Origin of the sequence: Aquimarina callyspongiae (assembly GCF_034322225.1) — a bacterium.
GTDB lineage: Bacteria > Bacteroidota > Bacteroidia > Flavobacteriales > Flavobacteriaceae > Aquimarina.
The window spans coordinates 807,401-865,071 of sequence record NZ_JAXLPA010000002.1 but is presented as its reverse complement, the minus strand read 5'-3'; the positions used below and the strand labels follow the sequence as shown (position 1 = coordinate 865,071).

At 31.4% G+C, this 57,671-nt stretch carries 54 protein-coding genes (2 of these 54 running past the window's edge); 32 read left to right on the top strand and 22 right to left on the bottom strand.

Annotated elements, in window-relative coordinates; translation table 11 throughout:
- The 22 genes from U0D62_RS10905 to U0D62_RS10800 form a co-directional block, all read left to right on the top strand.
- Positions 1 to 397, top strand: the 3' portion of a protein-coding gene (locus tag U0D62_RS10905; protein WP_322287315.1) for a glycogen synthase. It extends 1,022 nt beyond the left edge of the window; only the last 397 of its 1,419 coding nucleotides appear in the window; its start codon lies off the left edge, out of view; its stop codon occupies positions 395 to 397.
- Positions 394 to 1,665, top strand: a complete 1,272-nt coding sequence (locus U0D62_RS10900; RefSeq protein ID WP_322287314.1) for a glucose-1-phosphate adenylyltransferase — start codon at positions 394 to 396, stop codon at positions 1,663 to 1,665. Before U0D62_RS10905 ends, U0D62_RS10900 begins: the two co-directional genes overlap by 4 nt.
- 74 nt (positions 1,666 to 1,739) lie before the next feature.
- Entirely contained in the window at positions 1,740 to 3,650 is a 1,911-nt protein-coding gene (gene glgB, locus U0D62_RS10895) for a 1,4-alpha-glucan branching protein GlgB (protein WP_322287313.1), read from the top strand.
- 192 nt (positions 3,651 to 3,842) lie between these two features.
- Positions 3,843 to 6,248 carry a glycoside hydrolase family 31 protein gene (locus tag U0D62_RS10890; RefSeq protein WP_322287312.1) on the top strand — a complete coding sequence of 802 codons (2,406 nt, stop codon included), beginning with the start codon at positions 3,843 to 3,845 and terminating at the stop codon, positions 6,246 to 6,248.
- Positions 6,249 to 6,370: 122 nt separating this feature from the next.
- Positions 6,371 to 7,192 (top strand): M48 family metallopeptidase, encoded by an 822-nt coding sequence (locus tag U0D62_RS10885; RefSeq protein ID WP_322287311.1) that lies wholly within the window; start codon positions 6,371 to 6,373, stop codon positions 7,190 to 7,192.
- A gap of 86 nt (positions 7,193 to 7,278) precedes the next feature.
- Entirely contained in the window at positions 7,279 to 8,610 is a 1,332-nt protein-coding gene (locus U0D62_RS10880) for an MFS transporter (protein ID WP_322287310.1), read from the top strand.
- 271 nt (positions 8,611 to 8,881) lie between these two features.
- A complete protein-coding gene (locus U0D62_RS10875) occupies positions 8,882 to 9,361 on the top strand; it encodes a lipocalin family protein (RefSeq protein WP_322287309.1) in 480 nt (159 codons plus the stop codon).
- 17 nt (positions 9,362 to 9,378) lie between these two features.
- Complete coding sequence (locus U0D62_RS10870) at positions 9,379 to 10,068, top strand: YiaD family glycine zipper/OmpA-like lipoprotein (RefSeq protein ID WP_322287308.1); 690 nt, start codon at positions 9,379 to 9,381, stop codon at positions 10,066 to 10,068.
- 173 nt (positions 10,069 to 10,241) lie between these two features.
- A complete protein-coding gene (locus U0D62_RS10865; RefSeq protein WP_322287307.1) occupies positions 10,242 to 10,730 on the top strand; it encodes a lipocalin family protein in 489 nt (162 codons plus the stop codon).
- A gap of 195 nt (positions 10,731 to 10,925) precedes the next feature.
- Positions 10,926 to 11,624 carry a YiaD family glycine zipper/OmpA-like lipoprotein gene (locus tag U0D62_RS10860; RefSeq protein ID WP_322287306.1) on the top strand — a complete coding sequence of 233 codons (699 nt, stop codon included), beginning with the start codon at positions 10,926 to 10,928 and terminating at the stop codon, positions 11,622 to 11,624.
- Positions 11,625 to 11,707: 83 nt separating this feature from the next.
- On the top strand, positions 11,708 to 12,838 hold the full coding sequence (locus U0D62_RS10855) for an NAD(P)/FAD-dependent oxidoreductase (RefSeq protein ID WP_322287305.1): 1,131 nt from the start codon (positions 11,708 to 11,710) through the stop codon (positions 12,836 to 12,838).
- On the top strand, positions 12,832 to 13,542 hold the full coding sequence (locus U0D62_RS10850; protein ID WP_322287304.1) for a methyltransferase domain-containing protein: 711 nt from the start codon (positions 12,832 to 12,834) through the stop codon (positions 13,540 to 13,542). Before U0D62_RS10855 ends, U0D62_RS10850 begins: the two co-directional genes overlap by 7 nt.
- 20 nt (positions 13,543 to 13,562) lie before the next feature.
- On the top strand, positions 13,563 to 14,615 hold the full coding sequence (locus U0D62_RS10845; protein ID WP_322287303.1) for a type III polyketide synthase: 1,053 nt from the start codon (positions 13,563 to 13,565) through the stop codon (positions 14,613 to 14,615).
- Positions 14,616 to 14,654: 39 nt separating this feature from the next.
- On the top strand, positions 14,655 to 15,446 hold the full coding sequence (locus U0D62_RS10840) for an SDR family oxidoreductase (protein ID WP_322287302.1): 792 nt from the start codon (positions 14,655 to 14,657) through the stop codon (positions 15,444 to 15,446).
- Positions 15,447 to 15,469: 23 nt separating this feature from the next.
- Complete coding sequence (locus tag U0D62_RS10835) at positions 15,470 to 16,585, top strand: aspartyl protease family protein (RefSeq protein WP_322287301.1); 1,116 nt, start codon at positions 15,470 to 15,472, stop codon at positions 16,583 to 16,585.
- Between the two features lie 22 nt (positions 16,586 to 16,607).
- Positions 16,608 to 17,114: a hypothetical protein gene (locus tag U0D62_RS10830; protein ID WP_322287300.1), complete on the top strand. Its 507-nt coding sequence runs from the start codon at positions 16,608 to 16,610 to the stop codon at positions 17,112 to 17,114.
- 12 nt (positions 17,115 to 17,126) lie between these two features.
- Positions 17,127 to 17,573, top strand: a complete 447-nt coding sequence (locus U0D62_RS10825; protein ID WP_322287299.1) for a 3-hydroxyacyl-ACP dehydratase FabZ family protein — start codon at positions 17,127 to 17,129, stop codon at positions 17,571 to 17,573.
- Positions 17,566 to 18,840 carry a beta-ketoacyl-[acyl-carrier-protein] synthase family protein gene (locus tag U0D62_RS10820; RefSeq protein ID WP_322287298.1) on the top strand — a complete coding sequence of 425 codons (1,275 nt, stop codon included), beginning with the start codon at positions 17,566 to 17,568 and terminating at the stop codon, positions 18,838 to 18,840. The genes U0D62_RS10825 and U0D62_RS10820 overlap by 8 nt, the downstream gene beginning before the upstream one ends.
- An 84-nt stretch (positions 18,841 to 18,924) precedes the next feature.
- The gene (locus tag U0D62_RS10815; RefSeq protein WP_322287297.1) at positions 18,925 to 19,179 is read left to right on the top strand and encodes an acyl carrier protein; all 255 of its coding nucleotides are present in this window, start codon (positions 18,925 to 18,927) and stop codon (positions 19,177 to 19,179) included.
- Positions 19,176 to 19,715, top strand: coding sequence for a 4'-phosphopantetheinyl transferase family protein (locus U0D62_RS10810; protein WP_322287296.1), 540 nt, complete (start codon positions 19,176 to 19,178; stop codon positions 19,713 to 19,715). Before U0D62_RS10815 ends, U0D62_RS10810 begins: the two co-directional genes overlap by 4 nt.
- Positions 19,716 to 19,811: 96 nt before the next feature.
- Positions 19,812 to 22,655 (top strand): M16 family metallopeptidase, encoded by a 2,844-nt coding sequence (locus tag U0D62_RS10805; protein ID WP_322287295.1) that lies wholly within the window; start codon positions 19,812 to 19,814, stop codon positions 22,653 to 22,655.
- A gap of 200 nt (positions 22,656 to 22,855) precedes the next feature.
- On the top strand, positions 22,856 to 22,999 hold the full coding sequence (locus tag U0D62_RS10800; RefSeq protein ID WP_322287294.1) for a hypothetical protein: 144 nt from the start codon (positions 22,856 to 22,858) through the stop codon (positions 22,997 to 22,999).
- 11 nt (positions 23,000 to 23,010) lie between these two features.
- Here the strand turns inward: U0D62_RS10800 and U0D62_RS10795 are convergent, their stop codons facing one another.
- Positions 23,011 to 23,604 carry a YceI family protein gene (locus tag U0D62_RS10795; RefSeq protein WP_322287293.1) on the bottom strand — a complete coding sequence of 198 codons (594 nt, stop codon included), beginning with the start codon at positions 23,602 to 23,604 and terminating at the stop codon, positions 23,011 to 23,013.
- A gap of 208 nt (positions 23,605 to 23,812) precedes the next feature.
- Here U0D62_RS10795 and U0D62_RS10790 point away from each other — a divergent pair, with 208 nt between their 5' ends.
- Entirely contained in the window at positions 23,813 to 23,995 is a 183-nt protein-coding gene (locus U0D62_RS10790; RefSeq protein ID WP_322287292.1) for a hypothetical protein, read from the top strand.
- Positions 23,996 to 24,026: 31 nt separating this feature from the next.
- Here the strand turns inward: U0D62_RS10790 and U0D62_RS10785 are convergent, their stop codons facing one another.
- Positions 24,027 to 24,935 (bottom strand): hydroxypyruvate isomerase family protein, encoded by a 909-nt coding sequence (locus U0D62_RS10785; RefSeq protein WP_322287291.1) that lies wholly within the window; start codon positions 24,933 to 24,935, stop codon positions 24,027 to 24,029.
- A gap of 126 nt (positions 24,936 to 25,061) precedes the next feature.
- On the opposite strand from U0D62_RS10785, the gene U0D62_RS10780 reads away from it, so the two are divergent.
- Positions 25,062 to 25,541 carry a hypothetical protein gene (locus tag U0D62_RS10780; protein WP_322287290.1) on the top strand — a complete coding sequence of 160 codons (480 nt, stop codon included), beginning with the start codon at positions 25,062 to 25,064 and terminating at the stop codon, positions 25,539 to 25,541.
- A gap of 153 nt (positions 25,542 to 25,694) precedes the next feature.
- Positions 25,695 to 26,258: a DUF4251 domain-containing protein gene (locus U0D62_RS10775; RefSeq protein ID WP_322287289.1), complete on the top strand. Its 564-nt coding sequence runs from the start codon at positions 25,695 to 25,697 to the stop codon at positions 26,256 to 26,258.
- Positions 26,259 to 26,327: 69 nt separating this feature from the next.
- On the opposite strand, the gene U0D62_RS10770 is transcribed toward U0D62_RS10775, so the two are convergent.
- The gene (locus U0D62_RS10770; RefSeq protein ID WP_322287288.1) at positions 26,328 to 26,711 is read right to left on the bottom strand and encodes a DUF3037 domain-containing protein; all 384 of its coding nucleotides are present in this window, start codon (positions 26,709 to 26,711) and stop codon (positions 26,328 to 26,330) included.
- Positions 26,701 to 27,480 (bottom strand): HipA family kinase, encoded by a 780-nt coding sequence (locus U0D62_RS10765; protein ID WP_322287287.1) that lies wholly within the window; start codon positions 27,478 to 27,480, stop codon positions 26,701 to 26,703. Before U0D62_RS10765 ends, U0D62_RS10770 begins: the two co-directional genes overlap by 11 nt.
- A 203-nt stretch (positions 27,481 to 27,683) precedes the next feature.
- Here U0D62_RS10765 and U0D62_RS10760 point away from each other — a divergent pair, with 203 nt between their 5' ends.
- Together U0D62_RS10760 and U0D62_RS10755 are read left to right on the top strand one after the other, a co-directional pair.
- Positions 27,684 to 28,712 carry a helix-turn-helix domain-containing protein gene (locus U0D62_RS10760; RefSeq protein WP_322287286.1) on the top strand — a complete coding sequence of 343 codons (1,029 nt, stop codon included), beginning with the start codon at positions 27,684 to 27,686 and terminating at the stop codon, positions 28,710 to 28,712.
- Positions 28,713 to 28,788: 76 nt separating this feature from the next.
- Positions 28,789 to 29,943 (top strand): pyridoxal phosphate-dependent aminotransferase, encoded by a 1,155-nt coding sequence (locus U0D62_RS10755; protein WP_322287285.1) that lies wholly within the window; start codon positions 28,789 to 28,791, stop codon positions 29,941 to 29,943.
- 930 nt (positions 29,944 to 30,873) lie between these two features.
- Here U0D62_RS10755 and U0D62_RS10750 read toward each other — a convergent pair.
- From U0D62_RS10750 to U0D62_RS10705, 10 genes are all read right to left on the bottom strand, one after another.
- A complete protein-coding gene (locus U0D62_RS10750) occupies positions 30,874 to 31,050 on the bottom strand; it encodes a hypothetical protein (RefSeq protein WP_322287284.1) in 177 nt (58 codons plus the stop codon).
- Positions 31,051 to 31,084: 34 nt separating this feature from the next.
- Positions 31,085 to 32,893 (bottom strand): metallophosphoesterase family protein, encoded by a 1,809-nt coding sequence (locus U0D62_RS10745; protein ID WP_322287283.1) that lies wholly within the window; start codon positions 32,891 to 32,893, stop codon positions 31,085 to 31,087.
- Positions 32,890 to 33,627, bottom strand: a complete 738-nt coding sequence (locus U0D62_RS10740) for a hypothetical protein (RefSeq protein WP_322287282.1) — start codon at positions 33,625 to 33,627, stop codon at positions 32,890 to 32,892. The genes U0D62_RS10745 and U0D62_RS10740 overlap by 4 nt, the downstream gene beginning before the upstream one ends.
- Before the next feature lie 266 nt (positions 33,628 to 33,893).
- Positions 33,894 to 35,129, bottom strand: coding sequence for a hypothetical protein (locus tag U0D62_RS10735; RefSeq protein ID WP_322287281.1), 1,236 nt, complete (start codon positions 35,127 to 35,129; stop codon positions 33,894 to 33,896).
- 701 nt (positions 35,130 to 35,830) lie between these two features.
- On the bottom strand, positions 35,831 to 37,354 hold the full coding sequence (locus U0D62_RS10730; protein ID WP_322287280.1) for a hypothetical protein: 1,524 nt from the start codon (positions 37,352 to 37,354) through the stop codon (positions 35,831 to 35,833).
- Between the two features lie 712 nt (positions 37,355 to 38,066).
- Positions 38,067 to 38,495, bottom strand: a complete 429-nt coding sequence (locus tag U0D62_RS10725; RefSeq protein WP_322287279.1) for a hypothetical protein — start codon at positions 38,493 to 38,495, stop codon at positions 38,067 to 38,069.
- A gap of 6 nt (positions 38,496 to 38,501) precedes the next feature.
- Complete coding sequence (locus tag U0D62_RS10720; RefSeq protein ID WP_322287278.1) at positions 38,502 to 39,128, bottom strand: response regulator transcription factor; 627 nt, start codon at positions 39,126 to 39,128, stop codon at positions 38,502 to 38,504.
- Positions 39,125 to 39,775, bottom strand: a complete 651-nt coding sequence (locus tag U0D62_RS10715) for a sensor histidine kinase (RefSeq protein WP_322287277.1) — start codon at positions 39,773 to 39,775, stop codon at positions 39,125 to 39,127. Before U0D62_RS10715 ends, U0D62_RS10720 begins: the two co-directional genes overlap by 4 nt.
- Positions 39,776 to 40,419: 644 nt before the next feature.
- Positions 40,420 to 41,754: a DEAD/DEAH box helicase gene (locus U0D62_RS10710; RefSeq protein ID WP_322287276.1), complete on the bottom strand. Its 1,335-nt coding sequence runs from the start codon at positions 41,752 to 41,754 to the stop codon at positions 40,420 to 40,422.
- Between the two features lie 602 nt (positions 41,755 to 42,356).
- Positions 42,357 to 43,514, bottom strand: coding sequence for an alpha/beta hydrolase-fold protein (locus U0D62_RS10705; RefSeq protein ID WP_322287275.1), 1,158 nt, complete (start codon positions 43,512 to 43,514; stop codon positions 42,357 to 42,359).
- Positions 43,515 to 43,696: 182 nt separating this feature from the next.
- Between U0D62_RS10705 and U0D62_RS10700 the strand changes: the two genes are divergently transcribed.
- Entirely contained in the window at positions 43,697 to 44,704 is a 1,008-nt protein-coding gene (locus U0D62_RS10700) for a sensor histidine kinase (protein ID WP_322287274.1), read from the top strand.
- 3 nt (positions 44,705 to 44,707) lie between these two features.
- Positions 44,708 to 45,403: a LytR/AlgR family response regulator transcription factor gene (locus U0D62_RS10695; RefSeq protein WP_322287273.1), complete on the top strand. Its 696-nt coding sequence runs from the start codon at positions 44,708 to 44,710 to the stop codon at positions 45,401 to 45,403.
- Between the two features lie 141 nt (positions 45,404 to 45,544).
- On the opposite strand, the gene U0D62_RS10690 is transcribed toward U0D62_RS10695, so the two are convergent.
- The 4 genes from U0D62_RS10690 to U0D62_RS10675 all read right to left on the bottom strand — a co-directional run bounded on the left by U0D62_RS10690 (position 45,545) and on the right by U0D62_RS10675 (position 52,088).
- The gene (locus tag U0D62_RS10690; protein ID WP_322287272.1) at positions 45,545 to 47,590 is read right to left on the bottom strand and encodes a metallophosphoesterase family protein; all 2,046 of its coding nucleotides are present in this window, start codon (positions 47,588 to 47,590) and stop codon (positions 45,545 to 45,547) included.
- Positions 47,591 to 48,018: 428 nt separating this feature from the next.
- The gene (locus U0D62_RS10685; protein WP_322287271.1) at positions 48,019 to 48,600 is read right to left on the bottom strand and encodes a helix-turn-helix domain-containing protein; all 582 of its coding nucleotides are present in this window, start codon (positions 48,598 to 48,600) and stop codon (positions 48,019 to 48,021) included.
- A 12-nt stretch (positions 48,601 to 48,612) separates the two neighbouring features.
- On the bottom strand, positions 48,613 to 49,971 hold the full coding sequence (locus U0D62_RS10680; RefSeq protein ID WP_322287270.1) for a serine hydrolase: 1,359 nt from the start codon (positions 49,969 to 49,971) through the stop codon (positions 48,613 to 48,615).
- A 467-nt stretch (positions 49,972 to 50,438) separates the two neighbouring features.
- The gene (locus U0D62_RS10675) at positions 50,439 to 52,088 is read right to left on the bottom strand and encodes a serine hydrolase domain-containing protein (RefSeq protein WP_322287269.1); all 1,650 of its coding nucleotides are present in this window, start codon (positions 52,086 to 52,088) and stop codon (positions 50,439 to 50,441) included.
- 837 nt (positions 52,089 to 52,925) lie between these two features.
- Here U0D62_RS10675 and U0D62_RS10670 point away from each other — a divergent pair.
- Entirely contained in the window at positions 52,926 to 53,360 is a 435-nt protein-coding gene (locus U0D62_RS10670) for a helix-turn-helix domain-containing protein (RefSeq protein WP_322287268.1), read from the top strand.
- Positions 53,361 to 53,379: 19 nt separating this feature from the next.
- Here the strand turns inward: U0D62_RS10670 and U0D62_RS10665 are convergent, their stop codons facing one another.
- The 4 genes from U0D62_RS10665 to U0D62_RS10650 all read right to left on the bottom strand — a co-directional run bounded on the left by U0D62_RS10665 (position 53,380) and on the right by U0D62_RS10650 (position 56,048).
- Positions 53,380 to 53,814 carry a hypothetical protein gene (locus U0D62_RS10665; RefSeq protein ID WP_322287267.1) on the bottom strand — a complete coding sequence of 145 codons (435 nt, stop codon included), beginning with the start codon at positions 53,812 to 53,814 and terminating at the stop codon, positions 53,380 to 53,382.
- A 10-nt stretch (positions 53,815 to 53,824) separates the two neighbouring features.
- Positions 53,825 to 54,409, bottom strand: a complete 585-nt coding sequence (locus U0D62_RS10660; RefSeq protein WP_322287266.1) for a DinB family protein — start codon at positions 54,407 to 54,409, stop codon at positions 53,825 to 53,827.
- Between the two features lie 25 nt (positions 54,410 to 54,434).
- The gene (locus tag U0D62_RS10655; RefSeq protein ID WP_322287265.1) at positions 54,435 to 54,959 is read right to left on the bottom strand and encodes a hypothetical protein; all 525 of its coding nucleotides are present in this window, start codon (positions 54,957 to 54,959) and stop codon (positions 54,435 to 54,437) included.
- An 87-nt stretch (positions 54,960 to 55,046) separates the two neighbouring features.
- Positions 55,047 to 56,048, bottom strand: coding sequence for a helix-turn-helix domain-containing protein (locus U0D62_RS10650; protein WP_322287264.1), 1,002 nt, complete (start codon positions 56,046 to 56,048; stop codon positions 55,047 to 55,049).
- A gap of 277 nt (positions 56,049 to 56,325) precedes the next feature.
- On the opposite strand from U0D62_RS10650, the gene U0D62_RS10645 reads away from it, so the two are divergent.
- Together U0D62_RS10645 and U0D62_RS10640 are read left to right on the top strand one after the other, a co-directional pair.
- The gene (locus U0D62_RS10645; protein WP_322287263.1) at positions 56,326 to 57,240 is read left to right on the top strand and encodes a LamG-like jellyroll fold domain-containing protein; all 915 of its coding nucleotides are present in this window, start codon (positions 56,326 to 56,328) and stop codon (positions 57,238 to 57,240) included.
- A gap of 86 nt (positions 57,241 to 57,326) precedes the next feature.
- Positions 57,327 to 57,671: the 5' portion of a hypothetical protein gene (locus U0D62_RS10640; RefSeq protein ID WP_322287262.1), read on the top strand. 339 nt of this gene lie beyond the right edge of the window; only the first 345 of its 684 coding nucleotides appear in the window; its start codon is at positions 57,327 to 57,329; its stop codon lies off the right edge, out of view.

Genomic DNA, 57,671 nt, shown 5'->3' with positions numbered 1-57,671 from the left:
ACGTTTTTCTGATCGATATAATACCTATATAGGATATGATGAAAAACTGTCTCATATCATATATGCAGGTGCAGATTTTCTATTAATGCCATCAAGAGTAGAACCTTGCGGACTTAACCAGATGTATTCTCTTCGTTATGGTTTAATACCTATCGTTCGTAGCATAGGAGGGTTAAAAGATACCATAGTAGATATCGGAGATGATGGTTTTGGAATCTGCCATAATAAAGTTAACATTAATGATATATTTTATTCGATTAAAAGGGGAGTCGAATTTTATAACGATCAAAAACACTATACGGAAACACAAAAAAGGATTATGAAAATTGATAATTCATGGAATCATTCAGCTAAACAGTACATCCAGTTATACAAATCCTTAAAACAACTAAAATGATCAACAAAAAAGTCCTTGCAATTATTCTTGGAGGAGGACAAGGAACACGTTTATCCCCGTTAACAGAAAGCAGGTCAAAACCTGCTGTTTCTATTGCAGGTAAATATCGATTAGTAGATATTCCAATCACAAACTGTATACATTCTGATATTAAAAGAATGTTTGTGTTAACGCAGTTTAATTCTGCATCACTTAATAGCCATATTAAGAACACTTATATATTTAGTTCTTTTAGTGACGCCTTTGTTGATGTACTTGCTGCAGAACAAACACCAGATAATAAAACATGGTTTCAGGGAACCGCTGATGCTGTAAGGCAATCTATGCATCATTTTCTTAATCATGATTTTGAATACGCTTTAATTCTTTCTGGGGATCAGTTATATCAAATGGACTTTAACGAAATGCTTGATGCACATATCGAAAAAGAAGCAGATATATCTATAGCTACAATCCCGGTTAATTCTAAAGATGCAACAGAGTTTGGTATTCTTAAGACTGATGATGATAATTTTATTACATCTTTTACAGAAAAACCCAGTGCTGATCAATTACCTGGATGGGAATCTGAGGTAAGTGATGAAATGAAAAATGAAAATAGGGACTACCTGGCTTCTATGGGGATTTATATCTTCAATAGACAATTGTTAGTTGATATATTATCAAACCCAGATACAATTGATTTTGGGAAAGAAATTATTCCGGATTCTATAGGTAAAAGTAAAGTACTTGCGTATCAATACGAAGGGTATTGGACGGATATAGGAAATATTTCTTCCTTTTTTGAAGCTAATATAGAATTGGCTAATGACATTCCTAAGTTTGATTTATTTAATAATGCCAAAAGCATACTTACCAGACCTAGAATTTTACCACCATCAAAAATATCAGGAACTTGCTTTAATAAAGCCATGATTGCAGAAGGGTGTCTTATTCAAGCTAAAGAAATAGAGCAATCTGTTATAGGTATTCGTTCCAGAATTGGCAAAGATACAGTGATTAAAAACACCTATATGATTGGTAGTGATCGATATCAGGATATTGAAGAGTTAAAGATCGATACCAAAGATAATAGACCTTATATTGGAGTAGGAGAGCGATGTTTAATAAACCATGCTATCATAGATAAGGACTGTAGGATAGGTAATAATGTAACTATTGAAGGAGGTGCTCATCTCGAGGATAAAAATGAAGAGTCCTACTCAATAAAAGACGGTATAGTAGTAATAAAAAAAGGAGCTGTAATTCCTGATGGATTTAAGATATAAGTGTTTTTATCCATAATAATATATTATAGAGATAGATACGAATATAAATTTTAAAGCCTATAAATAATGATTGAATGGGGAACGTAATTGTACATAGCTTATTTACTGAGTTTGATGTGAATCTTTTTAAAGCCGGAAAACATTATCGGTTGTATGAAAAATTTGGATCGCATATTATCACTGTTGATACAACAGAAGGAACCTACTTTGCAGTCTGGGCTCCGTCTGCTAAATCAGTATCAGTAATAGGCGATTTTAATTATTGGACAGAAGGAGAGCATATACTTAATGTGCGTTGGGATCAATCAGGTATTTGGGAAGGGTTTATTCCGGGAGTAGGAAAAGGAAGCGTGTACAAATACAAAATACACTCATCTAATAATGATATTAAGACCGAAAAGGCAGATCCATATGCTCGTAGATGTGAGCATCCACCCAAAACTGCTTCAATAGTATGGGATACCCTGTATGATTGGAAAGATGAACAATGGATGCAGAAACGTAAGAAACATAATGCCATTGATGCTCCTTATTCTGTATACGAAGTACACCTTGGTTCTTGGAAGAAAAAAATAGAAGAAAACAGGTTTTTGTCATATGTTGAATTAGCAGAAGAGCTGGTAACTTATGTCAAGAAAATGCAGTTTACTCATGTTGAGTTAATGCCAATTATGGAGTACCCTTATGATCCCTCTTGGGGATATCAGTTAACAGGATATTTTGCACCTACTTCACGATTTGGATATCCAGAAGAATTTAAATTACTCGTTGATAAATTACATCAAAATGATATTGGAGTTATCCTTGATTGGGTGCCATCGCATTTTCCAGAAGATGCACACGGATTAGGATTCTTTGATGGATCTTGTTTATATGAACATCCTGACAAAAGAAAAGGATACCATCCAGATTGGAAAAGCCTTATTTTTAATTATGGACGAAATGAAGTAAAGAGTTTTCTTATTAGTAATGCAATATTCTGGTTAGATCAATATCATGCAGATGGATTACGAGTAGATGCAGTGGCTTCTATGCTTTATTTAGATTATTCAAGAGAAGAAGGAGAATGGGAGCCTAACATATATGGAGAAAGAGAAAATCTAGAAGCTATCTCCTTTCTTAAAGAGTTAAATACTGAGGTGTATGCAAGCTTTCCTGATGTACAAACTATTGCAGAAGAATCTACTTCGTATTCTATGGTATCAAAACCTACGTATGCAGGAGGTTTAGGCTTTGGAATGAAATGGATGATGGGTTGGATGCATGATACATTACAATATATGGCAAAAGAACCTATATATCGTAAACATCATCAAAACGATCTAACCTTCAGTATGACATATGCTTTTACAGAAAACTTTATGCTACCCTTATCACACGACGAAGTAGTTTATGGTAAAAAAAGTATTATTGGGAGAATGCCTGGAGATGAATGGCAGCAATTTGCTAATTTAAGATTGCTCTATAGCTATATGTTTACACATCCTGGAACCAATTTATTATTTATGGGTTCAGAATTTGGACAACGACAAGAATGGGATTTTCAGAATGGTTTGGATTGGTATGTATTACAATATGAATATCATGCAGGAATAAAAGAACTAATTACAGATCTCAATATTTTATATAAAAACTATCCAGCATTATATGAACAACAGTTTGATCAATCAGGTTTTGAATGGATAAGTTATGACGATCATGAAAACTCTGTAATTGCATATATACGCAAAGGAAAAAAGAAAGATGACTTACTTATTGTAGTTTGTAATTTTACTCCTATACCTAGAACTGATTATCGAATTGGATTACCTCAAAAAGGAAAATTAGTTGAGATATTTAATAGTGATGTAATAAAATATGCAGGTAGTAATATTTCAAATTCTGAAGAAATTAGTGTAGAGAAAAAGGATTGGCATTATCGAAAATTTTCAGCAGAAATCACAATTCCGCCATTAGGCACAATAGTATTTAAAATAGATAAATAATCTAAATTTTGGTTATTATTTGAGGCTTGCATTATTCTGAAGTTTAAACAATTGTTAATTGAATATTATTTCAAACGTTTTCGTTGTTTTTTCTTAATAAATAGTAGCAAAAAACGTTTTGAAATTCATTTGGATGTCGTTCTTTTACTTTGAGAATAAGTCAATAAAGACCACTAATTAAACAAATCTACTATGATTATTAACACCGAGTTAGAGCATAAAGGAAACTTGTTTCCTGGTAAGATAATTTCTTTTTCACAGAACGTTGATAAAATAGATTTTGCTACAGAAAATGGGGTTATACTTCAAGTAACCGTTATACGTGGTAGTGTTATTAGATTTAGATACGCAACTGATAATAATTTTGAAAAAGATTTTTCTTACGCTATTAGCAAAAAAAGAGCCAAAGGTTATAGTCTATTAGAGGTTAAAGAAAATCAAGCAAGCTATGATATTATTACTTCCAAAATAAACATATCCATTGCTAAAGAAAATATTCAGGTGATTATTACAGATAAAGAAGGAAACATTATCTGTAAAGATGACTGGGGTTTTCATTGGGAACAAAGCTATGAATATGGTGGTAACATTGTGAAAATGAGTAAATCAGCTCCTCAAGGAGAATGTTACTATGGATTAGGAGATAAACCCATGCATCTTAATTTAAAAGGAAAACGAATAGAGAATTGGGCAACAGATCAGTATGCATTTAATAAAGATCAAGATCCAATATATAAAAGTGTGCCTTTTTATATAGGAATGTATGAAGAAAGAGCATATGGAATCTTCTTTGACAACACATTTAGAACCTTCTTTGATTTCTGTCACGAGCGTCGTAATGTAACCAGTTTTTGGGCTCAGGGAGGAGAAATGAATTATTATTTCTTTTACGGCCCTGATATGCAAGAAGTAGTAACTAGGTATACAGATCTTACCGGTAAACCAGAATTACCACCATTATGGGCATTGGGATATCATCAGTGTAAATGGAGTTATTATCCAGAAAGTAAGGTGAAAGAAGTAACTAATAAATTTAGAGAACTCCAGATTCCTTGTGATGCCATATATCTGGATATTGATTATATGGATGGATTCCGTTGTTTTACTTGGAATAAAGAATACTTTCCAGATCCCAAGCGCATGGTTGCAGAATTAGCAGAAGATGGTTTTAAAACAGTTGTTATTATTGATCCAGGTATTAAAATCGATGATGAATATTCGGTTTACAAAGAAGCTATGGAAAAGGATTATTTCTGTAAAAGAGCAGATGGTCCTTATATGAGAGGAAAAGTATGGCCAGGAGAATGTTACTTTCCTGATTTTACTAATCCAGAAGTAAGAGAATGGTGGGCTGGATTATTTAAAGAAATTATAGATGAGATCGGAGTAAAAGGAGTGTGGAATGATATGAATGAACCTGCCGTTATGGAAGTTCCGGGCAAAACCTTTCCTGATGATGTTCGACATAATTATGATGGCAATCCGTGTAGTCACAGAAAAGCACATAACATCTACGGGACCCAAATGGCTAGAGCAACCTATCAAGGCGTAAAACGATTTGCATATCCTAAACGACCTTTTATAATCACCAGATCTGCATATTCTGGAGCGCAACGATATACCTCTTCATGGACAGGTGATAATATCGCTACTTGGGAACACCTATGGATCGCAAACATACAAGCACAGCGCATGAGTATGAGTGGTATGTCTTTTACCGGTAGTGATATTGGAGGCTTTGCAGAACATCCTACAGGAGAATTATATGCCAGATGGATCCAATTAGGAGTATTTCATCCTTTCTGTCGTACACATTCCTCTGGAGATCACGGAAATCAGGAACCATGGACGTTTGGAGATGAAGTAGTAGATGTGACCCGTAAATTTGTTGAATTACGATATCAATTACTACCTTATCTATATACCATGTTTTGGGAATATGCAGAAGCAGGAATTCCTATGCTAAAACCATTAGTATTATTCGATCAGGAAGACCTACAAACCCACTATAGAACTGATGAATTTGTATTCGGAAACCAGATACTAGTTTGTCCTATTCAGGAACCTAATGCAAAAGGAAGAAGAATGTATATTCCTCGTGGAAATTGGTATAATTACTGGACTCATGAATATGTAAAAGGCGGTATGGAACAATGGGTAGATGCTGATCTGGATATTATACCATTGTTTATAAAAGAAGGAGCTGTAATACCTAAGTATCCAGTACAACAGTATGTAGGTGAAAAGAAAATTGAAGAGTTAAGTCTTGAAGTTTATTATAAACTAGGCAACAAAGAAGTGTCCAAAGTATATGAAGATGCGCAAGATGGATATGATTATGCAAAAGGAAGATTCAGTTTAAGAAGTTTTTCTTTTACAGGAAAGGAAAATGAAGTGATTATTCAACAACATAAGGATGGTACTTTTATTACTGAATATGAAAATATGAGGATTAAATTGATTGGTTTGCCTTTTGAGATTCAGGAAATAGAAATTGATAATGTAGTAGTCGATTTAAATAGTATACATTATAATCCAGAAGAGAGTGTTATAACTGTACCCAAAGACTTTACAGAACTTCATATTATAGCAAAATAAATGCAGTTTATCGATGTTTATATCCATACATGGATTTTACTCAATTAATTCAATGCCGTTTGTTTGAGAAAAGCGTGTTATTTTTGTAATTTTAACTGAAAGAATATTACAAATAATCAATTATGATAATTAGAAAATCTATTGTAGCATTTGGAGCGATTGCGCTTTTTATGTCGTGTGCTACAAATCCATTTACAGGTAAACAAACATTGGCGTTGGTGCCTAATTCACAGATTTTACCTGCTGCTTTTGCTCAATACGATAAAGTTTTACAAGAGAGCAAAGTAGTAAAGGGTACTTCTGATGCAGAAATGATCAAACGAGTTGGACAAAAAATAGCAACTGCAGCAGAGAGATGGCTAAATGCTAATGGCCATCAAGGATATTTAAAGGATTACAAATGGGAGTATAACCTTATAGATGATGATGTTGTAAATGCCTGGGCAATGCCTGGAGGAAAAATAGCATTCTATACAGGTATCCTTCCTATTGCAAAAACCGAAACAGGAGTTGCTGCAATTATGGGACACGAAGTTGTACATGCAATAGCTAATCATGGGCAACAACGCATGAGTGCAGGACAAATACAACAATTAGCGGGAGCTGCTACAACAGTAGCTGCTAGTGGTCAGGATGAAAAAACGCAGCAGATTATTGGTACTGCTTTTGGATTAGGAAGTCAGGTAGGAGTGATGTTACCTTTTAGTAGAAGTCATGAAACTGAAGCTGATAAAATTGGATTAACTCTTATGGCAATAGCAGGTTATAACCCTGAAGAAGCTGCAGAATTATGGAAACGTATGAAAGCAAATAGCGGAGGACAAGCACCGCCAGAGTTTTTGAGTACGCACCCTTCAAATGATACTCGTATAAGTAATCTTACTGCTTGGGCACCTGCTGCAAAAGAAGAAGCAAAGAAATTTGGAGTAACAACATTTAAATAATTGTAAACTTTAATTAGTTTAAAAAGATTATACCTATTTTAGAAGCTGTTTCAGAACAATCTGAAGCAGCTTTTTAATTTTATAGCATGCGAACAACTTTACCAAAAGGGGATAAAAAACTTCTAAATGCCTGGGCTTTTTATGATTGGGCGAATTCTGTTTATAATCTTACAATATCATCAGCCATATTTCCAATATTTTGGGGAGCACTAACTATTATTAGAGATGATGAAGGAGAAATTGTTAGTGATACAGTTACGTTTTTAGGATATGATTTTAACAATGACTCATTAATTAGTTATGTAACTGCATTGGCGTTTTTAATAGTTTCTTTTATAAGCCCTTTTCTTTCAGGAATTGCTGATTATGTAGGGAATAAAAAGAATTTTTTAAAATTCTTTTGTTATTTAGGAGCATTTTCTTGTATAGGTTTGTATTGGTTCTCATTAGATAATTTATTCTTCGGGTTGTTATGTTATCTATTTGGTCTAATTGGATTCTGGGGCAGTATTGTGTTCTATAATTCGTATCTGCCTGATATTGCTTTTCCTGAACAACAGGATTCTATAAGTGCTAAAGGATATTCACTAGGTTATATAGGTAGTGTGATACTATTGATTATTAATCTGATAATGATCTTAAAATATGAATGGTTTGGTTTTGAAAGTGAAGGATTACCGACTAGATTGTCATTTTTGATGGTGGGTGTTTGGTGGATAATTTTTAGTCAATATACTTACTACTACTTGCCAAAAGGAAATAAAAAGGAAACACTTTCTAAAGACGTTCTTTTTAATGGTTTCAAAGAATTAAAATCAATATGGAGCGCATTAAAACATAATTTAAGGTTGAAAAGATATTTAGTATCCTTTTTTGTGTATAGTATGGCTGTACAGACTATTATGTTGATTGCTACCTACTTTGGAATTGAAGAATTAGATTGGGGAGATCAAGATGCAACCACAGGCTTAATCATTAGTATTTTATTAATCCAATTGGTAGCAGTTGCGGGAGCTTTTCTTACTTCTAAAGCATCTGCAAAATATGGTAATATCAAAACTTTGATTGTTATTAATTTCATTTGGATTGCAATATGTATCTATGCGTATACAATTACCACGCCTCTACAGTTTTATATAGCTGCAGCTATTGTAGGTTTAATAATGGGAGGGATACAAGCTTTGTCCAGATCTACATATTCAAAGTTATTACCTGAAAATGCCGTAGATACGGCATCATATTTTAGTTTCTATGATGTGTCAGAAAAAATAGGGATTGTAATAGGGATGTTTTCCTATGGGTTGGTCGCTCAATTAACAGGAAGCGTTAGATATTCGATTCTCTTTTTTATTATATTTTTTGTTATAGGTGTTTTACTTCTATTTAGAGTACCAAAAGAAGAAAAACTTAGTCAATAATATATATTCTTTTTTTAACCTTATAAACATCATTAATCTTAGTTAATGTATCATAATTGTCGTATTTTCATTTTAAAATATTGATACATTAGTATAAGGAATTTTAGTGTTTCTTACTCTATAGGATTAATAATAAGTACGTTTATCCTAACTCTATGCTTTTTATCCGAAAATGGCCGCTAATTTCATAGAGTTTTAATTATAAAAATCTGAAATATATCAATATTTGAATCGTTAATATGATACAATAATTAAAACCTGTCTCACTATTATGAAAAAAATTTTATTCGCATTAATTGTAATAACAATAGCATCTTGTGGTTCTACGCAAAAAACTATTATTTCTGCAAAAAAAACACTTAAAGGAGAATGGTCTTTAGATAAGATTTCTTACGATCGTTCCGGAATATTTGAAGTAACTTTATATAATGATGCTTCTGCAGAGTGTTTTACTGGTAGCACCTGGAAATTTATACCTAATAATAACACAGGTAAATATGATGTAAACCAAAATACTTGTACCTCTGTAGGGGTTCGTAATTTTAGATTTACCATTCCACAACCAGATGCTAATGGAGAGTATAGCTTTCTTTTCAAACCAATAGATGAAAAGAAAAAAAGTACTAATAATAACAAAGGATACAGGATGGCATTAAAACATTTAGATGATGCTACAATGACCTGGACACAAACGGTTAGCTTAGAAGGAAAACCATTTGTAATCACTATGAATTTTAATAAAATACAATAAACTCAAATCTCACGACAATGAAAAAGAATCTCACAAAAATATGTGTTATAGGGTTAGCCCTAGTGTTATTTTCTGGCTGCGATGCTGTTAAAAATGCTAATAATACTCAAAAAGGAGCTGTAATTGGTACTACTGCAGGAGCTGTGTTAGGTGGTATCATCGGTAATAATGTTGGAAAAAGAAACTCTGCTTTAGGAGCGGTTATTGGTGGTGTAGTCGGTGGAGTTGCCGGAGGTGTTATCGGTAAACAAATGGATAAGCAAGCTCAGAAAATAGAAGAAGAAATTCCAGGTGCAGAAGTAACCAGAGTAGGAGAAGGTATTGATATTGTTTTTGATGAAAACAGTGGTGTATATTTTGATACTAACAAATTCAATATTAATACAAAGTCTAGAGCTAATCTAAATAAACTAGCTGGAATATTTAAAGAATATCCAGATACTAATATTATCGTAGAAGGACATACAGATAGTACCGGGAATGATGATTATAATATGGAGTTATCCAGAAAAAGAGCTAGTTCAGTAACTAGTTATTTAATTGCTCAAGGTATTGATAAAAGCCGTTTTACTACTTATTATCACGGAGAAACACTTCCTAAATACGATAATGCTACTGCAGAAGGAAGAGCAAAAAACAGACGTGTTGAATTTGGGATTTTGGCCAATGATAAAATGATCAAAGAAGCTAAAGAAAAAGTAGACTAATCGAATAAAATACTCTCTAAATAAATTTCAAAAATCCCTTGTGAGCAATTGCTTATGAGGGATTTTTACATATTTACCCCTGAAAACCGTGAAAGTAATTTCACTATTTTGGATGTTGTTTTGCGAAACTCTTTGTACAATCTTTGTGTATACAAATTACTCACAAAACCACCATGAAAAAACAATATTTAATCATCTTCTGTTTATTAGTTATTGTATCCTGTAAACCCTTAAGTAAAACCGTAGTAACTGCAATGGCTGGTATTAAAGGGGATTGGGTATTAAATACCATAGATTATGAGGCGGATGGAGTTTATAAAATCACTCTTTTTGATCAGGTTCCGGCAAAATGTTTAGAAAAATCACACTGGAAATTTATCTCTAATAATAATACTGGAAAGTATACAATATTAGATACATCCTGTAAAGTAAATGAATCCCAAAATTTTGTATGGACAATACCAGATGAAATGTATGGATTTGATTATAGTTTGATGATTAAACCCGTTAATAAAAGAATGGTAAGTGAGCTAAATAATAAAGGTTATAGAATGGCTTTGTCAAAACTAGATAAAACTACAATGATATGGACTTATGAGGTCATGGCAGATAATGATAAAATTGTTATAGAATTAAATTTTACAAAAGTCTTGACCAATTAACTCTAAATACCCCGATACCTAATCTTAAAGAGGCAATTTCGCCTCTTTTTTTATTGCAATTATAACAAGAAACCCTGAATTCAGTAACTGTTTTTCACTGAAAATAGTGATGTATGCCAATGGGTTAGATCGTAGTTTTGACATGTCAAATTGATAATGATCACACAAATTAGAATTAAAACCAACAAACAAATTATGATAAGTTCACACAATAACAAAAAAGTACTAAAAGTATTTGTATTACTATTAATAATAGTACAATTAATAGGATGTAAAGCTATGAAAAACGCTGAAATAGGCGGTATAATTGGAGCTGCTGGAGGAGCGGTAATAGGAGGCGTAATAGGTAATAATGTAGGAGATGGGGATACAGAATTAGGAGCAGTAATCGGTGGAATCGTGGGAGCTACAGTAGGAGGACTCATTGGAAATAAAATGGATGAACAAGCCAAAAAAATTACAGAAGAGATGCCAAGTGTTGTGGTAGAAAGAGTTGAAGAAACCATAAATATTGTTTTTGATGAAAATAGTGGGGTCTACTTTGATACCAATGCTTATGAATTAAATGATAGTTCAAAAGAAACCATTCAGCGTTTAGCAAATATCCTAAAAGAATATCCAAATTCTGATATCCTGGTCGAAGGACATACCGATAATGTTGGAAGTGAGGAGAGTAATTATATGCTTTCTAAAAACAGAGCAGGATCAGTAACAGATTATATTGTGAGTCAAGAAGTATCTCCTCTTAGGTTTACTGTAAAGTGGTATGGAGAATTACAACCAAAATATACCAATGAAACTCCAGAAGGTAGGTTAAAAAACAGGAGGGTTGAAATTACAATATCACCTAATGATACTATGAGAGAAGAAGCATTACAACAAAGTAAAGGCTAGTGTAAAATTGTAATGATTGCTAAGAAATCCCGACTGTGAAGTTGGGATTTTTTTATGCCCAAAAATTATGTATCTTCATTACAATGAATAAAGATTCGCACATCATTATCGTAGGAGGAGGTTTGGCTGGTTTGATTAGTGCAATTCATCTTGCTAAAGCAAAAATCCCTGTCACTTTAATTGAAAAAGATGTGTACCCAAAGCACAAAGTTTGTGGAGAATATATTTCTAATGAAGTACTTCCTTATTTTGATTATTTACAATTAGAGATCAATGAGTTAAAACCTGTACAGATTTCTAAATTTAAAATCAGTACACAAAAAGGAGCTCTTATCCATAGCAAATTACCTTTAGGTGGTTTTGGGGTTAGCAGGTATGCTTTGGACCATTATCTTTGGAACAAAGCCCAGGAATTAGGAGTAAAACTTATCAATGATCAGGTAACTCAAATACGTTATAACAATGAAGTTTTTGAAGTTCAAACTTTAAAAAATGATCATTTTAACAGTGATTTTGTTATTGGAGCCTATGGTAAACGTTCTAGCTTAGATAAAGAATTAGAAAGAGATTTTGTTTCCAAAAAATCACCTTGGTTGGCAGTAAAAGCACATTATAAAGCTGATCATCCAAAAGATACAGTTGCTTTACACAATTTTAGTGGTGGGTATTGTGGGATATCCGGAGTAGAAAGTAATATGGTTAATGTATGTTACTTAGTTAATTATAGCAGTTTTAAAGAGCATAAGAGTATTGATGCCTTTCAAAAAAATGTAATGTGTCAAAATCCACATCTATATAGTTTTTTTGAAAAAGCCACTCCGGTTTTTAAAAAACCTATAACGATCAGTCAGGTAAATTTTAATAAAAAGAACCCTGTGGATAATCATATTTTTATGATGGGAGATGCAGCTGGATTGATACATCCTCTTTGTGGTAACGGTATGGCAATGGCAATACAAAGTGCTCAAATATTGTGTAATCTACTTATTAAAAATTATGAAATACCTGCTTCATACTCACAAGCAAGTTTAGAAGTACAATACACAAAAGAATGGAACAAAGCTTTCTCTAAGCGTTTATATGCCGGAAGAGTTTTACAAAATATATTGTTAGACAAAAACTATCAGCAAGTAGCACAAAAACTGGCTACAATAATCCCTTCTGTAGTCCCTAAAATTATTCAGCAAACTCATGGAAAACCTATCATATGCTGATTGATACAACATATAGGAGTGAAGAGGAGGAGTTGATGGATGATTTTGAAATGCAAGGAGAAACTCTCGAGAAAACGCTTAAGGACATTGCAAAGCTTAATAAGTGGCTTGGAGGCAATAGAATTACGATAAAAGGTGTAACCTTTCTTCTTAAAAAACTATCTAAGGATAAAACATATCACATTACCGATATTGGATGTGGTAATGGAGATATGCTAAGAGCAATCGCAAAATTAGGTAGAAAATTAGGATATCAATTCAAATTATTAGGTATTGATGCTAATAAATTTACTATCGAAAATGCAAAAGAGTTATCGATACACTATCCAGAAATTTCTTATCAGGTAGATGACATATTTAATGATTCATATGCCAGACAAAATTTCGATATTGTACTATGTACCCTTACGTTACATCATTTTAATAATCAACAAATTGAAGATTTATTATATACTTTAAATAAACAAACAAGTGTTGGGGTTGTTATTAACGATTTACAAAGGAGCAAACTCGCGTATTACCTTTTTAAGTTAGTTTGTGCTATTTTTATAAATAACCCAATGGCAAAATATGATGGAGCTATTTCTATTTTAAGAGGGTTTAGGAAAAATGAATTAAAAAAGTTTGCAGAGAAATTAAAACCTTCAAAGCACTATATACAATGGAAATGGGCTTTTAGATATCAATGGATCATTAAAAAGTAAAATTTAGAAAACAAAAAGAGTTGAGTGTAAAAATTACAACAGTAGCCAAACAGCTTCCACAATATAAAAGAGAGACAAAAGAAATATTACCATTTGTTTCACAGTGGTTAAGCGGGCAGGAAGATCGTTTCAGAAGAAAAGTACTTAAAATCTTTGAAAATGCGGCAGTCGATAAACGATATGGTATTATGAGTATAGAAGAAGTGTTTTCGGCTACTTCATTCGAAGAAAAAAATGATATCTATATAAGAGAAGTTAAAAAACTTGGAACCAGTGTTTTAGAAAAGGCACTAAAAAAAGCAGATTGGGATCCAAAATCATTAGATTACATTATTACTGTAAGCTGTACAGGTATCATGATACCTTCTCTAGATGCATTTATTATCAATGACTTAAAGCTAAGACAGGATATCATTAGATTACCGGTAACAGAAATGGGATGTGCCGCTGGAGTTTCAGGGATTATCTACGCACGTAATTTTTTGCAGGCTAATCCAGGTAAAAGAGCAGCGGTAATTGCTATAGAGTCTCCAACAGCTACTTTTCAACTAGATGATTTTAGTATGGTTAATATGGTCAGTGCAGCAATTTTTGGAGATGGAGCCGCTTGTACATTGTTATCATCAGAACAAGAAGCAGAAGGCCCTTCTATTCTTGCGGATGAAATGTATCATTTTTATGATGCAACAACAATGATGGGATTTAAGTTAACCAATGGAGGATTACAAATGGTACTAGATCAAAAAGTACCAGAACAGATAGCGGAACATTTTCCTAAAATTATTCATCCATTTTTAGAAAAACACGGAAAAAGAATAGAAGAAGTAGATCATCTTATTTTTCATCCAGGCGGTAAAAAAATAGTGCAAACGGTAGAAGAACTATTTGGAGATCTTGGTAAAAATATTGAAGAAACCAAAGCAGTATTGAGAGATTATGGAAATATGAGTAGTGCTACCGTACTTTATGTATTAGAACAATTTATGGAGAAACAACCATTGCCAGGAGAACTAGGATTAATGTTAAGCTTTGGACCAGGGTTTTCTGCACAAAGAATACTATTAGAATGGTAATTTTAAAAATAAACCAAGAATAGATAATAGGATAAATTCATGAATAAAGAGTTTCTGGATAAAAATGAATGGGCACTGATATTAGGTGGTAGTAGTGGTTTAGGGCTAGCAACAGCAAAAAAACTAGCGATGCATGGTTTGCATATTATTATTGTTCATCGCAACCGAAAAAGCGAACTTGAAACTATCAAAAAAGAATTTGAAACGATTACAAATTCAAATGTCAAACTACTATCATATAACATAGATTTATTAAAAAAAGAAAAGAGAGAAGAAACGCTTGAAGATATTAAGAAAATCATTAAAAATGGGAAGATCAAAACACTAATCCATAGTGTTGCCAAAGGAAACCTTAAAGCCATGGTAGATGATGATAGACCCCTTAAAAATGATGATTTTCACTTAACCATAGACGCTATGGGGATTAGTTTATATGATTGGACCAAATCAATTTTTGACTTTAAGATGTTTGCTACAGACGCTCGTGTAATATCTTTTACCAGCGAAGGAAACACAAAAGCTTGGAAAAACTATGCCGCCGTTTCTGCTGCAAAAGTTACATTAGAAGCGATTACAAGAAGTATAGCTATAGAATTTGCCCCTTATGGCATTAAGGCAAACTGCATTCAACCTGGAGCAGTAGATACACAATCCTTACGTATGATCCCTGGTTATAAAAAAATAATAGCTCATAGCATAGAACGTAACCCGTTTAATAGATTAACCACACCTGATGATGTTGCCAATGCGGTGTATCTTTTATGTAAAGATGAAGCCATATGGATTAATGGATGTATAATTCCGGTGAATGGGGGAGAACATCTATCCTAGTGATACTTAAAAAAAGTAAATCAATGAAACTTAAAATCATCATCCTTTTTACGCTAATCTTTTGTAGTACATATTTAACTGCACAAAGAAGATATAATGATACTATTCCTTTTAGAAATGACTTGGGATTAATTATTATACCAATACAGTTTAACGGACAAGAAAAGCAGTTTGCATTTGATACGGGAGCTTCGCAGACTTTAGGGTATTCATGGGTAAAAAAAGAATTAAGAAGTACTGGGAGAACAGAAAAAGTAACCTCCTCAAGTAAATCGGTGACAAAGCTTAGGTATTATAAAAGTGATTCTGTTAATCTTGGATCTGTTAGAATAACAAAACATCGTATCTTAAGAGCAAAGGACAGTGATATCTTTACTTGTTTTAAAGTAGATGGTATTCTGGGTATGGATATAATTTCACACTTTAATTGGACTATAAATTATCCTGAAAAGTATGTTGTAATGCATAATTCGGATTATTTTCCTCCAAATCTTAAACAATTACACCCGCTAGAACTCAAGTATAAAAACAACCGGCCCTATATTTATATTCAACTAAAAGATAAAAAGATAAAATTTCTAATGGATACTGGAGCTACGGATTCAGATATTAGCAATAAGGCGTATCCATTTGTTATAAAAGAAAGTAATAATCAATATGTAGAGTATGGAGCTTTTTTTGACTTTAACGGTAAAATAAATAAAACAAAATCTTCTGTCTTTCAATTAAATAATATGAAAAGTGATGGAGTTTCAATAAATGGTATTTTTGATACAGGAGGTAATAAATCCAGTAAAATTGGAAATAGCCTTTGGAAAGGCAACACACTTTTTTTAAGTGCTAAAAACAATAAGTTGTACAGTAAAAAGGATACAATTTTAGAACAACGAAAAAGGTATGGAGCTTCATTTATTTATGAAAATAACAAAATGATAGTCATTAAGATCATTGAAAACAGTGACATCTGGAAACAGGGTTTACGACAGGGAGATGAGATCTTGTCTATTAATGGAAAAACATTCACTAGCTTTTGTGATATTTTTAAATATCAATATAAACTTGGTGCGCAAGATGAAAAAATGACCATTTCTTTAAAAAACGGAGAATCTATAGCCATAGACAAACAAACTCTTTTTTGATCATTTAATATACAAATCCATTATGATGACCAATATTTTTATTTATAGCATATCGTTTCTATTATATCTAATTCCTGGTATGAAATTAGACTTTTTAGAAAGTAATAATAGTAATGATCATATTATGAGTAATCCAATCATTCAAGAAACCAATTCTTCAGTAACAGAGGTATCTGTCTCTGGGCAGGAATATGATTACACCTTTAATGTTGGGATTAAAAGCCCTGATACAGGATGTAAACAATATGCAGATTGGTGGGAAATAGTATCAGAAGACGGTGAGTTAATTTATAGAAGAATTCTTTTACATAGCCATGTTGGTGAACAACCTTTTACAAGATCGGGAGGATCAGTGAATATAAATAAAGATCAAACCGTATTTATTCGTTCGCATATGAACAATAAGGGATATGGAGAAGTGGTGTTTAAAGGAAGTGTTTCTAAAGGGTTTAAACGATATGTATTAACTTCAGAATTTGCAAATGAATTACAAACTATATCACCTTTACCCAAAGGATGTAGGTTTTAATAAAATAGTATTTTGGATAAAGAATCAATCACACAACATTTACCATACACCAAACCTTTTCTATTTGTAGATCAGATTATTGGGGTAAGTGAAGATCATATAGAAGGTAATTATACATTTTCTGAGGATGAATATTTTTACCAAGGCCATTTTAAAGACATGCCCGTAACTCCAGGAGTAATTTTAACCGAATGTATGGCACAAATAGGCCTTGCCTGCTTAGGAATTTATCTTTTTAGAGATGATCTAGATGCGATATTAGGCGTGGTGATGACAAACAGCTCTGTAGATTACTATAAACCTGTATTTCCAGGAGAAACAGTCAGAGTGGTCTCTGATAAAGAATATTTCAGGTTTAATAAACTGAAATGTACTATCAAAATGTATAACTCTAAGGATGTTTTAGTAGCTAAAGGAACGCTTGCGGGAATGATGAAACCATGGAAAACAGATGAATAGAAGAAGAGTAGTGATAACAGGCTTGGGAGTAGTAGCTCCTAACGGAATAACAATTCCAGAATTTACAAACTCTATACGAAATGGACATAGTGGGATAGAATATATTGAAGAGTTAAAACAATTAAATTTTTCTTGCCAAATAGCTGGTAAACCATCATATAATAAAGATTACTTAAATGATTACTTTAATAAAGTAGAATTAAGAGGAATGAACGCCTCTGGGATGGAATATGGTGTAATTGCTGGATTAGATGCCTGGAAAGATGCAAAGTTACCTCTTAATGAATCTGATGAGCCTTTCTGGGATATAGGTATAATTTTTGGCACTGGGATATTGGGAGTCGATAAGTTTAGAGAAGCTATTTACAAAGTAGATGAAGGAAAAGTAAGAAGATTAGGAAGTACAAGTGTTACTCAAACTATGGCTAGTGGTATAAGCGCCACATTAGGCGGTAAATTAGGGTGTGGTAATATGGTTACAACCAATTCTTCTGCCTGTAGTACAGGTACAGAAGCTATTTTAATGGCCTATGAAAGAATATCTTCTGGTAATGCTGAGATTATTCTTTCAGGGAGCACAAGTGACAGTGGACCTTATGTATGGGGAGGATTTGATGCTATGAGAATACTACCACATAAATACAATGATGATTCTAAAAGTGCTTCAAGGCCTATGAGTGCATCTGCTAGTGGTTTTGTTCCAGGAAGTGGAGCAGGAGCTTTGGTTATTGAGAGTCTGGAAAGTGCTCAAAAAAGAGGAGCTAATATATATGCAGAGATTTTAGGAGGTCATGTTAATAGTGGAGGACAGCGCAAAGGAGGTAGTATGACGGCACCTAATAGTGAAGCTGTGCAACAATGTATTAAACAAGCTATAAAGCATTCTGGAATTAAGGCAGATACCATAGATGTTATTAATGGGCATTTAACTGCTACTTCAAAAGATCCAATTGAAATTCAGAATTGGTGTAAAGCCTTAAACAGAAAAGGAAAAGATTTCCCCTATATCAACTCTTTAAAAAGTTTGGTTGGACATTGCCTTGCCGCTTCCGGAAGTATAGAAAGTATTGCTTCGGTATTACAATTTAAAGAGAATTTTGTCTTTGGAAACATTAATTGTGAAGATCTTCATCCAGAAATTGAAGCATTAGTAGATCGTAACCAAATCCCTATCAAAACAATTGCTCATACTCCTAATATTATCGCAAAAGCAAGCTTTGGATTTGGAGATGTAAATGCATGTGTTATCTTTAAAAAGTATTTATAATTCTAATTATAGAAATGTAAATTTTTAAGACATATAACGACGACATTTAGAACGATACGAGTTCACAAATAAGTAAAATACTCTATGACAAAAGAAGAATTGTTATCCAAATTAAAAACCATCATTGAACCTTATGTACAAAATCAGGAAGGTTTACAACAATTATCAGAAGATACAGAATTTATAAAAGATCTTGAAATCAATTCAGCCAATCTGGTAGATGTAGTACTTGATGTAGAGGACGAATTCGATATAGAGATTGATAATGATGCCATGGATAAAATGCTTAATGTAAAAGCTTCTATAGAAGTAATACAGAATAAACTCGCGGCAAAATGATCGGAAACGATATTGTAGATCTTGAATTAGCTAACAAACAAAGCAATTGGAAGCGTAAAGGATGGTTGAAAAAAATATTTACCCAATCAGAACAAAAAAATATACTTAATTCTCCAAAACCGTCTTCTATTGTTTGGCAGTACTGGAGTAGAAAAGAGGCAGTATATAAAGCACACCAACGACGTTTTTCTCTAGCTCCCAGATATAATCCTAAGGATTTTGAGTGTTTAGAAGATCAAAGTGTTGTTATAGACGGTTATAAATACCATACTGATACACAATCTTCAGAAAAATATATTTATTCTATAGCAAGTAGCAAACAGCACGGTTTTTCTTCAGATGTATGTTTTGGTAATTCTGCCAGATCAAAATTAAAAGAGTTTATTGCAAACTCACTATGTGTTGAATTACCTTTAATTTCAATAGAAAAAGATATACATCAGATTCCCATAATTAAAATTAACAATAAAGCAGAAAAGATTAATTTTTCTTTAAGTAATCATGGACATTTTTCTGCTTTTATTATCGATTTATAAAAAAATCTCAATTGTTTTCATACATTTGAGAATTACCCTAACCTTAATTTAGGATTAATTAAATGATTCATTAATCAAATCTAAATACAGTACACAATGTCATTTTACAAAAACACTTTAGCCTTAATAGCTTTGGGAGTGATGTTTAATTCTTGTTCTGATACCCAAAACGCGGCAAAAGAAGTATCAGAAAGCACTCCAGAATTCAAAATTGATTATGAGAAATTTACTTTAGACAATGGTCTTGAAGTAATTTTACATGAAGATCATAGTGATCCAATAGTTGCTGTAGCGACTATGATGCACGTAGGTTCAAATAGAGAAAAACCTGGTAAAACAGGATTTGCACACTTTTTTGAGCATATGTCTTTTAATGATTCAGAAAATACCCCTGTAGGTGCCAATCGAAAATTGATTCCAGAATGGGGAGGAGAACGTAATGGAGGTACCTGGAGTGATGGAACCGTATATTATGAAGTAGTACCAAAAGACGCCTTTGAAAAAATCTTATGGATTGATTCTGATCGTTTTGGATATATGATCAATACCGTTACAGAAGCTGCCCTAGAAAGAGAAAAACAGGTGGTTAAAAACGAAAAACGTCAGCGAGTAGATAATGCTCCTTATGGATATACAGATGAGATTATCCGTAAAAATTTATATCCAGAAGGTCATCCTTATAGTTGGACCGTAATAGGTTCACTTCCTGATTTACAATCTGCAACATTAGAGGATGTTAAAGAATTTTATATAAAGTATTATGGAGCCAGTAATGGTTCATTGGTGATCGCGGGAGATATTGATATCGCAGAAACAAAGGAACAAGTCAAAAAATGGTTTGGCGAGATCCGTAAAGGACCAGAAGTAGCACCGCTAAAACCAATGCCTGTAACTCTAGAAAGTAGTAAATCACTATATTTTGAAGATAATTTTGCAAAACTACCTCAATTAAGGATAGTATATCCTACTATAGAAGAATATCATAAAGATACCTATGCGCTAAACATTTTAGGACAGTTATTAAGCGGAAGCAAAAAATCTCCACTATACAAAGTATTAGTAGAAGAAAAAAAGCTGGCACCTAATGCTGGAAGTTTTCAAAGGTCAAACGAATTGACAGGTGAGTTTTCTTTTGTAGTGCGAGCCAATGCCGGAAAAGATCTTGATAGTGTAAATGCAGCTATTCAAGAAGGGTTAACCAGGTTTGAAAATGATGGGTTTGCAGATACAGAATTAAAACGTATTAAAGCAGAACTTGAAACTCAATTGTATCAAGGATTTAGTACAGTGCTTAATAAAGCTTTTCAACTAGTTCAGGATAATGAGTTTAACGGAGATCCAGGATATATTTCTGAAACAGCCAAACTAACTAATGCGGTTACCCGAGAAGATGTTATGAGAGTATACAATCAATACATCAAAGGAAAGAACAGTATTATGGTAAGTATGGTTCCTAAGGGACAATTAGATCTTGCCGTATCTGGTGCTGAGCAAGCAACCGTATGGATAGAAGAAGTAAAGAAAGATGTAGCTAGCGAAGAAGTAGGACAAGGAGAAGAAGCGGTGTATGAAAAAACACCATCAACTCATGATCGTAGCGAACCTGATTTTGGAGAATTACCATTGTTTAAAGCTCCAACCGTATGGACAGGAGAAGTTAGTAACGGAATGAAACTGTTTGGGATTGAAAATAACGAACTTCCATTAGTAAGTTTTGATATTACTGTTCCTGGAGGACATTTATTAGACCCAATTGAAAAATCTGGAGTTTCTAATTTTATGACGAGTTTGATGATGGAAGGAACGGCTACCAAAACTTCTGCAGAGTTAGAAGAAGCTATCGGACTTTTGGGAGCTTCAATAAATATGTATAGTACCACAGAAGAAATACGTATTACAGGTTCTTGTTTGACTAAGAATTTTGAAGAAACTTTAGCGCTGATAGAAGAAATTCTTTTACAGCCTAGATGGGATGAAAAAGAATACGCTCGATTAAAACAAGCATTGGAGACTAGTTTAAAAGGTCGAGAAGCTAGTCCGCAGGCAATTGCATCAATAAACTTCAATAAATTGGTGTATGGTACTGATAATATTCTGGGATATCCTAATTCTGGAACATTAGAAACTGTTGAAAATATTACATTGGATGACTTAAAACAAGCTTATAAAAACCTTTCTCCTAAAAATGCAACTTTTCATATTACTGGTAATGTTGCAAAAAGTAGAGTAGAGGAAGCATTATCATCTTTGGCTACTAATTGGAATACAGAAAGTGTATCAATACCAGAGATTAATATTACGCAAAAAGATCAACAAGATCAGTTATATTTTATAGATGTACCTGGATCAAAGCAATCTGTAATTTTTATAGGTAGATTGGCATTATCTGCAGATAACCCAGAGTTTAATAACCTTAGTTATGCTAATGAGATATTAGGAGGAGGATCAAGTGGTCGATTATTCCAAACACTTCGTATTCAAAAAGGATATACCTATGGAGCATATTCAAGAATCAGATCACTTAAAAATGTATCCCCATTCTTTGTAGCAACTAGTGTTCGAGCTAATGCAACATTACCTTCTCTTAAAATCATGGAAGAAATGATTGCTGGATATGGAGAAGCCTTTGGCGAAAAAGATGCAGAAACTACCAAAACAAAGATTCTTAAAGGTAGTACTCGTGATTATGAAGGATTGCAAGATAAGCTAGGTATATTAAGAGAAATGAGCAAATACAATAAGCCAGCTTCTTTTATTGAAGATGATCAAAAAGAACTTGTAGACATGAAAGTAGTAGATTTTAAATCCATTATTGATAAACATATTAAGGAAGATAATATGATTTATGTGATAGTAGGAGACAAGGCAACCCAGTTTGAAGAAGTTAAAAAGCTTAATAAACAAGTAACCGAACTAGATATCCACGGAAACAAGATATAATCAAAGTAAGAAAACCATGTCGGTTTGAGATTTTAAACAAACTGAAATGTAAAATTTTTAAAAGCAGTATCTAAGGTTTAGATACTGCTTTTTTTGTAAGGGTAATTTACCCCTTTAAAAAAGGGGGATTATACGCTTACATATTTTTTTTGTAACTTATATATTTGATAATAAGGGGAAAACAATAAAAACAAGCACTAATGAGTAACAAAACTACTGCAAACGGGAATACAAAAAAGAATGAAAAAATTGAAGTAAATCGTTTAGGGGAATCAGATCTAGAATGTAATGCTTTACCAAAAACGTCAGAAAGGCTGGCAAAAGCGTATAGTATTAATTTTTAGACTACGATAGGTTATTTCAATAACGGAAAATAAAAACGCACATTCAGTTTATTCTTTTCACGTTCTTTATGAATGTTTACATCAAAATCACTGGTGTAAAGTGTTGTTGTGCCTACTAGTTTCTGATCATCGAGTGTAAAAGTAATAATAGCTTCTTTTTGAGTTCCTTTGATGGTTAAGTTTCCAACAACCTTAAATGTATTATTATCAAAATCTACCACTTGAGTGCTTTCAAAAGATATTTTGGGGTATTTACGTTTATAAAAGAATTTTTGCCACATTAAGTGACCATCTCTAATAAAATTGTCTGTATCCAGCGTTTTTACCAGAGCCGTACCTTTAAAAGATGCATTATCAGGATCATCAGGATTTAAACTTATTTTAAAATCTAACCCACTTATAGTTCCGGATGTATTTTCAGAAAGAAAATCAAAAGTTATTTGAGAGTTGTTTTTATCAATTTCAAGGGTGTTAATATCATTAATTAAAGCATAATCAGTTCCTCTGGAAACTCCAATGTTCTGAGTATTAATAGGAACTGGTTCCTGCGCAAACATTTGACAGATGAGAACAATCGATAACGATGATATCAAGAGGGGTTTCATAGTAAAGTTATTTTTTTAAAGATAAAAATATTCAAGAACCATTCCAAGTATAAGATATATAACTATACAAGTATAAATCGTTGAAATCGATTAAAAGAAAAATAAATTAATGCTAAGGCGTGAAAAAAAGTAAAAAAAATAATAACTTAGAAAGGAAATTATATCAGTTGTTGATAGCCATTCAATTATTACTTAATACATTATAGTTATGAAAAGTACTAATAAAGCAGCTAAAAAGCGACGATTTGCTGATTTCCAGAATTCGTATCGACGTTCCTCAAATTTTGGATACGGATCCAAGAGAGATCAATTTCCTATTGCCGGTGATGGCGAATTATCCATTTCGGAAGAGGAAAAAAGCAGAAACGCAAGCGAAAAAAGCCAAAAATAGGCTTATAAAATCCGTCAGAAGGTGAGACCTACTACACATCACATATTGTGATTCCTTCTTTTAAAGCTTCCAGCTTATTTTTATAAGTCGGTATAAATTCTTGTGCCACATATCCTTTATACTCTGTAGCTACAATAGCACGCATAACAGCAGGATAATTTAATTCCTGAGAGTTATTAATTTCGTTTCTACCAGGCACACCTCCAGTATGATAATGCGCTATATAATCTTTATAGGTATTAATTGTAGATATTATATCGCCTTCCATGATTTGCATATGGTAAATATCATAGAGTAATTTAAAATTATTAGATCCAATTTTATCTACCAGCGCTACGCCCCAAGGTGTATGATCACATTGATAATCCTTATGATCTACTTTACTATTTAATAATTCCATAACGATGGTAACATTATTTTTTTCGGCATGTTTCACCAAAATATCTAAACCCATCGCACAATATTCTAACCCGGCAGCATCAGAAATTGTGTTCCTGTTTCCAGAAAAAACAATAACTTGTTTAATACCAGCATGAGACGCTTGAGAAATCAGGGTATGATATTGCTTTTGTAATGATTCATGATTTTTTGGATTATTAAACCCTTTCGTTATACTGGCAAAAGTATCTGTGCCCAAAGAACATTCTAATCCTATATCTTTAACTATTTTCCACTCATCAGGTTTAAGTAAATCGATAGCATTAATCCCCATAGTTTTTACTTCTGTAGCCAATTCCTGTAGTGGAATATCGTGATAACACCATCTGCATACAGAATGATTGATATTGCCTTTTAAAGAGTTTACAGAAGGAAGGAGGCTACCAGTTTGAAGTACAGCACCTTGATTAGTATTTACGATAGTGGATCCCAATGATAAAGCTCCAACACCAAGAGACATTTGTTGTAATGCTTTTCTACGATCGATTTTAGAAGAACCCATAATGTGTGAGATTATAATGTATATTAAATATAAGAAATCCATCTGAACCGGATTAGTTAAGAAATTGTAACGCTTATAATTTGTAATAGTCTCTTTTCATGTATTTACCAACAAACCAATATTATTATGCAAAACATAGGGGCTTTGTTTTTATTTTGTATTTGTTTTTTAAACATTCATGTAAATGGACAAGAAAAAGAATCCAAATTAACGATTAACGGATTTTCTTATTCTGATCCATCAGAATCGGATCAGCACAAGTATTTTATTGTAAGTTATCAAGCAGACTCAAATCTTTTTGCCGAAATACACGGTTATTATGATACTTATGTAGTGATTGATGTATTTAAAGTACCGGTCATGGCAAAAAAATACATCTCGAATAAGTGGTATGTTTTTTCTGGTTTTGAAACCGAGTTTATAATTGATAAGAAAACATCTACTATTTCTGAGCCTATATTCAAACTAATAAATGGCGCTGGATATGAATTCAATAGCAATTTTTCGATGGAAGTAAAACAAGATTACAATTTTAACGTCTCAAAAGAATACGGAAACTTTACTAATCCGGGATTATTTTCATTAAAAGCAAAGTATAAGTTTTAAGAACTTTCAATGCTAAAAATTTATCAAAAATATGATGTTCTTATGAGATATATCAGTAATAGATAGGGTAGACCTCATAAAGTTGTCGTTAAATATTAAAAATGAGTCGTTTAATTATGATATAATCCTTATTTTAACTAGAAAATAAGTGACATGAGATACTTTTTGATACTCATATTGGGGATGTTTTTGATGATAGGATGCACGAGTTCTCGAGATCTTTCTACACAAAACAAAGAAGATACTGCTGCTAATAAGCCATTAGATATCAGTAAACTATCTATAGAATGTGATTGGGCATATCCCATGATATCTACCAGTTTGATAGCTATAGCCAATAGTGGTTTATTCCCGACAGGAAGTTCTGTAAACCAGGTTAATCTAGTCGGAAATCCAAATTATTTCAGAATACAAGGAGATAGTATTTCGGTATACTTGCCGTATTTTGGAGAACAGCAACTAGGTAGAAGTTATAATAATAGAGATACTTCGATACAATTTGATGGGATTCCTGATAGTTTTGAAATTAAGGAAAACACTAAGAAAAACCGACGTATTCTTAAATTTGGTTTTAAATACAAAACCGAATCTTACCGCGCACAGATTATATTGTATGATGATAATAACCGCAGTGATATTACTGTAACCAGCAGTCATCGTAGTCAGATTAGATACAGAGGTTTTGCCTCAGAATTAGAAGAAGAGATTTATAACTAATTTGATTTTTTAATCAGCATTCATCAATATCGGTTGGCTACAATGGAATAGGGGAGCTACTATAATTTTTTATAAGACATATTTTTCGAATATGTTTTCCAATTCTTTTTGTGGATCACCACATAATCCAGGATGTACCTTAGAACTTTGAATAATAGTACTTCTGCAAGATGCCAACCATCTAAACCTATCTGATATCTCTAGTTTTCCAATGGCTCCTCCTGAAGGCTCTCCAACGCAAATTAATTTCCACGCGTGTAAATAATCATTTAAAGTATCTATATCTAATTCATCTGAAAATACTTTCAACTTATCTTCATTTATATGGTATTTTATGCCTAGAAACTTTTTCCGTTTAGAAAAAAGTATGACCCCAACATTAAAGAACTCTTCTCGTTCTACTTTTGGAACAATTCTAATAATAGCGTACTCGAATGTAAATTTATCTTGCATCTTCTATTTCTTTAACCAGTGAATCAATCATAGCGAGTTTTGCGTTGATATATTTAATATATGCTGCTCTCTTTTCATTAGGTGTTAACGTATCTGACTCACTTAATAGCCAATCTTCAGGTATTTCGGAGATGATCTCAGTAATTTTATTTTGATTAAGTACGGTTTGTATTTCTTTTAGAGCTTCAGATAAAGAATTTGCTTGTTCTAAAAGCACATGATTCTTAATCAGAGGAAAAGTTCTGGTTAGATGGTTTTCCCAATTTTCCCAATTATGATGAAAATAAAAACTAGCCCCATTATCTATAACCCATAATTCATTATTCCAACTTAATAGATTAGTATTCTTAGCAGTACGATCAATATTACTAATTATACTGTCTAGAAGTATAACTTTTGAAGCTGTTGCTGCATCTACTTTAGAAACTAACGGGTCAAAAGTGATGGCTCCTGATAAAAAATGCAATCCAATATTAAGTCCAACGCTAAATTTCAGTAAATCCTGAATTTCTTCATCAGGTTCTGTTTTACTAAAAGAATCATTTAGATTCATAAAAACTAGTTCAGGAACTTTTAATCCAATAGCTCTGGCAAGCTCGCCACCAATAAATTCTGCTATAAGCGCATTTTTTCCCTGACCAGCTCCTCGAAATTTTAAAACATATAAAAACCCATCATCAGCTTTAACAATCGCAGGAAGGGAACCACCTTCTCTTAATGGTTTTATATATTGAACAACATCAACCGTACGGATATCAATTTTATTCATAATTACTTAAATGGTAAAAATACAATTTGTGGTAAAAAAACCTCAATTAGTTCTTATTTTAATATGACGTTCGAGTTTCTTTATGTTCAAAGGATTCAAACCAAACTATGTTTTCATTTACAAGGTATTCGTTGTGTTAATTAAAGATAATGATTGATTTTACAAACGATATTTTTTATTTTTAGAATAAATTATATCAAATAATGGCATTAATAATAGTAATAACCATAATAAGCAGTATAGGACTTGGTTTGAGTTGGTTTTTTGGCATTCAACTGGTTAGAAGAAAAGAAAAACACAATGTTGTTTTGGGATATTTGCTAATTGTATTGTCCTTGAGGATTACAAAATCTGTTTTTTACAATTTTATAGAACTACCAGTTTTTATTAAAAACCTCGGACTGGCAGCAAATCTGGCAATTGGTCCTCTTCTTTTTCTTTATGGACGCTTACTCCTATTTCCTCATAAAAAGGTATCGAGACTAAATGCAGTACATTTTTTACCGAGTTTGATGTATATATTATTTTGTACGTATATATCCAACGATGCACAGAGTAGTGGTTGGAGGTGGAGTTATAGCTTCATTTTATTTCAGTCTTACTTTTATATTGCTTTGAGTCTCTATACCTATAAAAAAGGTAAAATTGACACTGATAGAAATACAAAAGAATGGTATCTGATACTAATTTCTGGACTTGCTGCTATTTGGTTTATGTATTTTTTAATTTTTGTCAATGTACTTCCAGTATATGCGTTGGGAGCAATATCATTTTCGATTTTGATATTTGTAATAGCCTTTTTAGCTATTAAAAGAGAAGGCGTATTTAAAGCACAAAACCCCAGAAAATATGCGAACTCTAAAATTACTTTTGAACAGGGAATGTTTTATTTAGAAAAGCTAAAAAAGATCATAGAAGAAGAAAAATTATATCTGGATACACAATTGACATTAAAGAAATTATCAATAAAACTAAACATATCACCCAGAGATATTTCGTTAATTATAAATAGGCATACGCAACAAAATTTCTCCAATTTTATTAACTCATACAGAATAGAAAAGGCAAAAGAATTGCTTTGTTCTGCCGATAAAGACACTAAAATAATTGCGATCGCACTTGATTCTGGTTTTAATAGTTTGTCTTCATTTAATGTAGCGTTCAAAGCATTGACCAATTTGACTCCCACAGCATATAAAACTAAATATGCATCTCATTTATCACCAGGGTAAATAATCGATACCGGATTCGTGAATCCAATAGATTATAGCTTCGAATTTTGGTTAATTAGAATCAAAATTTGAAACAATGGATATATTAAATAGACGAGAATGGTTAAGAAAATCATTAATAGCTACAGGTGCCGTAGGTACTATGCCACTTACTGGATTTATGGAAACTACCGGAATAAGTGATGAAGAAATTGAATCTAACGAAAAGAATAATGATGTAGTACGGTTGCTTTATAATGAAAACCATCTAGGACCAAGTAAAAGTGTTAGCAAAGTAATCAATGAAGTGATCCATAGGAGCAATCGCTATGCGACTTTTTATCAATATGATGCGCAATCACTTAAAGAATTGATCGCCGATCAAGAAGGATTGAGTCCAAAAAATATACTACTGGGACACGGTTCTTTTGAACCACTAATATGGGCTGCTACTCATTTTGGAAGCAAAGGTGAGGAGATTATAGTTCCCAGTCCGACATTTGATGTTGTGGGATTATTTGCGAGGAAGATTGGCGCCGAGGTTACTCAGGTAGAAGTTGATTCTGAATTTAAAATGAATTTAACCGAAATGGAATCCAGGGTTAGTGCATCAATCAGCCTGTTAACTATTTGCAATCCAAATAACCCTACAGGAAGCTCTATAGAAACGGAGACATTAAAATCATTTTGTAGTACGGTTTCTGAGAAAACAACAGTTCTTGTCGATGAAGCGTATATACATTATTTACCGTCTTGGAGAAAACAAAGTATGGCTTCGTTAATTCGTGAAGGAAAAAATGTATTGGTGACTCGTACATTTTCTAAGATTTATGGATTAGCCGGTATGCGTATTGGTTTTATGATGGGACCTGAAGATCTGATTAAAGAAATGGAAACTAAATTTACTTTAGGATTTCCTGGTAATATGCCAAATTCACTGAGCGTTGCATCGGCCATGATAGCACTGAGGGATGTGTCATTTATAGAACAATCCAGAGATACGAATACTGTTATGCGCAATAAATTTTATAAGGCATTAGATAATCTGAATCTGAAATATATTCCTAGTGATACAAATTTCGTGTATTTTGATGTAGGTGATTTTAAATCGTATAAAAAGCTGATGAGGGAAAATAAAATTCTATTAGCTGGTGGTTGGCCAACTAAAAAGAATTGGGCAAGAGTTACGATGGGATCTGAAAAAGATATAAATTATTTACTTGAGAAAATGAAAGGTAAGAAGTGGTTCTAAATATTCTATTTTACATAATATAAATTATAGTACAAATATGATTATATGAGTAAAACGGCGAATAGAACTTTTTCTGTTCTATTTTACATAGATGCAGATATAACGCCTTTAGGTCTATATCGTCAGCATTTATGTAACAGCCGTTTTACGCACGTAAGTTTATTATTAGTAGCTATAATGTAATACTATGGTAAAATAATCCTCACGTATAAATTCAATATTCTGTACTATGGTTCAGAAATTTTCAAATACGCATTTCTCAGCGATTAGGATTTTGCTGTTATGTACGGCATAATTTTAAAGATTAAAGAATCTTTAAAATTGTGAACAAGATTAAAAAAGCAAACACTTTTAGGTAGCTTATAAATCGCGTATTTGATAAAATATACGTGAAAAAAGTTTTTACGCGATTTATCGCGAGGTTAAAATTGTTTTAGATGAGCTCAAGATTGCTACCGCAGTTCTCGTGACGTTGCGGATATAGTGTGCTGCATAATGTAGACTTTTGATTTTGTGAGTGAGCTGATACGTTGGCGATTGATAAAGTTTTGTTTTATCAATAGTACTATCATTATCCAGCCACATCATCTCGCAGCTTTATAAAATTGATTCTGTTAATCAATTTTATAAACTCGTCTAAAATATTGTTTTCACCTAAGTTTTCTGAGGTCATTTTGCCAACGATTTAACTGGGTAAAAACACAGGCTCTATTTTACATAATGTTATAAAACTAAGCTTTTAGTTTACTAATGATATTCTTTAAAGTGTACTTTTCTAATTCTTCGATTTACTTGATATTTTGATTTCCCAATTAGATAAACTGGGGATTAAATTTAAGTTGTTCTCGATAAATATGTCGCTATCTGTTTGTAGTAAGTCTTTTGACAAATCTTAGGTTCTTTATCTATTATTAAAACTATATATAATCATTAGTCTTGTTTAGATATTTTAATACTACGCTGTATAGTGTCTAAATCTATGGACTGTAGATATAATTGATTATCTCCAATTAAAAAATCAACTCCTTCCCTACCATTGGATTTATGATTTAACTCTTTACCAACATTTTTTAATTTAAGCGTAAAGAAGTCTCTAATTAACGCCATACTTTATGACTTTTAATTTAAAAGTTAAAGATTCTTATTTCGTGGTATCATCATAAAACAAGTTAACACAACTTAGCTCATCTTTATAAATTAAACATTCTTTCTTGTAATTACTACCATAAGGACATTTTTCAACTTTTAAAGTGGATACTGCAAAAAAATCAATGTTGTTAATTTCAAAATCTGTAGTGATTTCGTGATCTTCTGGAAGTTTGTCATAATTAAGGATATCTTTATTTATAATTTTATGACCTGTATAAAATAAAGAAATCACAGTTACTTGCTCCACTTTTTCGAAAAAATCTTTTTCATAATCACCCATTAATTTTCTTATAGTACGGCCATCATTTATAGCATCAGAAATAATCATTATTTTTTTATATTCTCCATTGCTATTATCAAAATTCAATTTTTTCTCAAATTCATGAGACTTGTCATATCTGAAGGAATAAGGTAATAAGGTATATGGAATATCGTACTTTATTGATGCCTTACTTGAAATAATATTTCCTTCAGTGCCTAAACCTATCATTAAATCACAATCTTCTGATAATGAATATGATTCAATCAAATTTACAATTGCATTTTTTACAAAATATAGGTCTTCTTTATCTTCTATCAGTTTTGATATATCTATCCAATTATGAGATCTTGAAAATTCGCTCCAATGGAAATGCCCAGAATGAAATAATTTTTTATCTCTAACTATATTATAAAGTTGTTTTTGAATACTTTCATTATTATAAAAAACACGTTCCTCTGAGCTTATAGCAATTTCTTTTTCTACTTTATGTCCCTCATCTACTGATTCAGAAGGTATATCAAGAGTTTCACTTACATGAAGTGTGTTGCTTTTATAAATATTAAAAGAATCCATCTCAGAACTGGCTTCATGTGCAGAAACTGTAACCCAATCACCAATGTTTGGTTCTGAAACAGCATTAATTTTTCTTAACTGAATTATATTGTTTTTAATATCTATTGATTTTTCATCAGCTTCAATTTCATAAATTTTAAAACTACCTAAAGGGTTTTTTCCAGCCAATGCACCTGAATCACTCACATATATCTCACTACTATCAAGCTTTTCCGATTTTGGAGTATGTTCATTTCCGTGGAATATGCACTTTATATTATGTTTTAAAAAAAATGGGATTAAATCTTTACGGTTTTCAACTATCCATTGTCCACTTCTCTTATCTTGATAAGTACCAGAGATATTGTGATGTAGTGCTAACAGTATATGTTTATCTTTATTATTTGATACAATTTCTGCAAGTTCGTTATCAAATTCTTTAAGGGGAAGAAAACCATCGGATGAATCTTGACCTACTCTAGAGTTCGAGTTTATACCTAGAATTAAGATATTACCTATAGTGATTTGATCAAAAACTAATTTATCATAATTAAATTCTTCTTCTTTTATTTTTTTATAAAATGGAAGGAAATTTGAATATTTATCTTTACTAAGTTCATAACCTTTCTTTCCTTTATTTTCAGAAAGTCTTAATGCATTATAAATTGATTGTCTATGTATTTCATGATCACCTGGTATTAATAAGATGTTTTTACAATCAATTTTAAGATCAGTTATTAGTTTATTAAGTAATTCATATGCTATATCAAACTCTGTTTCTTCAGCAATATTAGCAATATCACCAGTAATAATTAAATAGCAATTATTATGTTTGTATTCTTTGATTCTTTCAATCATAGAATCAACTATAGCAAAATTCGATTCTTCATTTTCACTTGTAAACAAAGTATATTTATTGACTGGACCAAAAACTCCTGAGCTGTCTGTTATATGTAGGTCAGAAATATGTATTATTATATCATTCATGATAGAGATTCTAAATCGGTCGTTATATTATAGTTTAATTCTTTATTGTTAGACTTTTTAATAGAAAACACAGATATAGTTGCATTAATTTTTTTTATATCAGAATTATTTAAAGTCTCAGTTTTTATTAAGGATATATTACCTAAACACTTTCCTCCAATAAAATTAATTATGTTTTTTACAATTTTAACCTCTGTACCTAAACAAACTAAATCAGAAACAATAATATATTTTCTCTTTTCAGAAATATTATTATCAAGTCTATTATAAAGATTATTTACAGGTCCTATACTGTCAAAAATCAATATATCAAGTTTTAAAAAGGTTGACAGGATTGAAACTAAATAAGAACTATTAAGACTTTGACAAATTAAAATTGGGTTTTCTTTTAAATCTAATTTCCATTTAGACTTTATCTTCATTGCTAAAACATATAATGAATAAATAAGAGAAGGTTTTTCATTACTTATAAATTTTTTTATATCAACAAAGGAAGTTAAATATACAAAGGAAGATGTATGAGGTTTTTCATGGTCTACTATGTAATTCTTAATTTTGGTTTTAAAGTTATTTTCAAATAGAATTTTTATATTCAGATCAATATCTGTAAGATTGTCATTTTCATCTTCAAATAAATGAAATTTAAGAAAAGTTTCATCCTTCAAATTATTTTTTGAGTTTTCAATAGTATCTAAAGATAATTCAGAACAAACGGATTTTTTTAAATTTATCAATTGTATTTTATAATGATCTTTTTTTAATTGAATTAAAACTTTATTTAAATTGGGTTGACATTTGATAATATTGTTAAAATCAAATATGACATTATTCAATTTTTCTGTTTTTAAAGAATCAATAACCCTATTTAGTGTAGAAATCTGTAATCTATCACAAAACACTCCACTAATGTCATCTTCAATAAAGTTCGACGTAACAACTTCCTCGGCATGTAAATTGAAGTAAATATATTCTTCTGTAATAATTTTAGAAACAATCATGCTTATGAATTTGGAATTTCTACTTCAATATGAACGCCTCTAAATCTAACTTTGAAAAACCTTATAGAAGAATATTTTATATCCGAATTATATTTTTCTATTGATTTGTTATAAAAATTAACAAAATAACCTTTCATCTCTTCAGAAAGCTTAATTAATGTATTTTCATATATATCAAAACTAACCTTCTCCAAAGAATAACTTGTATGTAATTTATAAATTTCATTTCTCACTAATTCAACTTGTTGCAACTGTTCCATCATCCTATTAGAAATAATTACTTGACAATTGTCAGTATGCAATCTAAAATAACCTTTGCTTTTAAGAACTACATTAATCATTAAATCAAATAATCCTTTTCTATCCTTTAAAGAAGAATAATAAAGTGTCTCAAAAATAACAGTAAGATTATTAATAATTGTTTGCTCAAGTTCTACTGAAGGAGTTTTAGTGGATATTTTTTCTGTTAAAGATTTGTATTTATAATAAAAGGTGTTTTTTTTACCTTCCATAGATTCTTTAAATCCTATTCCGTTATCTGAAATAGAAAATTTTGTTTTAAACCTATCAACAAACATCAATGCGAATGTGTTCGACTTTGAGTGTAAAACACCATTAGTAATTAACTCAGATAGAATATCAATAAATGAATTATGTAAATGGTATGTATGCTCGTTTTCAAATAGTAACTCACTAAAATGCTCTTTTACTTTATATGTGTAAAAAGAATTTAAAAAATCTCTTTTGGAATCATCAGTATCATAGCTTTTGATTTTATCAAAAAGGTTATCATCATTTAAGGAATATGTTCTTAGGCGATGATCATTTCTTGGTTGTTTTCCAATAAATCCGCCCAAATAGCCATCTTCAAAGTCTATTATATTTCTACCCAATGGATAAGAAAATTTAGTTGGATCTCCTCCTATATTAAAAAAATCAACATGATATAAAAATTCAAGAATTTGAATTGTAGCAGAGTTATTATATAAAGCCAAATTAAGTGCTTTCTTATGGTATTTACTTAATTGTTCAAACAAACTTAATAGAAGAGGTATTGTAATTGGAGAAATCCTATAATTTGAATTATAAACATCCTTATCTCCATTTTCAAACATTTTAAAAATAACATCAGTAGGTTTTTCAATATAAGTATTTGCTACATCGAGGAGAAAATCATTAAAAAAACGATAGGGAGTTAATTCTATATTACTTTTTAATACTGAAATTAATTTAGTCATTAATAAATTATCTTTGTTTTAAGATTTAATAGATTCATAAAAATAGGAAACTCTGATTTAAAAAAAGATATTTATTTTTTTAAAATGTGATTTGTAATATTGAATAGACAAAATTTCTATAAAACCTCGTGATTAATTGAAAATGAAGGGAAATATTCCCATTCCACACACATTACACTCCCCTCCTCTCGTCGGCTCGTATAATAAGTATTTCATTACCTTTTTTTAAAGGAACATTTCGTTAGAAAACTTTTAAAATAAACTGTAGAAGTAAAAACTTTGCTTTTGACCAAAGCAAAGTGACATAACACAAGTACATTATAGTACAAATGTATTTATTGCAGCAAATTGGCGGATGCTTGCATTTTACATAGTTGCAGATATAATGACACCGTCAGGTGTTTTATATCGATAGACAAATCGACTTTAGAAGATTCACGAAATCCAATATATCAAATAGAAACCAATGAGTAATTATGTAAAAGCCAATATAATCGTATCTTCATGATTTTTAACACCAATATCTTTCCTTTGTTTTCCTATACTTAAACAAATACGTAGGGCATCGATTATGGCTGATTTTCCTGCATTATTTTCTCCTATTGAAATTAAGTCTTAATTCTTTAATTCCTCTGAAATTTTTAATATTGAGTTTTTCTAAAAACATAAAACAATTGTATAACTAATAAAAGATTTAATTACTACTCTTTTTTCCTTTTTTCCTCAATTTCATTAGCTATATTAACTAAATCTTCTTTATTAGGGTCTGCCTTTTTTTCTAATTTTTCAACTATTAGTTGTAATTCATTATTATTGATTGGTATATTATTTATGATATTAAGAAACCTATTAAAATCAGCTATTTCTAAAGAATTTTTAGTGTAAAAGATGTCTTGTAACCTTTGTAAATCAGATGGGTTGAGCGTATTTAACTTTTCTCTTCCTGGAAAGAACCCGAACATAGATAGTTGATTATCAGAACTAGTAGTAGTGCTATATTCTTTAAGCTCTTTTCTATCAGTTTCAAATTGATATTGTTTTGATTTTCTGAATGGGATTGCAGCTATTAAAAAATCTTTGTACTGTTGGATAGAATATACTTGTTCGTTTATATATTGCAGTGCATCTTGTTCTGTTAAAAGCCTTTCAATTTCTTTTTTATAAAGTTTTATTATTTCATTACCTGTTTCACTAACATTTATATCATAAGTATATCCATTAACTTTGTTATCTGATTTTGAACTTTTAGTACTTATATTAGTACTTTTCTTTGCTTTAAATTTCTTCTTTACTTTTTCAATTTCTTTATGAATTCTAATCAAGTTTTTAGATACAGCGTCAATGGTATTTTTTGTGTTTGGACGATATTCATCCATAACAGGAATTAATTCAGGATTAATTACCAAGTTTTCTCCTTTTTCGTCTTCATCAACTTTGTCTTGAAGATTACTTTTCAAAAATTCAATTGCATTTTGATAATTTTTATATGTAGTTACATTAAAACTTACACCTTGAGGTATATTTAAACGAGCAGGCTTACCTGTAAGCCCAATTGTTTTTAGTGAAAAGTTTATTGATGCTTCACCTAATTCCACTTTGGCTGCTAATTCTGCTAATCCTTTTTTTGTTAAATCAACTTCAGCTTTAATATTTGATTTTTTTATTTTTAGTTCAGATCTCAAACCTACAGCGTACCTAATTGTAGGGATACGAGAACAAGCATAATCTTTGAATTGAATGTAATCAATTACAAGATATTTAGTTTCTGAATTATGTTCTATATCAGTAATGCCAAATGCTTGTAAAGCAGCAGAATTATTAGAGCTAAATGAATAATATCTATATTGAAATCCAGATTCTAAATCGTCTAATTCACTAGGAACAATAAACTCACAATCAAGTAATAAACTATCTTGTTTTACTTTATGTACGGCTTTTAAATATTTTTTTGATTTCTTTTTTTTCTTGTCATCTTGTTGTACACAGTCTACTAAATTGTCAGTTGAAAAATCTTTAAATACTTGATTAATAAAATGGTATTCTAAAACTGCTTTGGTATAATAATCTTTATCAGCTTGAATACTATTAACTGAAAAAATATCGTTTCCTGTTACTTTCTTGTAAGAATTACAAGAGCTCATTATAAATAGAATTGAAGTAAAAACATAAATTATTTTTAAGAATTTATGTTTTATTTTAAAAGGAATAAAAGTATTTTTCATCATAATTAATATTGATTATTTTTATAGAACATAAATTTTATATGAATACTAAAATGTACATAGTATAATGGATATGTTCAAAATAATATATAGGGGGAAGAAATTGATTTTACCATAGCTTATTGGTTTGTTTATATTAAGTCTTTTACTGGTTTGACCATATTTCATTTTTATAGTCCATTGCTAAAGCAATCTTATGTTTTTATTCATAACCAAAATATACCCAATTCAAGGTGTTTTTTATGAGTATTAATCAAGGGGAATGATATAAACGACGATTGGAGTTAATAAACTTAGTAAGAGATCCTTTACCGAAAAATAAGTAAAAACACCTGTTTTTAATTTGTTATAAAAGTAAATACTTTTGTGATAAGTATTTTACGGGAATCCGCACTTGAAAAGAAAACTTTAGACAATATCCCATTCCACACACATTACACTCCCCTCCTTTCGTCGGCTCCCATAATAAGTGTTCCATTACCCTTTTTAAAGAAGCTTTTTGTTAGAACAACTTTTAAAGAATATATAGTACAAGAAAACTTTGCTTTTGCCCAAAGAAAGCAAAGTGACATAACACAAGTACATTATAGTACACGTAACAATATCGCATATAAATTCAATATTCAGTACTATGGTTCAGAAATTTTCAAATACGCGATTCTTAGCGATTGGGATTTTAACGACAGAACACAGATTAAACATTTTAAGATTACTTCTATTTTTTTTTATAAAACAAACCAGTCCCTAACAATAAACCTCCAAATACTCCTAAAACGACTACAAATACATTTATATCTGAATTTTCACTTTGTGAAGATTGAATTATATGAGTTAAACATGCAGTTATTCCTATTGTTCCAAAGATTTTGATTATTTCTAAGAATGGAGTGTTTTTGTTCGATTTCCTTCTCAATTCAGATTCTCCAATTGCCTCAATAGAATGTGAGTTTACTATAGTTTTATCAGATCTTTTTTTCGCTTGATCTACTGAATAACGAATTAAAGTTTGAGCTTCTAGATTAAGATGTTTTTCTAATATTTCAAAAGCGTCAGGATGAAGTTCACAATCACCCAATATTCTTTTAAGCTCTCCATTATTTTCGAGCTTAATTAGTTTGCTGATATGTTTTTTATCTACTGACATTCTATATTAAGAATAACCATTTTCAAAGGCATATTTTACTAGACCTTTTGAGTTTTTTACTCCAGTTTTTTCAATTAAGTTTCTTCTATGCGTTTCAACTGTACTATGCGCGATGAAAAGTTTTTCAGAAATAATAGGTGTTGTGTCTCCTTTTGCAATAAGCTTTAGAACATCTATTTCTCGTTTAGTCAATTTAACAATATCAAAAACGTTCTCTTTTTTCAAACTTTCCCTTAATGTTTTTTCAATTTCTCTTCCAAAATATTCACCTCCATCATATATAGTTTTAATTGCATCAATTAACTCCTCTTTTCCTTTATTTTTAAGAATATAACCATGTGCCCCTATTTCTAAAATCTTTCTAATGAATCCTATAGAACTATACATAGTAAGTATTAATATTTTTACTTTAGGGAATTGATTTCTAATTGACCTAGTTACTTCAACCCCATCCATAATTGGCATCTCAATATCTGAAACTACAATATCTACTTCTTGACTATTTAATAAATCTATAATTTCTTGACCATTATTTGCTAATCCAACAATTTTAATATCATTAGCAAGTTCTACGAGAGATGATAATCCCTCAAGTACTATTCTATGATCATCTGCAATAATAATTTTTATCATAACTCTATTAATTCATTTAAAGGAATGTCTATTGTAACTGTTGTACCCTTGTCTAATGAAGAATCTATATTTAACTCTCCTTTAATTTCATCTACTCGTGAAAGAACATTCTTAAGTCCCATACCACCGTCTTTAGATATATTATTTACTTCAAAGCCATTACCATTATCTTCTACAATAAGATTAAGTCCATTTTGATTAAAAATTAATTGGATTACTATCTCACTAGCATTTGCATGTTTTAGAACATTACTAATTAGTTCCTGAATTATCCTATATATGTTAATTTCATTTTTCTGTTCTAGCCGATTTTTGAATCCGTGTACTATTAAATCAATATTTACAGTGTTATTATCTTCAAGAGAGTCCTTTAAATCATCTAAAGCAGCTATTAAACCAAATTTTGTAAGAGTTCCAGAAACCATATTATGAGCAATATTTCTAACTTCAGCACAAGCTTTATCTAATAGTAGATTAGCCTTTGAATATTGCCTTTGATTAGAAATATTTAAATGTTCAATATTTTTTTCTACAGATTGGTAATGAAGTTTAACCATCGAAAGCATACTTCCTAATCTATCGTGAAGATCACTTGCTATTCTTTTTCTTTCATCTTCTTGCCCTTCTATCATAGCTCTAATAGACATCAGCTCTTGTTTTTTAAGAAGCTCTTCTATTTTTAAATTACTTACCTCAAAATTTTTATTCAATATTTTATTTCTCTTATTTACTTTATACAAAAGAATAGCTTGCACTATGATTGTACATAATAAAATAAAAATAGATAAGTATATGATATATAAAGACATGCTATTTATAAATAATAGCTCAAATATATCAAATTATTCTTAAAAAAAAGAATATTATATGTAGTATTGCAAATATAAATTTAGTAAAACTACTATAAAACATCTAAATTATGGATATTTATATCCTCAAAATTAAGGATAAATAATTTGATTTTACTTTATTATTCCATTCCACACACATTACACTCCCCTTCTGTCGTCGGCTCGCATAATAAGTGTTGCATTACCTTTTTTTAAATAAACATTTAGCTCACAAGGCTTTACTGTTTTAGAGGAGTTCGTGAATCTTGTATGATATTTGGCTACCGCCCAATCTCATTCTTCGATTTCGTTATAAAACTTTTAAAATAAATTGTAGTGGTAATAAACTTTGCTTTTACCAAAGCTATGGTTCAGAAATTTTCAAATACGCGATTTTTCGCGAGCTTTATATTTTTATTTTGAGCTCAAGAATGCTAATGCATTTCTCAAGGATATTGAAGCTACTTATTTCTTTTTGTTGCTTCTTGTTTTACAACCTCTGTATGTGTTTGTGCTATATAATTTGCTATTAGTTTATCTACAAGTTCATCTTTTGTTAAATGATGAAATATTGTTTTTACATCTGTTGTAAACTTTTCAGACACTTCGCGGTTCGGTTTTGTTTTAAATATTTTTTTAGCCCATAATAAGCCATTGTTTTCTTGGATACTTTGTGCATCTGCTTTTTTAAATCTATTATAGGTAATGCCTAAGTTTTCTTCAAAATCTGCAATGTCTATTTCCTCTTCCTTTTGTATTATGGTCAAAGAAAGCCCCTTGGCTCCTGCCCTTGCTGTACGACCACTTCTGTGCACATAAGTTTCATACGTATCGGGTAAGTGATAATTTACCACATAGGAAACCTCTTTTACATCAATACCACGTGCAGCAAGATCTGTTGCCACTAAGATATCAACATAACCGTTTCTAAATTGCTCCATAATTCGGTCGCGAATTCCTTGAGTTAAACTTCCATGAATGGCTCCTGATGAAAATTTATTTATAGCTAATTTTTTGGCTAATTTGTTAACAGCTGCTTTGGTTTTACAAAAAATAATACCTCTTTGACCTTCTTTAGAGCTTAAAAAATGTAATAATACCTCTAATTTTTCTATAGGGGCTACAACTACATATTGATGATCTATACCTTGATGCCCAAGTGTTGACATATCTGCCTCAATATGCACTACATGCTTAGACATATAGTTTTGAACCATTTGTTTGATAGTCCCAGGCATGGTTGCTGTAAAAAGTAATGTTCTTCTGGATTTAGGAATTTCCTTGATAATCGTATGTAATTCTTCCTTTAATGCCGTTACCATTTCATCGGCTTCATCTAATACAAAATGAGTTATGTTTTTAACCTGTATAGCATTGCGATTAATCAAGTCTGCCAAACGCCCTGGAGTAGCCACTACTACATGTGTAGTGCTTTTTAAACGTTCTATTTGAGGTTTTATAGGGATTCCACCAGATAGGGAAGCTATAGATAACTCGGGACTATGTTTAGCAAAGGATTCTAAATTAGCATAGATTTGTTGTCCTAACTCTCTTGTAGGAGCTAATATTAAAACTTGTATATCTGTGTTTTCTACATCAACTAACTGCAATAAGGGCAACCCAAAAGCAGCTGTTTTTCCTGTTCCTGTTTTAGCTAAAACAACTATATCCTCTTTTTGATTTAAAACAATAGGAATGGTTTTTTCTTGAATATCTGTAGGTGTAGAAATTTGCAAATCGACTAAACTTTGCTGTAATTGTTGATTGACTCCTAAATCTGAGAACCGTTTTAGCATAACATTATTTTTCAGCAAAGATAGTTACACTTTTTTAGGGATAGCCTCAATTGAAGCTGTTATTCTCATATTCTTTTTTCTATTTCAATAATAGTCCTGATATAATGTTTTAAGAATAAACCCCATTTCATACACATTTTGCCTCCACTCCTCTGCCCTTTTAGCAAAAAGAGTATTCCATTACATTTTAAAGAAACTTTTAGAAAGAAAAAAAATCAAAAAATATTGCTTATAAAAGCTTTTTACCAAAGCAAAGTGAACCGCAACACTTCGACAAGCTCAGTGTGACAGCTCAGGGTAATACATAACGTAAGTACATTATAGTACACATAACAATATACAGAAAGTCCAGTGGACTTTCGATGTTGTTGGCGAGATGGCGAGATGGCAAAGCAAAACAGCGGATACCTCATGTTTGATATAATATCAGATATAACTACGAGCCAGCGTCGTATTATACATAATATTTCTAAAGATTCTAAATCTTTAGAAATATTAGCGAGCTGATTGATGTGGTTGGACTATCTATTCGTTCGATTGTTTTATAAAAATTTAAATGCCCGTTATGACATCAATAGATCTTTGATGAGTAAAGCCAGATTTCATTTCTCGAGTCTTTTTAGCCACCTTTTAGCAAGTGAAAATTCTGGATCAATTGTCAGTGCTTTTTCGATCATGATCTTAGCACTTTCAAACCGACCTTGAGCTCTGCGTAAAATACCCATTCCGAGATAAGATTCCTTCCTTTCAGGATACACTTCTAAGGAATATTGAAAGATTTCTTCTGCGACAATTAAATTCTTACTCATTATATTGGTAAAACCAAGGTGAAAAATGACCTCCATAGGTGGTAGGATTTCATACCCATATCGTTTTGATAACATATCGAAATGTTGTGTGACTTTATCCAATGAATCCAGGTTTTCGTAGGGATTAAAGTCTGGGTATAGCGCGAGAAGAAACTGTGTGAAATCCATTGCTGGTACATGACCTTGGTTTATCAATTCATCCACTTTATAGGTAAAACTTTCTGGTTTATGCTCCTCTACAACACTAGAGAATTCAGAAACGAAATTTGGTAGATTCCCCTCATCATCGCTATAAATGATGTGTAGAGATCTGTTTTCTGCAATCGTTTTTAACGGACCTGTTTTTATTTTTTGTTGAAGCACTGTTGGTATGTGCCTAATTGATGGGCTGCTTGCAAAGTAGCCATTAAACAGAAGAGGCTTGTTGAGCAGCATATAAACAGTGAAAAAACCACTGTTAGAAGCGCCATAAAGGGTTTTGAACGGAGCAGTCCGGTATTTATTATCAACGTACGGTATCAGCTCTGTCTCAATGAAATTAATATAATTATCCGGAATTGTTGTGTCTTGATTTTCCCTTGTTGGCAATAAAATACTATTACCTTCGGGCAAATCTATTCCAATGAGTATCGTCTCCGGAATTTGTGTCTCGCCCATATAATCTAATGTAGAAGCTAACATGGCGAACCGAGCTCGGTAATCTGAACCCATCATATACAGCACAGGATAGGTTTTCCTGGAACTATCGTAGTTCTCAGGTAAATGGATTGATAGTGGAATAGTTTTGTTTAACACTTTTGACTGAAGTGAAGATATTTCGCCTAAGGTAACTGCTGGTTTACTTTGCTCTGTTAAACGAGTAAAATCAGGATCGTTTACTTCCTGTCCTTTAGTAGCACAAGCGCTTAAAAAAATGGTAATTATTAAAAGTATACTATTATAATTTTTCATAATTCTTAGTATTTATAAATGTTGAATAAATGTATAGTATATTCAATGTCTAAATCCATTAATAGGATCAACACAACAATTAAATGATAAAGTCATTTCGTCATTGATATCCCGTTTTTGTATAATAATTAAGATAGTTTCTGTGTATAGATGATATATTTAACCAATTATTACATGATTTTATGATTAACAGGTCATTAAAAAATACAATCCTAATAAATATTGGAGCCTTTTTATTGATACTCATACTTGAGATATTAAGTATGTGGGCGATTAAGGATAGATTTGATACTGCTTTTTATTTTTACTTACATGGTTTTAATTATACAATGGCAATTATGGGCATCATATGGATAAATCATTTCGTTTTAATTCCATTTGTTTTTGATAAGAGACGCTATTTTTTATATTCAATACTTCTTATTGCGAGTGTGTTTTTTTCGGCCTATTTGAAAGGATATTGGAAGGATGGCTGGTATGGTGTTTACAAGATGATCTTTTTTCTAATTTATACTACGGGAGCCGGAATGGCTGCCTTTCTTTTAAGACGAAATAGGATCATTCAAAGAGAAAATGACGAGAAGGAAAAATTACAAAAAGAAATGGAACTTAATTATTTAAAAGAGCAGGTGAATCCGCATTTTTTATTTAATTCATTGAATAGTATTTATTCACTATCGAGACAACAATCTTCAGAAACGTCTGATGTTGTAATGCAGCTTTCAGAATTAATGCGATATCAATTAGAGAGTTCTAAAAAAGACACGGTTTTATTAAAAGAAGAGCTTGAATTTATAGAGAACTATTTATTACTTGAAGAAAAAAGATTGAGTAAGCGTTGTACTATTGAATTTACAATTGATGGAGATGTATTGGGATTAAAGATCTCTCCAATGTTACTCATTCCATTTGTTGAAAACGCCATTAAACATGGCGCTCAAAGCACTAATGAGCAGAGTACAATTATTGTTTCTGCCACTATAAAAAATACTACACTACATTTTTGTGTTGATAATTCAAAGCCTCACAAAGTTTCTTTATCGAAAAGAACTGGACTGGGTCTCGAAAATGTGAGAAGACGTTTAAATCTTTTATATCCTAACTCTTACCTATTGGAAATTGATGATAAAGAAGAAAAATATCATGTAAATTTATCCATTGATTTAGCAGTTTCAAAATTAAAAAAATAGTTAATGATTAAAGTTGGTATTATAGATGACGAAATACTAGCACGTAAAGTGTTAGAAGAATATTGCTCTAAAATTGACAACTTTAAATTAGTATTAAGTACTGGTAATCCACTTGAATTTGTCAATTTCGTCCAGCAAAATGAAATTGACCTTATCTTTCTTGATATAGAAATGCCAGAACTTAATGGCATGGAAATTTTGCGTTCTATGATAAAACCGCCCAAAGTTATTTTAACTACGGCGTATTCTGAGTATGCATTAGAAAGTTATACCTACGGTGTTGTAGATTATTTATTGAAACCTGTGAAAATTGAAAGATTTTTGAAAGCAATTAACAAAGTTTCAGCTTCAGAAATAACAGAATTTAAAAAGGATAAAGGAAGTGAAGAACTTCAAATAAAGCATGATGGAATGCTCCTTAATATATCATTTAAATCAATTTTATATATTCAGAGTTTTGGAAATTATTTGAAAATATTTACGGATTCAAGGATGTACCTGATTTCCGAAACACTTATTAATATTACTACATTATTATCTGAGAATTTCCAACGTACACATAAATCGTACATTATCAATTTAGATAGAGTTACAAAGGCAACCAGAACATATTTGTTAATTGAAAATAGTAAAGTACCTGTGAGTGCTATGTATAAAGTTATTGTTCTTGAAAAATTGAAAGTTTTAGAAAAATTATAAAATAGGTAATTCCCATTCCACATACATTATGTTTCCATTCTAGGTTCTCCACTTTCAAAAATATGCTGAATACTCAACAAAAAAACGGCTCCGGAGATTATCCAGAACCGGTTTCGGGTTTTATCAATCTGATGTTGAGTTTTACGTCTTTCTAAGAAACCATTTAGATTTAACTTTTGAATCGGTCGTTAACCAAATTCCATCATAACCGGTTTCTACCAATGGACACATATATTGCCCTGAATAATGAGTGTTTTTGAAACACACGGGATCATTCGTATAGATGGTATCATCACCATCAGGGTAAATCTTTGCAATGTGCCAGTTTTGATGATTTTGTCCATGCGTATCGTAAAAAAGGGCTCGGTGGTAGCTCGCTGCCGTAATCACGGTGTCACTACCCATATTGTCTTCATCTGTTACAATGTAGACTTTGTCCCCATTTTTTATAGTGCCCGTGGAAGAATTGTCATCACTGTTTTTGATTCGCATAGGCGCATAATCCATGGCCATTTCAGGGTATTTCGTGCCCAATGAGGACTTGCTCAGGCTAATACAATCCAAACCACCTTCAAGGCTCATATAAATTTCATCTTTGTAGTGAAGCGGCTTCTTTGATGGAGGGGATTTTATGCCAAAGTGTTCATCATTAATTTTATGGGCTTTGGTCGGAATTGGGTTTGGTGCATTTTCTCCCCATGACGGATACTCATAGTAACTTGTTTGTACCGGATCGGTCGGTTTTTCCCTGACGCTAAAATCTATAATGGCATAAGCATGATTAAAAAAGTCATTCTCAGATTTCAACTTATATTGCTCATTAAACGGACAATTGGGATACTTTAAGCGGTAAGGATCTTCCTTGGTTGCTTCTTCAAAAGCGCTGGCTCCTATCAAACGACCTTTTCTTAAGCCATATAGATGCTCATTATATATTACCTGATTGTGCTCATGCCCCCAAAGCCACGTAGTGATTCGTTCTCCAAAATACCTCTGGAAAGGATCGAGCAGGTATTTGTTCATATTGGGATATCCACTATAGGTTGACTCTTGCCCGTTAATTTTAGAAACGTGGCTAAACAACTGGTGGTGAGAAAGCATGATCGTTGCCCCTCCGAAATTATCAAGCTTGTCCTGATGCCATTGAACCTCAGAAGAATGCAATTTAGGACCTCCGTAAAAAGGGTTGAATTGATTGGTTGGATCCGCATCTCCATAACCGGTATCCATTCCCAGAAACTGCCAGCCTTCGTCCTCCGTTCTTAAGCAAAAATAGCTCGCTTTTTGAACCGCATCCTCATTAAAACTGTTTAAGCCCTTTACCATGTCGTACAGCTTATATCCAAAACAGTAATAGTCGTGGTTCCCCGGTATGTTAAAAACAGGAATTCGATTTCCTTCACCCAAGGTTTTATCGAATACCTTAGTAATAATGTCAGCAAAATTGCTGTAAACCTCGGTAGGGGTTGCTGAGTAATAGATATCTCCCAAATGGATAATCACATCTGGTTTTTGTTGAGTCATCAGTGTCATGAGCAGGTTTTTAGCATCAGACATTCCTGTTCCCCAATCCCCTATAATGGCGACTTTTGCGTCATTCGGAATTTTGTAGTCGATCATGCCATACTGGAGGTTATTGTTATGATCTTGCCAGTCATTGTATTTCAATACGCCATCGTACTTTACAGAGTAATATTTATAGTCTTTCTCGCACAGCAAAAAGCGGGGATCCATGTCACTGTATTTCCGGTAGTACTCCTGGTTTGCTATTTTATGGAACGTCTCTTCAATAGTTGCTTGATATTCTATTAATTGATCTACTATTTCTCCGAAATGTCCCTTTGCTTTATCCTTTATTTTTTGAAAGACTTCAATAACTGAAGGATTTGCATGTGCAGTCCTAAAAGACAATTCAGACAAATGAGTGAGTGCTGAATCTTTCTCTGGGTCGGTAACTAATTGGCGATGATTGATGAGAATAGACGATCCATATTCCTCAAAGGCTTTTTGAACAAAGACATTTGTGGCTTGAATCATAGGATGATCCTGAATGTGAGCCGAGGTCAATTTAGCGGCTTTCTCTTCGGAATACTCTGCTTTTGCGTGTTCAAGTGCGCGTTGTGCGACAACAGATTGCCAAAGCGACAAAGCTTGATTATGAACGCGAACTGGTGGTAAGGTTTTCATTTTTCTATTTTTAATGGTTAGAAACGAATTGTACACGCATCTCCCTTGATTAAGTGAGAACAATGAAGTAATCTTAAATAACTTGGTCAAACGAGTACATACTAAACTTAGTAAATGCCTCAGTTAGATTCTATACGTATTTATACCTTAAATTATGACGAAAGAATGGCTGTGAATATCTTGGATGGGGCGAGTAAAACTCCTTCCCTCTCTCAATAAAAAAGTGAAGCAGCGAGCTGGCGCGTTGGAGAAACAATGCACGGCACAATCACTATATTTTAGAAAGCATTGAACTCGTTAAGATTGCTTAGAAATAGATTGAAACCTTTCCATTATTTTGTTTGTCAATCAATGAGACAAATCATTTCTAGCCAAAGTATTCTTTTTTATTTTAATTGTCTTAATAGACATTTACCATTTTATTGTATTTATAATCTTAAAAAAATAATTTTCGGATAATATTTTATATCCTTTTTGTTGTGAATTCGGAATGTATTAAAAATTATAAATATAAAATTCATTACATACATAACTATTAAAAACACTAGGTTAGAATTAATAATAATACGCCAAGATACCTCTTGAGTTGCACCAAGAATTATTGAAATTAATGGGATGAAGAAAAGTAAAATAGTCCATGTTATTTGAAAATTGACAATATCTTTTCCAACTTTATTAATGTCTTTTAATTTATCTTTTCTTAGAATCCACAATATAAATGGCACCAGAATTCCAAGTATAGGAAAGAATACATAGGTAAGTGCAGATAAATTAAGAATTTTCAAAAACCTCCTATCCTCTTTTATTGTCCAATCAATTAGCTCATCTGGAGTAACATCTAGAGCATTGGATAATCTTTTAAGGGTATCGCCTGTTGGATCCGTTTTACTTTTTTCAATTCTTTGAATAGTTCTTAAACTCAAGCCTGATTCTTCGGCAAGCATTTCTTGAGACATTCCTTTTCGGTTTCTCAACTCTTTTATTTTTTTTGCTAAATCTTTATTCTTCATTACACTTTTTAATTACTTAATTTTATTGGCTCTAACTTGTCTCGTTCCTTGGTTTAAAGTTAGGCTGACAATTTTTCCTTTATCATTTGAATTGAATATTATTTTAACCGAAGAACCCTTTACAAAAAAATGATTCTCATCTTTAGCAAAAAGCTCATTCTTTCTTAATTCTCTTGGAGCTTGAAGAAAGAGTGAATTACCTATCTTGATTATTTTAATATTAGCATTAGGCTTCAATCTGTAAGTGCCTATATATTGCTTAAGTATTTCTGATGAAATTTCTACCGTTTTTTCTATAGTTGAAGTTTGGTTGATAATCATAGTTGCAATTTTCTTTGTGACGTCTGGTACATTTTTAATACGCTTACAATTGCAATTGGTTAATGCGATAATATAAATATTTTCTTTGACTATAAAAATGCCGCTGGCGGTATACCCAAAAGTACCACCATTGTGAGCAATTACTTTTGAACCATTTAAATTTCCTATTCTCCAACCATATCCATATGGAATCTTCTTCCCATCGTTAAGTGTTGATGGGTTTATTGCTTTTTTCAAACTAGAACGCTTAATTAATGTATTTGATGTGATAGCATTATGCCATTTTAATAAATCATCTACGTTGGACATTAATGAGCCCGCTGAGTATGGTAATGTCAAACTCATATAATCCGCGTTGATATATTTATTGTGTATATATTGATATCCAGCGGCTCTATTTTTAATGATTTCCTTATTACTGCCATAATAAGATTTTGTCATACCAAGTTTTTCGAAAATATTTTTTTCAATAAAATCTTCATATGATAAACCTGAAACAATTTCTATAATACGCCCAAGAATTATATAACCCGCATTGCTATATTTAAACTGTTCTCCCGGTTCAAAATCCATAGGTTTATTCTTAAAATAATTAATAAGTTCTGTGGATGTCATATCGGTTCTAGCTATTAAACTCTGATTGCCCGAAGGTGTACTGTTCTTAATACCAGATGTGTGATTTAACAAATGATGTATCGTAATAACCTTACCTTTTGTGGGATAATCAGGTATATATTTTATAATCTCATCTTTAACTCTAAGTTTACCCTTCTCCTCTAACATTAAAATGGCTATTGCAGTGAATTGCTTTGTGATAGACCCAATTTGTAACACACTATTCAATGTAATTGGTGTTTCCAGTTCTAAATTTGATTTACCATACGCTTTTCTATAAATGGGTTTACCATCTTTAGCTATTAACATTACAATTCCTGGTTCATTTTCTTTATAAATTGAAGAAACTATATTATCTATTTGTGATTCTAAATCTTGACTAAAACTAATATTCACTATCAAAAGAAAAAAAAGGGATGTGAGAAGTAATTTCATAGTTATATTTATTTAAAAAGATTGGATCAAAATTAAATATAACACATTACAACGCTTGTGAATTCTTTACGACATCTTTACGACATCTAAGCTAATTAGCAGTAATCAAAGGGGTATTGAAGTATCATCAGAGTCATTAAAACAAGTTCATACTTTTTATTTTCTAGAATTTTAGACAAAAAACATTATAAATAACTTGAAGTATATAATCAAAAATAATTTCCTTGGATTTAAATAAACTCTATATTTTTTTGATATACTTGAAGGTTAATTGTTTAAAATTGATATAAAAATTCCTAAATAAAAACAATTAAAAGGTTAGATGAAACGGTAGAAATCAAATCCCATTCCATACACATTCCCCTACTACTCTCTCCCGATAACTATCGGGATCGTTTCGGTAAATAAGGTTCCATTACGTTTTTTAATGTTTCACCATAAAATTCAAGGCAGCATATCAACTAGTTTTAATCTTTGTCTATTATTGCAGGTAATATATAATCAGTCATCATTTTATTAACATCGATTTGAGCACTTATATTACCATATGCCGAGGCAGTGATAACCGCAACAAAAGGAATGTCTTTAAAAATAAAGATCTTATTACCCCCATTACCCGCAGAAAAAAAAACTTCGTATTTTTTGCCATCTACTTTAAATATATTATTAAAAAAAAGGTATCCATAATATCCATCTTCCCTTGCATCTGCATAGTCCCGAGATACTTGTTTAGCTAAACTTTTTTCCACCCATTCTTCAGTGAGGATTTGTTTACCATTCCATTTACCCTTGTTTTTATAAAGTTGTCCATATTTAGCAAAATCAATGGCTCGTAGTTGTATTCCTCCACCGGTATATGCAATATTTTGAGGAGTATAAAACCATTTGTAATTGGTAATACCTAAGGGAGCAAATAGTTTATTATCAGCATAAGAAACGAGTCCTTCAGGAACTGATTTATGAATGATATCCCCTAACAAATTAGAACCAGCAGTAAAGTAATTATAGTCTTTGCCAATTACTTTATCTTTATGCATAGGTAAATCCAACGTGAATTTCACCCAATTATCAGTAGATTGCATTTTATATTCAGTCCCTGGACTGTCATCGTCATTATCATTGCCAAGAAATCCAGAACTCATGGTTAAAAGTGATTTTAATGTTACAGAATCTTTTTTAGCACTATAATTCTCGTATGATTTTAAATCGTAAAAATCTTTTAATAAAACATTTTCATCTTTTATGAATTTGTCTTTAATGGCTATACCCATTATTGTGGAAGCAAATGATTTTCCTACTGACATTGGATTGTGTAAACTATCTCTTGTTGTACCGTTAAAATATTCTTCTATTAAGAGTTCTCCTTCTTTAATAACTATAATTCCGTTAATATCTTCAAACCTACCTTCTATAATTTTTCTATTGAGTGCTTCAATTTTATTGTTGTCAAAATTATCTTTAGAAATTTCCCAACCACTATTAGTTTCTATTTTTTGAACAGGAACTAGGCTTTCATCTATAATTATTTTAGGAACTTCTACAGCGATATTTCCTTTTGCCAAAAGAGGGCCAACTTTTAATGTACCATCCTTTAAATATGGTTTTACTTCTATGCTTAACGTATGGTTTCCTTCTGTAAATGCATCTAGGCCGCCATTAATTTTCATAAATCGTTGCCACATAAACCAACCCCAAAAATTAATTTGTTCAGGTGTTACTAATGGTATTACTTGTCTAAGTTTTTCTGTTTTACGTGTTTTTGGTCCTGCTCCTGTGTTTAAGTTCTCTATATAAATTAATTTTCCATCTACTAAATATGAAAATTGAAAATTTCCTTTGCTTAATAATTCATCTTCAGATAAGGTTGGAGCTAATTCTTGAAGGCTTTGTATCAATGGTTTGTCTAAATTAAAAACCATACTAAGGTAGGCATCGTTATGCAAATTGAAGTTTTTTGAATATTCTTCTGAGGAAATTTTAGCTTTTGTAAAGTCTACTGTCGAAAAGTATAAATTCTCTATTTCATCTGAAGATGTATTATCTGATTTTGACTGACTATTATTCTTGCACGATATTAATAGACATGCAATAAGCACTAAAAAATGATTTGATTTCATGATTGTGGTTTTTTTGTAAAGAAAACTTTTTTTGTACATCAGATGTAACAGTTTTAGTTATTAGATGTCCTAAACTATAGTATCAGACTATTTTTATGTTAGACTAAAACACAACAATGTTAAAATTTTAAATGGATGAGTATATCGCTATATGAGCTTTTTCTGATATTAATTATTGGTCAGTGTATTTTTTTGATTGTTGCCATTCAGTATATCCCTAAAAAGCATACTGGAGCAAACAGGACTATACAGTACTTATTGGCTATCTATTGTTTTTTTTTATTCGAAAGGGCTATTGGCCACGAGTTTGAAAGAGACTTTTTGAGGAAATATAGCAATATCATTAATACTTTTTATCTTTTTATTGGGCCTTTAGTTTATACTTATATTAGGCGGTTACTTTTTTATAAAAATGGAAACTATCAGTTAGAGTACTACCACTATTTACCAGCACTCTTGTATCTAGCATACTGTTTTTATCATATTTATATTTACGATTCAATAAAAGATGTCAGTAGTTATTTTTACACTTTATTGTTTTGTAACGACGTCATATTTTTTGTTTTTATTTCGGCTTATTTATTCAAATCTAATAGACTACTAAATTACTATAAGAAGAATGAAGGACAAGAACTATCCTTTAATCAAACCATTATAAAGTATATAAAGATCATGCTCATTTGCTTGTTGGTTTATATGATTTTTTGGTTGTTAGGTATTATTGAACGTTTTGTTGTTAAATTACCTATCGATATTAGAATGATCTGGGATATATCATGTTTAATTTTTGGTATACAAATTTATATAGTAGGCTTTTATAATTTAAAACATCCTGAAGTGTTTAAAATTAGGTTTCCTTTAAATAAGGAAAACGAATCTAAAAAAAAGAATAAGCTTGATGAAAAAGAAATAAATGAGATTCAAAATTTGGTTGACAACTTCTTAGAAGAAAAGAAAGGCTATTGCAGATCAGAATTAAGTTTATCAATTCTAGCTAATGAAATTAATACTACAACTAATAAACTATCCTGGGTTCTAAACAATATCTATAAAAAAACTTTTTACGAACTGGTTAACGAATATCGTGTTGAGTATTTTTTACAAATGATAAATGAAAATAAGCATAAAGAATTTACATTAGTTTCTATTGCATTTGAAGTTGGATTCAATTCCAAATCTACCTTTTACAAAGCATTTAAAGAGATAACAAATTTTACTCCTACAGAATATATTAGAAAGGCTGAGAACTCGCAAAGACTTAAAGAGAATTAATAAATATTATGGATGCCGTTTAAAATTCTCGTACAAAGCTAACACTACTAATTAACCCCTGCTCCACTTTATAAATAGAAATGTATTTCTTTTCTTTTCCGTCGTTGGTAACAATTTCATGGTTGATAACATAAGGACCATTGTCCATTTGATTCACAATTTTTACCGATACTGATTTGTTTTCAAAATCTGTTTTAAAAATTGAAGCCAATCTATCAGAACCTTTACCCATCATCTTATCTGGATATGTATAAACTTCAACATTGGTGTTATAAAGCTTTATGAACTCGTCATAGTTGTGGTCATTAAAATAACTCATCCTTTTATTGACAACTTCTAGAGGTGTCAGGTCAGAATAATTTTGTGAGTTTTCTACTGCACTATTACTTTTTGAGTTGTTTTTACAAGCTATCGATAAAATGATCAATATGCCTAAAATTGCTATTCTTTTCATTTGATTATATTTAGTTTTTAGGAAAGTGTACATTGTTTTTGATTTCTTTTATCTGTGCTATATGACGATTGGTGTGCGCAGCCATGTATAAGAAAATTTGGTAAGCATCTACGGTGCCAAAATTTACATAATGATTTCGTAGGTCATCTTTTGTGTTTTGTAGATAATCAATGTGTTTTTTTAATTTGTCTAGATATATGTTGATTGTTTGATCGTTATCACCGTAAATTTTATTCGGTTCGAAATCTTCTTGCGTTTTAGTTTTATTTGTTCTGTCTTGTACAAATGCAATCAACTCCTCATCCGAAAATTTCACATCTTTACGCCTTTCAGGATTCGCTGGAAGCGCAAGAGATTCTTCAAGTATTTCAAATACTTCATCGACAAATATGGTGACATGTTCTACACATTCTGCAATAGACCATGATGCTTCATCACTTTTAAACTCAAGCTGTGTATCACTTAGACCATCAATAGTGCTTAATAAGCTATCTTTTGATCTATCTAATTGGGTAATAGCGAAGTCTCGTTCATTAATAGACAACTCGGTATTATTATAATTGCATTGAATACATAATAACGATACTAAGAGCATAACATAAATTTTTCTCATAATTGTATTATCTAATTTTTATCATTCGTTTTGTTAACCCCTTTTGTAGTAAATAGTCTTCGAGCTCTTTAGATTGTCCAACTTGTGCATGATGTAACAGCGTAAGACCATGCGGTCCTTTTGCAAAAAGTAATTCTGGATAGGTTTCGATAGTTGCTTTGACTAAATTGGTTTCACCCAACATAGAGAGGGCAAAAAGGTTTGGTCTTGCTCCCTTTGAAATAAAATAGCTTACAATTTCTTTGTTTCCCAGATGAGCAGCACCTTCAATAGCTTGTTCGTAGTCACCATTTCCCCAATCGTATGAAGTGTAGATTAGATTTGGATACTCGTTAAGCATTTCTTTAACCAATTCTAATTTTGAATGACCAGCAATTACAAAATCTTTTATAAGTTTTATATTTAGCTGATTGGGTTCTCTGTTAGTCGTATTAAATTGTTCGCTTTTTGAAGTTGAGAGGAAATAGGTGGGCAATGCAATACCTGCACCTACACCAATAATAGAACCATAAATAAACTTTTTTCTGTTCATAACTGAATACTGTTTGAATGTTACAATATTCAGTATTATTGAATTAAAATACTTTAAAATACACGTATCCTTTAACGAAAAAATACATTATGTTTTTTTGTATGCTGAAGGCGTTACACCTGTTTTTTTCTTAAATGCTAAATTAAATGAGGTTACATTTCCAAAACCTGATTCATAGGCAATGGTAGCGATTTTTTCATTTTTATATGAAGAGTCTTTTAGAAGAGTTTCTGCTTTTTTTATGCGATATTGATTGACAAAATCATAAAAGTTTTGATTTGTATTCTCATTGATAGCTTGTGAAATTTCTCGTGCTTTAACATTCAACTTTTCCGAAATCATATTCAGGTTGACTTTATCGTCTAGATAAACCTTTTCGCTTTCGAAAAGAGCTTTAATTTGTCGATACAATGTTTTTGAGTCTTTTTTATCTAATTGAGAACTACTATATTTTTGCATTTGCAAACGATGTTGGTGTAAAAAAAGATAGCTGAATGCATAAATTAATAAAGAATAAAATATAGGACCTCTAATGTAGTAATATGTAAAGTCTAATAGATTCCCAATATAATGAAACCAAATGAGCGTTGTTCCAATTAGAATTTTTTGATACCAACTAAATAGATTTTTACTAACTTTTAATTTGTTTTTATATAGATACCTCCAAGATAAGATTAGGTAAAAAAGCAAATGAAATACTACGATACCGTAGTTCCAAAAAGATTCAAAATTCCCATTTCTAGGCACAAATGGAATCAATATTAAGAATAGAATAAATGGCACGAAATGCAAATACGCTTTTGACGTAATTGTTTCATTCTTTTCAAAAAGGGCAATTCCATATAACCATAAAGCAGGCGACGCTATTAAAATTCCTGAAATACCAATATTGTTTTGCCAATTCTCTAATGGCACGTAATAATTCAATACAGATTTACCAATTCTAATTGTCAACCCAAATATAAAAAGGCCTAGGAAAAAGTGCTTTTTTCTATTTCCGTTTTTAAGACTGAATACATAAAAACTTAAGAATAGCCCTTGTGCTAAACCAAGAGTGGCAAGAATTAAGATAAGTCCAGTTGTCAACATCGTATACTTTATATCAATAACATAATGAATAGGTAAAAATCAATATTTCTTTGCTAAAATCCTTTTAAGAACACGTTTACTTTAGTAAAAATAAATTTTATTTACTTGTCTTATATAAATAAAATATTATTCTTTAACATCCTTACTAATGTTACGCTTCCCTCCTAGTATATTGTTCTGAGCTAGAACTTTTAAGGATATCATAAATTTTGCATTTGATAAAATAGCTTAGTTTTAATTAGTATTTTTGGTTTGTTTTATCAATATCAATTGCGTTATGTCTATAATATCAATAAGAAGAATGTTTGTATGTATCATTACCATTTTTGCTGTTACTCTATATTCTTGTAAACAAGAAAAAAAACCGGAAGAAACACCTGTTACAATTACAGATCATGGTAATGCTGATTTAAAAAAAGCACTCACTTTTTACGCATCTTTTGATAAAGGAGTTGACGCAGATTTTTCATTAGGTGATGCACGTATGTATACGGTACCTAATAGAAAAGCGATAGATTCTGCAAAGGTCGGATTACACAAACCTGATATTAGCAGACAAGAAGGAAAAGGAAAATACGGTTCTGGGTTAGTGTTTACAGAGGATAGCAAGGGAAACATTTATTATCCCAGTGAAAAAAATATAGCCTATAGTAAAGAAAATTGGAGTGGCGCGGTGTCATTTTGGTTAAGTTTGGATCCTGCTACAGATTTAGAACCTGGCTATTGTGATCCTATTCAAATTACAGATGTAAGTTATAATGATGCTGCTATTTGGGTTGATTTTACCAAAGAAAATCCTCGTGATTTTCGATTAGGAGTTATTGGAGATCGAAACGTGTGGAATCCAAATCCTGAAGGACCTGATAATGAGAACCCCCTTTTTAATAAGCGTCTAACCGGAGTAAAAAATCCACCTTTTGGTAGTGATCAATGGACACATATTTTGATTAACTTTTCTAATCTAAATACTAGTAATGGACAGGCTTCTCTGTACATGAATGGTAAACTCAAGGGTACTCGTAAGAATATCGATACACCTTTTACCTGGGAGTTGTCTAAATCTAATATTTATTTAGGATTAGGATATATCGGACTTATGGACGAATTATCTATTTTCAATAGAAACTTAACGGATAAAGAAATAACAACGTTATATGAATTAGAAAATGGAGTTCATTCTATTTTAGAATAAAGAAATGACACCGAGTTTATAGATCTGTCTATAATCTCCATTTTTCTAAACCAAATGATTCATATTTATAGAAAATTACATCTATTATGTATAAAAATTGTTTTATTCTACTACTTTCTATCCTTTTGATTTCTTGTAAACAAAACAATAAAAATGTTGAATCCAACACAGATGCATATGAAGTCGAAACAGATACATACCAACCTACTGAAGAAGAGATAGAAAAGTTAAGAATTGAAGATTCTATCAATATCATTAGGAATAGAGAACTATTAGAAAAAGAATCTATCCTTAAGAAAAATGGTGTCTATACAGACAGAGAAGACCTAATTACTATCTTATTAAAACTTGACTTTATATCTGGCGTAAAAGCTAATAGTGTAGAATTAAATGAAATAGTTCCGGATTCGAATAATCAGGAAGATATTTAT

Bases quoted from the DNA above. Each gene is read 5' to 3' on its own strand.
- U0D62_RS10900 (WP_322287314.1), top strand. From the start codon at position 394: ATGATCAACAAAAAAGTCCTTGCAATTATTCTTGGAGGAGGACAAGGA.
- glgB (WP_322287313.1), top strand. From the start codon at position 1,740: ATGGGGAACGTAATTGTACATAGCTTATTTACTGAGTTTGATGTGAAT.
- U0D62_RS10890 (WP_322287312.1), top strand. From the start codon at position 3,843: ATGATTATTAACACCGAGTTAGAGCATAAAGGAAACTTGTTTCCTGGT.
- U0D62_RS10885 (WP_322287311.1), top strand. From the start codon at position 6,371: ATGATAATTAGAAAATCTATTGTAGCATTTGGAGCGATTGCGCTTTTT.
- U0D62_RS10880 (WP_322287310.1), top strand. From the start codon at position 7,279: ATGCGAACAACTTTACCAAAAGGGGATAAAAAACTTCTAAATGCCTGG.
- U0D62_RS10875 (WP_322287309.1), top strand. From the start codon at position 8,882: ATGAAAAAAATTTTATTCGCATTAATTGTAATAACAATAGCATCTTGT.
- U0D62_RS10870 (WP_322287308.1), top strand. From the start codon at position 9,379: ATGAAAAAGAATCTCACAAAAATATGTGTTATAGGGTTAGCCCTAGTG.
- U0D62_RS10865 (WP_322287307.1), top strand. From the start codon at position 10,242: ATGAAAAAACAATATTTAATCATCTTCTGTTTATTAGTTATTGTATCC.
- U0D62_RS10860 (WP_322287306.1), top strand. From the start codon at position 10,926: ATGATAAGTTCACACAATAACAAAAAAGTACTAAAAGTATTTGTATTA.
- U0D62_RS10855 (WP_322287305.1), top strand. From the start codon at position 11,708: ATGAATAAAGATTCGCACATCATTATCGTAGGAGGAGGTTTGGCTGGT.
- U0D62_RS10850 (WP_322287304.1), top strand. From the start codon at position 12,832: ATGCTGATTGATACAACATATAGGAGTGAAGAGGAGGAGTTGATGGAT.
- U0D62_RS10840 (WP_322287302.1), top strand. From the start codon at position 14,655: ATGAATAAAGAGTTTCTGGATAAAAATGAATGGGCACTGATATTAGGT.
- U0D62_RS10835 (WP_322287301.1), top strand. From the start codon at position 15,470: ATGAAACTTAAAATCATCATCCTTTTTACGCTAATCTTTTGTAGTACA.
- U0D62_RS10830 (WP_322287300.1), top strand. From the start codon at position 16,608: ATGATGACCAATATTTTTATTTATAGCATATCGTTTCTATTATATCTA.
- U0D62_RS10820 (WP_322287298.1), top strand. From the start codon at position 17,566: ATGAATAGAAGAAGAGTAGTGATAACAGGCTTGGGAGTAGTAGCTCCT.
- U0D62_RS10815 (WP_322287297.1), top strand. From the start codon at position 18,925: ATGACAAAAGAAGAATTGTTATCCAAATTAAAAACCATCATTGAACCT.
- U0D62_RS10810 (WP_322287296.1), top strand. From the start codon at position 19,176: ATGATCGGAAACGATATTGTAGATCTTGAATTAGCTAACAAACAAAGC.
- U0D62_RS10805 (WP_322287295.1), top strand. From the start codon at position 19,812: ATGTCATTTTACAAAAACACTTTAGCCTTAATAGCTTTGGGAGTGATG.
- U0D62_RS10800 (WP_322287294.1), top strand. From the start codon at position 22,856: ATGAGTAACAAAACTACTGCAAACGGGAATACAAAAAAGAATGAAAAA.
- U0D62_RS10795 (WP_322287293.1), bottom strand. From the start codon at position 23,604: ATGAAACCCCTCTTGATATCATCGTTATCGATTGTTCTCATCTGTCAA.
- U0D62_RS10790 (WP_322287292.1), top strand. From the start codon at position 23,813: ATGAAAAGTACTAATAAAGCAGCTAAAAAGCGACGATTTGCTGATTTC.
- U0D62_RS10785 (WP_322287291.1), bottom strand. From the start codon at position 24,935: ATGGGTTCTTCTAAAATCGATCGTAGAAAAGCATTACAACAAATGTCT.
- U0D62_RS10780 (WP_322287290.1), top strand. From the start codon at position 25,062: ATGCAAAACATAGGGGCTTTGTTTTTATTTTGTATTTGTTTTTTAAAC.
- U0D62_RS10775 (WP_322287289.1), top strand. From the start codon at position 25,695: ATGAGATACTTTTTGATACTCATATTGGGGATGTTTTTGATGATAGGA.
- U0D62_RS10770 (WP_322287288.1), bottom strand. From the start codon at position 26,711: ATGCAAGATAAATTTACATTCGAGTACGCTATTATTAGAATTGTTCCA.
- U0D62_RS10765 (WP_322287287.1), bottom strand. From the start codon at position 27,480: ATGAATAAAATTGATATCCGTACGGTTGATGTTGTTCAATATATAAAA.
- U0D62_RS10760 (WP_322287286.1), top strand. From the start codon at position 27,684: ATGGCATTAATAATAGTAATAACCATAATAAGCAGTATAGGACTTGGT.
- U0D62_RS10755 (WP_322287285.1), top strand. From the start codon at position 28,789: ATGGATATATTAAATAGACGAGAATGGTTAAGAAAATCATTAATAGCT.
- U0D62_RS10750 (WP_322287284.1), bottom strand. From the start codon at position 31,050: ATGGCGTTAATTAGAGACTTCTTTACGCTTAAATTAAAAAATGTTGGT.
- U0D62_RS10745 (WP_322287283.1), bottom strand. From the start codon at position 32,893: ATGAATGATATAATAATACATATTTCTGACCTACATATAACAGACAGC.
- U0D62_RS10735 (WP_322287281.1), bottom strand. From the start codon at position 35,129: ATGACTAAATTAATTTCAGTATTAAAAAGTAATATAGAATTAACTCCC.
- U0D62_RS10730 (WP_322287280.1), bottom strand. From the start codon at position 37,354: ATGATGAAAAATACTTTTATTCCTTTTAAAATAAAACATAAATTCTTA.
- U0D62_RS10725 (WP_322287279.1), bottom strand. From the start codon at position 38,495: ATGTCAGTAGATAAAAAACATATCAGCAAACTAATTAAGCTCGAAAAT.
- U0D62_RS10720 (WP_322287278.1), bottom strand. From the start codon at position 39,128: ATGATAAAAATTATTATTGCAGATGATCATAGAATAGTACTTGAGGGA.
- U0D62_RS10715 (WP_322287277.1), bottom strand. From the start codon at position 39,775: ATGTCTATTAGAGCTATGATAGAAGGGCAAGAAGATGAAAGAAAAAGA.
- U0D62_RS10710 (WP_322287276.1), bottom strand. From the start codon at position 41,754: ATGCTAAAACGGTTCTCAGATTTAGGAGTCAATCAACAATTACAGCAA.
- U0D62_RS10705 (WP_322287275.1), bottom strand. From the start codon at position 43,514: ATGAAAAATTATAATAGTATACTTTTAATAATTACCATTTTTTTAAGC.
- U0D62_RS10700 (WP_322287274.1), top strand. From the start codon at position 43,697: ATGATTAACAGGTCATTAAAAAATACAATCCTAATAAATATTGGAGCC.
- U0D62_RS10695 (WP_322287273.1), top strand. From the start codon at position 44,708: ATGATTAAAGTTGGTATTATAGATGACGAAATACTAGCACGTAAAGTG.
- U0D62_RS10690 (WP_322287272.1), bottom strand. From the start codon at position 47,590: ATGAAAACCTTACCACCAGTTCGCGTTCATAATCAAGCTTTGTCGCTT.
- U0D62_RS10685 (WP_322287271.1), bottom strand. From the start codon at position 48,600: ATGAAGAATAAAGATTTAGCAAAAAAAATAAAAGAGTTGAGAAACCGA.
- U0D62_RS10680 (WP_322287270.1), bottom strand. From the start codon at position 49,971: ATGAAATTACTTCTCACATCCCTTTTTTTTCTTTTGATAGTGAATATT.
- U0D62_RS10675 (WP_322287269.1), bottom strand. From the start codon at position 52,088: ATGAAATCAAATCATTTTTTAGTGCTTATTGCATGTCTATTAATATCG.
- U0D62_RS10665 (WP_322287267.1), bottom strand. From the start codon at position 53,814: ATGAAAAGAATAGCAATTTTAGGCATATTGATCATTTTATCGATAGCT.
- U0D62_RS10660 (WP_322287266.1), bottom strand. From the start codon at position 54,409: ATGCTCTTAGTATCGTTATTATGTATTCAATGCAATTATAATAATACC.
- U0D62_RS10655 (WP_322287265.1), bottom strand. From the start codon at position 54,959: ATGAACAGAAAAAAGTTTATTTATGGTTCTATTATTGGTGTAGGTGCA.
- U0D62_RS10650 (WP_322287264.1), bottom strand. From the start codon at position 56,048: ATGTTGACAACTGGACTTATCTTAATTCTTGCCACTCTTGGTTTAGCA.
- U0D62_RS10645 (WP_322287263.1), top strand. From the start codon at position 56,326: ATGTCTATAATATCAATAAGAAGAATGTTTGTATGTATCATTACCATT.